47 protein-coding genes (2 of these 47 cut by a window edge) are annotated in these 57,671 nt (G+C 62.3%); 23 read left to right on the top strand and 24 right to left on the bottom strand.

Translation table 11 applies throughout. The features are described from left to right. From BerOc1_RS05520 to BerOc1_RS05440, 17 genes are all read right to left on the bottom strand, one after another. A protein-coding gene (locus tag BerOc1_RS05520; protein WP_071544742.1) for an FAD-dependent oxidoreductase crosses the window boundary here: on the bottom strand, positions 1 to 166 show its 5' portion. It extends 1,520 nt beyond the left edge of the window; the window shows 166 of its 1,686 coding nt (coding positions 1–166); it begins with the start codon at positions 164 to 166; its stop codon lies off the left edge, out of view. Positions 167 to 239: 73 nt separating this feature from the next. Then, a complete protein-coding gene (locus BerOc1_RS05515) occupies positions 240 to 2,585 on the bottom strand; it encodes a diguanylate cyclase (RefSeq protein WP_071544741.1) in 2,346 nt (781 codons plus the stop codon). 183 nt (positions 2,586 to 2,768) lie between these two features. Further along, complete coding sequence (locus BerOc1_RS05510; protein WP_071544740.1) at positions 2,769 to 4,154, bottom strand: multiheme c-type cytochrome; 1,386 nt, start codon at positions 4,152 to 4,154, stop codon at positions 2,769 to 2,771. 11 nt (positions 4,155 to 4,165) lie between these two features. Beyond that, positions 4,166 to 4,738 (bottom strand): NapC/NirT family cytochrome c, encoded by a 573-nt coding sequence (locus BerOc1_RS05505; protein ID WP_071544739.1) that lies wholly within the window; start codon positions 4,736 to 4,738, stop codon positions 4,166 to 4,168. A 216-nt stretch (positions 4,739 to 4,954) separates the two neighbouring features. Then, on the bottom strand, positions 4,955 to 7,219 hold the full coding sequence (locus tag BerOc1_RS05500; RefSeq protein WP_071544738.1) for a PAS domain-containing protein: 2,265 nt from the start codon (positions 7,217 to 7,219) through the stop codon (positions 4,955 to 4,957). Positions 7,220 to 7,256: 37 nt separating this feature from the next. Further along, entirely contained in the window at positions 7,257 to 7,700 is a 444-nt protein-coding gene (locus BerOc1_RS05495) for an RrF2 family transcriptional regulator (protein ID WP_071544737.1), read from the bottom strand. 123 nt (positions 7,701 to 7,823) lie between these two features. After that, positions 7,824 to 9,755, bottom strand: a complete 1,932-nt coding sequence (locus tag BerOc1_RS05490) for a response regulator (RefSeq protein WP_071544736.1) — start codon at positions 9,753 to 9,755, stop codon at positions 7,824 to 7,826. An 88-nt stretch (positions 9,756 to 9,843) separates the two neighbouring features. Beyond that, positions 9,844 to 10,200, bottom strand: a complete 357-nt coding sequence (gene divK, locus BerOc1_RS05485) for a DVU0259 family response regulator domain-containing protein (RefSeq protein WP_071544735.1) — start codon at positions 10,198 to 10,200, stop codon at positions 9,844 to 9,846. 143 nt (positions 10,201 to 10,343) lie between these two features. Next, the gene (divK, locus tag BerOc1_RS05480; protein WP_071544734.1) at positions 10,344 to 10,697 is read right to left on the bottom strand and encodes a DVU0259 family response regulator domain-containing protein; all 354 of its coding nucleotides are present in this window, start codon (positions 10,695 to 10,697) and stop codon (positions 10,344 to 10,346) included. Between the two features lie 134 nt (positions 10,698 to 10,831). Further along, positions 10,832 to 11,725, bottom strand: a complete 894-nt coding sequence (locus BerOc1_RS05475) for a universal stress protein (protein WP_071544733.1) — start codon at positions 11,723 to 11,725, stop codon at positions 10,832 to 10,834. Between the two features lie 35 nt (positions 11,726 to 11,760). After that, positions 11,761 to 13,152, bottom strand: a complete 1,392-nt coding sequence (gene hmcF, locus BerOc1_RS05470) for a sulfate respiration complex iron-sulfur protein HmcF (protein ID WP_071544732.1) — start codon at positions 13,150 to 13,152, stop codon at positions 11,761 to 11,763. A 33-nt stretch (positions 13,153 to 13,185) separates the two neighbouring features. Continuing rightward, positions 13,186 to 13,863, bottom strand: coding sequence for a sulfate respiration complex protein HmcE (gene hmcE, locus BerOc1_RS05465; RefSeq protein ID WP_071544731.1), 678 nt, complete (start codon positions 13,861 to 13,863; stop codon positions 13,186 to 13,188). Between the two features lie 54 nt (positions 13,864 to 13,917). Further along, a complete protein-coding gene (gene hmcD / locus BerOc1_RS05460) occupies positions 13,918 to 14,049 on the bottom strand; it encodes a sulfate respiration complex protein HmcD (protein ID WP_071544730.1) in 132 nt (43 codons plus the stop codon). Between the two features lie 9 nt (positions 14,050 to 14,058). Next, the gene (gene hmcC, locus BerOc1_RS05455; protein ID WP_071544729.1) at positions 14,059 to 15,234 is read right to left on the bottom strand and encodes a sulfate respiration complex protein HmcC; all 1,176 of its coding nucleotides are present in this window, start codon (positions 15,232 to 15,234) and stop codon (positions 14,059 to 14,061) included. After that, the gene (hmcB, locus tag BerOc1_RS05450; protein ID WP_071544728.1) at positions 15,235 to 16,290 is read right to left on the bottom strand and encodes a sulfate respiration complex iron-sulfur protein HmcB; all 1,056 of its coding nucleotides are present in this window, start codon (positions 16,288 to 16,290) and stop codon (positions 15,235 to 15,237) included. It abuts the gene before it with no gap. A 15-nt stretch (positions 16,291 to 16,305) separates the two neighbouring features. Continuing rightward, on the bottom strand, positions 16,306 to 17,859 hold the full coding sequence (gene hmcA, locus BerOc1_RS05445) for a sulfate respiration complex hexadecaheme cytochrome HmcA (protein WP_071544727.1): 1,554 nt from the start codon (positions 17,857 to 17,859) through the stop codon (positions 16,306 to 16,308). Between the two features lie 538 nt (positions 17,860 to 18,397). Continuing rightward, a complete protein-coding gene (locus BerOc1_RS05440) occupies positions 18,398 to 18,586 on the bottom strand; it encodes a hypothetical protein (RefSeq protein ID WP_071544726.1) in 189 nt (62 codons plus the stop codon). A 376-nt stretch (positions 18,587 to 18,962) separates the two neighbouring features. Between BerOc1_RS05440 and BerOc1_RS05435 the strand changes: the two genes are divergently transcribed. The 12 genes from BerOc1_RS05435 (at position 18,963) to BerOc1_RS05380 (ending at position 33,412) form a co-directional block, all read left to right on the top strand. Further along, complete coding sequence (locus BerOc1_RS05435; protein WP_071544725.1) at positions 18,963 to 19,328, top strand: CGGC domain-containing protein; 366 nt, start codon at positions 18,963 to 18,965, stop codon at positions 19,326 to 19,328. 215 nt (positions 19,329 to 19,543) lie between these two features. Beyond that, entirely contained in the window at positions 19,544 to 20,521 is a 978-nt protein-coding gene (locus BerOc1_RS05430; protein ID WP_071544724.1) for a glycosyltransferase family 2 protein, read from the top strand. Between the two features lie 719 nt (positions 20,522 to 21,240). Then, positions 21,241 to 22,518 (top strand): O-antigen ligase family protein, encoded by a 1,278-nt coding sequence (locus BerOc1_RS05425; protein ID WP_071544723.1) that lies wholly within the window; start codon positions 21,241 to 21,243, stop codon positions 22,516 to 22,518. 344 nt (positions 22,519 to 22,862) lie between these two features. Continuing rightward, a complete protein-coding gene (locus BerOc1_RS05420) occupies positions 22,863 to 23,852 on the top strand; it encodes a radical SAM/SPASM domain-containing protein (protein ID WP_129586491.1) in 990 nt (329 codons plus the stop codon). Positions 23,853 to 24,120: 268 nt separating this feature from the next. Continuing rightward, positions 24,121 to 25,026: an XrtA system polysaccharide deacetylase gene (locus tag BerOc1_RS05415; RefSeq protein WP_207503294.1), complete on the top strand. Its 906-nt coding sequence runs from the start codon at positions 24,121 to 24,123 to the stop codon at positions 25,024 to 25,026. After that, entirely contained in the window at positions 25,026 to 26,228 is a 1,203-nt protein-coding gene (locus BerOc1_RS05410; protein WP_071544721.1) for a glycosyltransferase family 4 protein, read from the top strand. The genes BerOc1_RS05415 and BerOc1_RS05410 overlap by 1 nt, the downstream gene beginning before the upstream one ends. Next, the gene (locus BerOc1_RS05405; protein ID WP_129586490.1) at positions 26,218 to 27,354 is read left to right on the top strand and encodes a glycosyltransferase family 4 protein; all 1,137 of its coding nucleotides are present in this window, start codon (positions 26,218 to 26,220) and stop codon (positions 27,352 to 27,354) included. Before BerOc1_RS05410 ends, BerOc1_RS05405 begins: the two co-directional genes overlap by 11 nt. Before the next feature lie 2 nt (positions 27,355 to 27,356). Further along, a complete protein-coding gene (locus BerOc1_RS05400) occupies positions 27,357 to 28,409 on the top strand; it encodes a glycosyltransferase family 2 protein (RefSeq protein ID WP_071544719.1) in 1,053 nt (350 codons plus the stop codon). After that, positions 28,402 to 29,529, top strand: coding sequence for a glycosyltransferase (locus tag BerOc1_RS05395; RefSeq protein ID WP_071544718.1), 1,128 nt, complete (start codon positions 28,402 to 28,404; stop codon positions 29,527 to 29,529). Before BerOc1_RS05400 ends, BerOc1_RS05395 begins: the two co-directional genes overlap by 8 nt. Positions 29,530 to 29,577: 48 nt before the next feature. Continuing rightward, positions 29,578 to 30,957, top strand: a complete 1,380-nt coding sequence (locus tag BerOc1_RS05390) for a phenylacetate--CoA ligase family protein (protein WP_071544717.1) — start codon at positions 29,578 to 29,580, stop codon at positions 30,955 to 30,957. Beyond that, positions 30,958 to 32,331 (top strand): phenylacetate--CoA ligase family protein, encoded by a 1,374-nt coding sequence (locus BerOc1_RS05385; RefSeq protein ID WP_071544715.1) that lies wholly within the window; start codon positions 30,958 to 30,960, stop codon positions 32,329 to 32,331. Between the two features lie 7 nt (positions 32,332 to 32,338). Further along, positions 32,339 to 33,412 carry a M14 family zinc carboxypeptidase gene (locus BerOc1_RS05380; protein WP_071544714.1) on the top strand — a complete coding sequence of 358 codons (1,074 nt, stop codon included), beginning with the start codon at positions 32,339 to 32,341 and terminating at the stop codon, positions 33,410 to 33,412. Between the two features lie 51 nt (positions 33,413 to 33,463). Here the strand turns inward: BerOc1_RS05380 and BerOc1_RS05375 are convergent, their stop codons facing one another. Together BerOc1_RS05375 and BerOc1_RS05370 are read right to left on the bottom strand one after the other, a co-directional pair. Beyond that, complete coding sequence (locus BerOc1_RS05375; protein WP_071544712.1) at positions 33,464 to 35,221, bottom strand: MSCRAMM family protein; 1,758 nt, start codon at positions 35,219 to 35,221, stop codon at positions 33,464 to 33,466. An 8-nt stretch (positions 35,222 to 35,229) separates the two neighbouring features. After that, positions 35,230 to 36,126 (bottom strand): glycosyltransferase family 2 protein, encoded by an 897-nt coding sequence (locus BerOc1_RS05370; RefSeq protein ID WP_071544711.1) that lies wholly within the window; start codon positions 36,124 to 36,126, stop codon positions 35,230 to 35,232. Positions 36,127 to 36,745: 619 nt separating this feature from the next. Between BerOc1_RS05370 and BerOc1_RS05365 the strand changes: the two genes are divergently transcribed. Then, positions 36,746 to 37,660, top strand: a complete 915-nt coding sequence (locus BerOc1_RS05365; protein WP_242652871.1) for an N-acyl amino acid synthase FeeM domain-containing protein — start codon at positions 36,746 to 36,748, stop codon at positions 37,658 to 37,660. A gap of 2 nt (positions 37,661 to 37,662) precedes the next feature. Continuing rightward, positions 37,663 to 39,699, top strand: coding sequence for a ThiF family adenylyltransferase (locus BerOc1_RS05360; protein ID WP_071544709.1), 2,037 nt, complete (start codon positions 37,663 to 37,665; stop codon positions 39,697 to 39,699). A 288-nt stretch (positions 39,700 to 39,987) separates the two neighbouring features. Here the strand turns inward: BerOc1_RS05360 and BerOc1_RS05355 are convergent, their stop codons facing one another. From BerOc1_RS05355 to BerOc1_RS05335, 5 genes are all read right to left on the bottom strand, one after another. Next, on the bottom strand, positions 39,988 to 40,818 hold the full coding sequence (locus BerOc1_RS05355) for a PEP-CTERM sorting domain-containing protein (RefSeq protein WP_071544707.1): 831 nt from the start codon (positions 40,816 to 40,818) through the stop codon (positions 39,988 to 39,990). 169 nt (positions 40,819 to 40,987) lie between these two features. Further along, positions 40,988 to 41,671 carry a CAAX prenyl protease-related protein gene (locus tag BerOc1_RS05350; protein ID WP_071544706.1) on the bottom strand — a complete coding sequence of 228 codons (684 nt, stop codon included), beginning with the start codon at positions 41,669 to 41,671 and terminating at the stop codon, positions 40,988 to 40,990. Positions 41,672 to 41,673: 2 nt separating this feature from the next. After that, a complete protein-coding gene (locus tag BerOc1_RS05345; RefSeq protein ID WP_071544705.1) occupies positions 41,674 to 42,780 on the bottom strand; it encodes an HlyD family secretion protein in 1,107 nt (368 codons plus the stop codon). A gap of 1 nt (position 42,781) precedes the next feature. Then, on the bottom strand, positions 42,782 to 43,495 hold the full coding sequence (locus tag BerOc1_RS05340; protein ID WP_071544703.1) for an ABC transporter ATP-binding protein: 714 nt from the start codon (positions 43,493 to 43,495) through the stop codon (positions 42,782 to 42,784). Position 43,496: 1 nt separating this feature from the next. Continuing rightward, a complete protein-coding gene (locus tag BerOc1_RS05335; protein ID WP_071544702.1) occupies positions 43,497 to 44,627 on the bottom strand; it encodes an ABC transporter permease in 1,131 nt (376 codons plus the stop codon). 713 nt (positions 44,628 to 45,340) lie between these two features. Between BerOc1_RS05335 and prsT the strand changes: the two genes are divergently transcribed. The 9 genes from prsT to prsR all read left to right on the top strand — a co-directional run. Next, positions 45,341 to 48,001 carry an XrtA/PEP-CTERM system TPR-repeat protein PrsT gene (gene prsT, locus BerOc1_RS05330; protein ID WP_071544701.1) on the top strand — a complete coding sequence of 887 codons (2,661 nt, stop codon included), beginning with the start codon at positions 45,341 to 45,343 and terminating at the stop codon, positions 47,999 to 48,001. 28 nt (positions 48,002 to 48,029) lie between these two features. Next, the gene (locus BerOc1_RS05325; protein WP_071544700.1) at positions 48,030 to 49,388 is read left to right on the top strand and encodes a TIGR03013 family XrtA/PEP-CTERM system glycosyltransferase; all 1,359 of its coding nucleotides are present in this window, start codon (positions 48,030 to 48,032) and stop codon (positions 49,386 to 49,388) included. Positions 49,389 to 49,401: 13 nt separating this feature from the next. Continuing rightward, complete coding sequence (locus BerOc1_RS05320; RefSeq protein WP_071544699.1) at positions 49,402 to 50,223, top strand: polysaccharide biosynthesis/export family protein; 822 nt, start codon at positions 49,402 to 49,404, stop codon at positions 50,221 to 50,223. A gap of 9 nt (positions 50,224 to 50,232) precedes the next feature. Continuing rightward, positions 50,233 to 51,738 (top strand): XrtA system polysaccharide chain length determinant, encoded by a 1,506-nt coding sequence (locus BerOc1_RS05315; RefSeq protein ID WP_071544698.1) that lies wholly within the window; start codon positions 50,233 to 50,235, stop codon positions 51,736 to 51,738. Positions 51,739 to 51,751: 13 nt separating this feature from the next. After that, complete coding sequence (locus BerOc1_RS05310) at positions 51,752 to 52,618, top strand: XrtA-associated tyrosine autokinase (RefSeq protein WP_071544697.1); 867 nt, start codon at positions 51,752 to 51,754, stop codon at positions 52,616 to 52,618. A 20-nt stretch (positions 52,619 to 52,638) separates the two neighbouring features. Further along, the gene (locus BerOc1_RS05305) at positions 52,639 to 53,808 is read left to right on the top strand and encodes an XrtA/PEP-CTERM system-associated ATPase (RefSeq protein WP_071544696.1); all 1,170 of its coding nucleotides are present in this window, start codon (positions 52,639 to 52,641) and stop codon (positions 53,806 to 53,808) included. A gap of 118 nt (positions 53,809 to 53,926) precedes the next feature. After that, positions 53,927 to 55,159 (top strand): TIGR03016 family PEP-CTERM system-associated outer membrane protein, encoded by a 1,233-nt coding sequence (locus BerOc1_RS05300; RefSeq protein ID WP_071544695.1) that lies wholly within the window; start codon positions 53,927 to 53,929, stop codon positions 55,157 to 55,159. 247 nt (positions 55,160 to 55,406) lie between these two features. Next, positions 55,407 to 57,461 (top strand): XrtA/PEP-CTERM system histidine kinase PrsK, encoded by a 2,055-nt coding sequence (gene prsK / locus BerOc1_RS05295; protein ID WP_071544694.1) that lies wholly within the window; start codon positions 55,407 to 55,409, stop codon positions 57,459 to 57,461. A gap of 27 nt (positions 57,462 to 57,488) precedes the next feature. Beyond that, on the top strand, positions 57,489 to 57,671 hold the 5' portion of the coding sequence (gene prsR / locus BerOc1_RS05290; RefSeq protein WP_071544693.1) for a PEP-CTERM-box response regulator transcription factor. The gene runs 1,179 nt beyond the window's last position; the window shows 183 of its 1,362 coding nt (coding positions 1–183); its start codon is at positions 57,489 to 57,491; its stop codon lies beyond the right edge, outside the window.

Below are 57,671 nucleotides of genomic sequence, written 5' to 3'. Positions count from 1 at the left end.
CGCCGAACTTGGCGGTGTAGTCGGAGAATTCGTCGTTGACGCCGGGCTGGGCGAAGAGTTCGAGGTGCACGGGCTCCTTCAGGGCCTGGAAGGTCTCGGTCAGTTGCTTGCGGACGTCTTCGGGAAGGAACCAGTCTTCTTGCTTGTCTTTCTTGAAAAGGGACATGGGGGGAACCTCGCAGTGGTCGCAGTATTCATTATCGGAGAGGGTAGGGAGACGGACGCGGCGAGTCAAGGGGTCAGAGGACGATGACCCGGTTCCTGCCGCTGCGCTTGGCCTGGTACAGGGCGTCGTCGGCCCGCTTGAGCAGCCCCTCGATGGACTCGTCGTCCGGGGTCAGGGCGGTCACCCCGATGCTGATGGTGAAGGTGATGATCTGGTCGTGGGTCCTGACCTCGCACTGCTCCACCCGGCGGCGCAGCCTTTCCGCGGTGTTCTCGCCCGCGCCGATGCGGGTCTGGGTCAGGGCGGCCTGGAACTCCTCGCCGCCCACGCGGCCGAAGAGGTCGGTGGTGCGCAGGGTGGACCGGCACAGGGCGACCAGTTCCTTGAGCACGTCGTCCCCGGCCGGGTGGCCGTAGGTGTCGTTGATGCGCTTGAAATGGTCGATGTCCAGGGACAGGAGGACCAGCGAGGTGTTGTACCGCTTGCAGCGCTCGAACTCCTCGCCCAGGCGCGACATGAACTGGCGGCGGTTGCTGGCCCCGGTCAGGGGGTCGGTGGAGGCCAGGGTGCGCAGCTCGTCCTCCATCTGGCGCTGCTCGGTGACGTCCATGCTGATGCCGATGAGCCGGATGGGCATGCCCTTGTCGTCCACCTGGACCAGCCCTTCGATGCGGATGTGCCGGACGGCCTTGTCGGCCCGGACGATGCGGAACTCCAGGTAGAGCGGCTCCTTGGTCTCGATGGACCGGGCCAGCTGCTGCTCGGTGGCGGCCAGGTCGTCCGGGTGGATGCAGCCGCGCCAGAAGTCGAACAGCTCCTTGGGGGGGAGAGGCTCGGCCTGGTAGAGGTCGAACATCTTGCGGTCCCAGAGCAGGTCGTCGGTGCGCAGGTCCCACTCCCAGATGCCGAGATGGGCGGCGTCCGTGGCCAGGTCGAGGCGCTCGGCGATGGCCTTGAGGTCCTCCTCGCTGCGCTTGAGGTCGGTCATGTCCCGGGCCTCGAAGGAGACGTATTCGGCGTCGTCGCCCTGGACCCGGACCGGCTGGTAGGTGATGGACATGTAGCGCTCGCCCGCGTCGGGCAGGGGCAGCCAGGCGGCCTCGGTCAGGGTTTCGCCCTTGAGGGCCCGGTCGATGGCGGGCTTGAAGCGCTCCTCGAAGTACCGGGAGCCGAACAGGATGCCCACGGGCTGGCCCACGATGGACTCCCGCTTGAGCCCGAAGATATGGGTGTAGGACTCGTTGACGATGACGTAGCGGTAGTCGCTGTCGATCAGGGAGATGAGGTCCGGGTTGGTTTCGATGATCCGCTGGTAGCGCAACAGCTCCATGCGGGCCTGCTCGCGCTCCTGGTCCTTGCTCATCAGCGTCAGGTTGAGGCCGGCCAGCTCGCGGTTGACCTGCTGCAGCCGGTCCGTGCGCCGCCTGACCTTTTCCTCCAGCTCGGCATGGGCCGCGGCGAGCTCCGCCCTGGACCGCCGCCGCTGGATGATGCGCCAGGTGCCGTTCATGATCAATTCCATGTGGCGGATGTCGTCCTCGGTGTAGTCGCCGGGCTTGTTGCCCACCCCGGCCAGGAAGACCACGCGGTTCTCCTCGAAGACCGGCACCCCCAGGTGGTTGCGCACCGGGATGTGGCCGTCGGGGTAGCCCTTCTTTTTCTTCAGGTTCGGGTAGTCGTTGGTGATGACCGGCCTGCCCTGGCGCAGGGGTTCGCCCCACAGCCCGGTTTCGCAGATGCTGTAGACCTCCGGGACGTCCTTGATGGAGCACCGCTCCATGACGCTCTCGGACCAGGCGTGCAGGGTCAGTTGGGTCTGGTCCTCGCTGACCCGGTAGATGTACCCGATCTCGCTGCCGGTCACCTCGGTGATGGCCTCCAGGGCGAAGTCGAGGATTTCCTTCTCGGTATGCTGGGTCATCTCGGACAGGGCGTAGAGCCGCTCGAAGCGCAGTTCGTCCAGCTCCAGCCGCCGCAGGGCCCGGCGGTGCTCGGTGATGTCCGTGAACGAGACCAGGTTGGCCGGTTCCCCGCCGTAGTCGATGGCCCGGGCGCTCAGGCTGGCCCACATGGAGGCCCCGTCGAGGCGGTGCATGAGCACCGGGTAGTTGCGGATGTGCCGCTTTTTGCGGATCAGGGCCAGGAGCCGGTTGCGGTCTTCCCGATTGACGTAGAAATCCTCGGCGTTGCGTTCGCCGTCGGCGCCGGACAGGCCGAGAAATTTCTTGGCCTCGGCATTGGACAGGAGGATATTCCCCTGCTCGGTAATGATGGCCATGCCGCCGGGGGCGTTCTCGAAGACCATGCGGTAGCGGTCCTCGCAGGTCGCCTTGGCGGCTTTGGCAAGTTCCTCTTCGAGTTCCTCTATGCGCTCGCGCGCCTGTTCAAGCTGCTTGCGCAGGGACGTTTCCGTCATCATATGTCTCCCGTGCGGTGGCCGCCCGCCCCGACGGCCAGGCCGTTCGGGGAACCCCATTCCAATTTCTAATATCGCGTTTTTTCTGCGGAAGGTCAATGCGGGACGGCAAGGCTTCCGGCCGGCCGGGTCGGCAATGAAAAGGGGGGCGCGAACGCCCCCCGTATCGGTTTGCCGGATATGCCCCTACTGCTTGCCGAACAGCTGCTGCGGGCGGGTGGTGTCGCCGGTGGCGTTGGGGAAGTCGGGATAGCGGTAGGCCTTGGTGTTGGTCTCGATGAGGTGGCGGGCCTCCTCCATGTACTGGTTGTAGCGGTGCTTGCACTCGTAGAAGCCGTGCCACCAGGCGTAGTCCGGGGCCATCATGGCCGTGCCCATGCGGGCCCGGCGGCCCTCGTGGTGCCACAGTTCATAGAACTGCACCTCGAGGTGCTCGTCGAAGAACTTGGTCTTGTCGAGCAGCCCCTTTTCATAGAGCTCGTCCAGGGTCTTCTTGGCGGGCTTGAAGTAGACCTCGTTGTACTCCTGCACCGAAGTGTCGAGCTGGGTATAGAAGTCGTCGATCCAGGCCTGGCCGTGGCACTGGCTGCAAATGTTCTTCATCTTGTCGCGCTCCACCTTCCAGTCCGTGGCCGCGGGCAGGGCCTTGAATTCGGACGGGCGGACGGTCAGCGGGGCCTGGGTCTCCCAGGAGAGGCGCTCGGTCACGTCGTGGGTGGTGGCCACGTCGCCCGAGCCGGACATGTGGCAGGAGGCGCAGGTCGGGGCGCGGTAGTCCACCCCCGGGGTCCAGGCGCCGGGCGCGGAGTCGAAGTTGTACTCCTGCTTGAACGCCTGGTAGATGTCGCCGTGCTTGGATTCGTTGAATATCTCGATCTGCGGATGGTCCGGGCCGAGGTGGCACTGGCCGCAGGTCTCGGGCTTGCGGGCCTCCATGACCGCGAAGCGGTGCCGGGTGTGGCAGCTGGTGCAGGAGCCGAGCGAGCCGTCCATGTTCAGGCGGCCGACGCCCACGTTGGGCCAGGTGGCCGGGTCGAGGGAGCCGTCCTTCATCTTGAGCACGGTGCCGTGGCAGTAGAAGCAGCCGGTCTTGCGCTCGTTGTCCGAGTTCATGCCCCCGTTGAGCCAGGGGTCGATCTTCCAGATGATCTCGAGCGTGTTGGCGTGCTTGCTCTTGGAGTACTGCATGGCCTCGTCCGGGTGGCAGCGCGAACAGTCCTTGGGCGTGACCGCCGAGGCCACGGGCACGAAGTATTGCTTCTCGCCCATGGGCAGGTTGCCCATGGAATAGTACTTCTCATGACTGGTGCTGATGTCCCCGTCGCCGGGTTGGGCCTGGTGGCAGTCCAGGCAGGTGATGCCCGCCGAGGCGTGGCGGCTCATGGCCCAGTCGGCGAAGATGCCCGGGGTCTCCTGCTTGTGGCACTCGATGCAGGCCGTGCCCTGGGGCGGGGTGGCCCGGTCCATGCGCAGTTCGCGGACCTTGGGGTAATTCTGCGCTCCGGCCGCCACGGTGGTCAGGATGATGGCCGCGAACGCGGCGGTGAGGATGAACGTCGTTTTGCGATACATAAACCAACCTCCTAGATACCCAGATTGGGCAGCCCGCTGGCCCGGTACGGGGCGCTGAACTGCTTGTACTCGTAGAATTGCCTGTCGTTGTGGACCAGATGCCGGTGGCAGTCGGTGCAGCGGTACTCCCGGCCGTTTCCGGCGTAGAGAACCCTGCGGTGGGCCAGCATGGCCCCGCTCTTGCCGGGCATGTGCAGGATGTTCCGGTGGCACTTCATGCACTGGTCGTTCTTCATGGTCGCCCAGATGCGCTCGCGCATGACCGCCCTGTCGTACCTCTCGTCTCCACCGGTGAAGTGGGAGAACACGTCCTTCATCCCGTGCATGGTCTTGGTGAAGAAGAAGTCGACGGTGTCCTGGGGCGCGGGCAGATGGCAGTCCATGCAGTCGGCCACGAACCCTTGCGCGTTGTTGTGGTGCGTCGAGCTCTCCCAGGCCATGACCGCCGGGCGGATCTCATGACACGACCCGCAGAACTCCGGGGTCGAGGTCCTGACCATGGTGTAGTAGGTCATGCTGAAGATCGGAAAGGCGATCAGGATGCCGAACAGGACCAACAGAACCGATTTGGTTTTTCGCTGCATACCTCCTCCTGGATGTTCCCCTCCCTTCGCGGACCATTGCCCCCGGTCCGGAGAGAAGGGGTTTATCCTCCGTTAGCAGAAAAACGGGGAGAACGGCAGGTGCGGGGGATTATTTTCTGTCATTTGCCGCTTTTTTTGTCTCAACGGCCGGGAGCCGGGCGAAAGAAAAGGCCGGGAAGCTATTCCCGGCCCGAAAGGCGTCAAGTTCCGGCGGGCCTACAGTTCGCACTCGGCCCGGGGAAAGGATATCTCGAAACAGGCACCGCCCTGTTCCCAGGAATCGGCCTTTATCTTCCCGCCGTAGTCGGTGACGATGCCGTAGGAGATGGACAGGCCGAGCCCGGTGCCCTTGCCCACGATCTTGGTGGTGAAGAACGGCTCGAACAGCCGCTCGCGGATGGCCGGGGGGATGCCCGCGCCCGTGTCGCAGATGCGGAAGACCACGCGCTCGGGCGTGCTGAAGGACTGAAGCAGGATCCGCTTGTCCTCATTGCTTTTTTCGTCCTTCCAGCGGTCCTCGATGGCGTCGCGGGCGTTGAGCAGGAGATTGATGACCACCTGTTCCAGCCGGTTGGAGTCGGCCATGATCAGGGGCAACCCCTCCTCCAACTCCCAGTCCACCCGGATATTGTGGATCTGAAGCTGCTGGCTGAAGAACTCGAAACCGCGCTCCAGGACCTCGTTGACCTGCACCGGCATGGTCCGCAGGTCGGACTTGCGCCCGAATTCGCGCATGTGCTCGATGATCTTGGCCGCCCGGTCAACGTGGGTTGAGATGCCTTCGGCCATCTCGCGCATGATCTCCGGCGATATCTCGGTGCCGTTCTCGGCCCTGTGGGTGAGCAGGTTGGAAATGGCCTGGAGGATGGTCAGGGGCTGGTTCAGTTCGTGGGCCACGCCCGTGCTCATCTCTCCCAGGGTGGTCATCTTGCTGGCCTGGATGAGCTGCCGCTCCATCTCGATCTTGCGGGTCACGTCCGTACAGGTCACGATCAGGGTGTCGCGGCCCTCGAACCGGGCCGGGGAGATGCTCAGGAAGACGAAGAACGGCCGACCCGACTTGTCCACGTGGGTGCACAGCTCGATCTCGGACTGGGAGCGAACGGCCTCCTCCCAGTCCCCGGCCTCGTCGTGGCGGAAGAAGTCCATGAAGCTGCGGCCGCGCATCTCGAGCTGGCCCCAGCCGTACATTTCCTGGGAGGACTCGTTGCAGTTCAGAATCTCCAGCGTCTTGCGGTCCAGGACGAAGACCGCGTTGGGGATGGAGTCGAAGATGGCGTGGTAGCGGTGCTCGGACGCGGCCAGCTTGGATTCCAGCTCGCGGCGGTGGGTGATGTCTACCATCATCTCCATGGCGGCCACCACCCGGCCGTTCTCGTCGCGCACCGGGGAGGTGTACACGATCCAGTGGATCGTGTGGCCGTCCTTGGACATGCCGGACTCCTCGGACATGTGCGCCTTGCCGTCCTGGAAGGTCCGGTCCACGGGGCAGACCTCGCATTTCTCCAGGCGGCCCTTGTTCACCTGCCAGCACCGCTTGCCGCCGGGCGTGCCGAAATGCCGCTCATAGGCCGAGTTGTGGCGGATGACCCGGTAATCGGTGTCCACCACCGAGACCAGGCAGGGCACGTTGTCGAACAGGTTGCGGTATTCCTCGCGTTGCTCAAGCAGTTCGCGGTGCTTGTCCGAGACGCGGCGGCCCATCATGTTGAAGGCCTGGCCCAGGGTGCCGATCTCGTCCACCTGCTCGATGTCGATGTCCGTGTAGTCGGTCCCGCCGCTGATGCCGCGCGTGGCCGTGATGAGCCGTTTTATGGGCCGGAAGATGAACCGGTAGGTGAAGGCGAACAGGGCCAGGAAGGTGGCCGCGAACACGACCACGGAGATGCCCATGTTGGCCCGCTCGAACATTCGGATCAGGGCGTTCTTGGCGTCCATGTTCACGGTCACGTCCAGCAGGCCGAGGACCTGTTCGTCCCCCGAGTGGACGTGGCAGGGGCCGGGCGAGCACCCCTCGGAGTTGGCGATGGGGGTCATGATGGCCATGAGCTGGCGGCCGTCCGACTCGATCATCCTCGTCCGCTTGGACAGGGGCAGGGCCGGGGGCGGCGGCGCGTACTGATGGCAGGCCCGGCAGGCCGGGGTCTGCTGGCCGATGACCGTGCCGATCTCGGCCGGGATGTTGGAGAAGACGATGCGTCCCTGCTTGTTGTAGACCCGGATGTTCTCGATCTCCTCCTGCTTGGCGATGTTGTTGATGTTCTCTTTGATGTCCTCTTCGTTGTCGAGCATCATCGCGTAGTGCAGGGCGAGCATGATCGTGTCCGAGACCATCTCGATGTCGGACATGACGTTGGAGACCACGTTGTTCTTGAAGTAATAGACGTTGAACCCGGTCCACAGGAAGACGCACAGGATGAGCGTCACCCCGCCCGACAGGATCATCTTCGCGATCAGGCTCTCGCGGTACCGCTTCAGCACCTTGGCACCTTCCTCTCGGGCGGCCGTGCCGGCCGGGCTAGTCGTCGCTCTTGGGCGGATTCTCGGGACACAGGTACGCGTCCTTCATCAGGTCGGCCAGGGAGTAGGAGTCGAGCATCCTGTACATGGCCAGGGAGGCGTCGTCCCAGATGGAGCGCTTGAGGCAGACGGCCGCGCGCGGGCAGGTGGATGGGTCGCCCTCGCAGCCCAGGACCTGCTCCTCGCCGTCCAGGATGCGGGCCACCTCGCCGATGGAGATGTCCTCGGGCTCGCGCACCAGGACGTTGCCGCCGTTGGGGCCGCGTTTGCCCTTCACGTAGCCCGCCTGCTTGAGCATCTTGATCAGCTTTTCGAGATACTTCAGGGACAGCTTTTCACGCTCGGCCGTGTCCTTGCTCGGGACCGGACTGCCGTTCTCCGAATGGAGGGCGATGTCCAGGAGCAATCGGGTGCCGTATCGGCTGCGTGTGGTCAGTTTCATCGTCTTTGTCCCCGGCTGTGAAAGTGGTGGGCGCGCGGCGCGCGTCCCGTAAGCATAGGGAAAAATACCGCGACAATCAATCGGCGGCCGTTTTTGAACCGGTTTTCCCGGCCTCCGGCCCCCTTATTTTCCGGCTCCGGCCTCTTGCTTCCCGGCCCGGTCGGGCAGGGTGATGATGAAGGTCGAGCCCTCGTGCGGGGCGGACTCCACCCGGATGGCCCCGCCGTGCTGCTCGATGGTCTGGTTGGAGATGAACAGGCCGATGCCGGTGCCGCGCTTGCCCTTGGACGAGAAGAACAGGGTGAAGATCTTGTCCCGGGTCTCGCGGTCCATGCCCATGCCGTTGTCCGATATGGTGATGACCAGCCCGGTCTCGTCGCGCCTCGCGGACAGGGCCAGTCTGCCGTCCTTGCGTGCCTCGCAGGCGTCCACGCCGTTCTCCAGGAAGTTGACCAGGGCCGCGGACAGGGCCGCGGTGTCGGCCTGGATGGTCCCCAGGTCGTCCGGGATGTCGCGGACGAACTCGATCTTGCCCGAGGCGGCCCTGGCCGCGCCGATGTCGGCCGTGTCCCTGAGGAACGCGGACGCGTCCACGGCCTCGGTCTCGAGCTCGCGGGACTTGGCGTAGTAGAGGATGTCCAGAACCATCTTCTTGACCCGGCCGATCATGGCCTTGAGGGTCCGGGTGGCCGCGGCCACGCGCTCCTCGTCGCCCTTTTTCAGGCCCGACTCCAACCGGTAGATCCCGCCGTCCAGGGAGGTCAGCATGCCCTTGACGCCGTGGGACATGGACCCGAGCATGATGCCCAGCGAGGTCAGGTGGTCCTGGAGCCTGCGGATCTCGGTGATGTCCGTGGACAGCTCCATGGCCTGGAAGATGCGGCCCGAGGCGTCGTGCAGGGGCGCGGCCTGGACGAGCATGTGCTTCTGCTCGCCGGAAAGCGTGGTCACCACGGTCTCCTGCTGCCGCGATTCGCCGTCCAGCAGGGTCTTGTCCACCAGACACCCCTCGCACGGCTCGCTTCTGTGCTTGTAGGCCTCGAAGCAGAAGTGCCCCTCGACCTCGCCGAAGTCCTGCTTGAACAGCCGGTTGGCCTCGACGATGTTCAGGTCCGCGTCCTGCACGGTGATGTAGCAGGGGGCCTCGTCGAACAGGCGCTGGTACTTGTACTGGGTGGTGTACAGTTCGTCCTGGAGGCGCTTGAGCTCGGTCATGTCCACGGAGATGTCCAGGACCAGTTCGATCTCGCCGTCCTTGTTGGGCAGGGGCGCCGTGTAGACCGTGACCGGTATCTCGTCGCCGTCCTTGGACAGGAAATTCTCCTTGCTGCGCTGGCCCTTGCCGGTCTCGAAGGTGCGCTGCACCGGGCAGGCGTTGCCCGGCGAGGTGCGGTCGGAGTAGATGTCGAAGCTGTTGTTGCCCACCTGGTTGCCCAGGCGCTCCTCGAACAGGCGGTTGTGGGCCACGATCTCGAGGTAGCGGTTGTGGATGGACACCAGGCAGGGCAGTTCGTTGAACACGCCGTAGCCGGTATCCGCCTCCTGGGCCGCGTCGGACAGGGCCGAGGACAGCCCCTGGACCACCTGGCAGGCGGCGTTCTGGCGCTCCAGCTCCACGATGCGGTCGGTCTTTTCCTCGACCAGCTTTTCCAGGTTCTCGGTGTATTCGCGCAGCTGCAGCTTCATGCTGTAGCGCTCGCGGGCGCGCTCCAGGGAGACCTCGAGCACGTCGTTGTTGATCGGTTTGGTGATGAAGTCCGAGGCGTCGAACTTGAGGGATTCGATGGCCAGGTCCATGTCCCCGTGGCCGGTGATCATGACCACTTCGGTGTCCGGGGAACGCTCCTTGATGGCCTTGAGCAGGTCGATGCCGTCCATGACGGGCATCTTGATGTCGGTGAAGACGATTCCGGGCTTGAAGGCGTCGAAGACCTCTAGGGCCTCCTTGCCGTTGGCGGCGGTTTCCACTTCGTAGCCCAGGTCCATCAGCGAGAGGCCGAGGAACCGGCGGACGCCTTCCTCGTCGTCCACGAGCAGCAGTCGTTTGAAATCCATCACACCCTCCGGGAGAGTCGTGCCGCCGGCCGCCCCGGGCGGCCGCTTCCCTGCGGGTTCTCTCCTCAGTCCAGGATTGCGGACCGGGTTATTCGCCCAGTGCCTCTCGTACGATCTGGATCACATCCGCCGGGTCGAAGGGCTTCTTTATGGTCGCCACGGCCCGCCGTATGGCCAGATGGATTCCCGAGAGCCCGGAGATGACGATCACCGGGATGTCGGAAAACTCCTTTTCACTGGTCAGCCGACGGTAGAAACGCGGTCCCCACTCGTGGGGCATTTCGATGTCCAGCGTGATGAGGTCCGGCTTTTCGGCCATGGCCACCTCATAGGCTGAAATCCCGTCGGAAGCGCGGCAGGTGTCGTATCCGTGGTCTTCGAATACGCTGATGAGGTAATCGACGATGTCCGGATCGTCGTCCACCACCATGATTTTCTTTGGCATGAGCTCAACCTGGTTTCAAGTGGCGGGGACCCCCCGCAACGCCTGCAACGTATACTCAACCCGCGCGCGAGTTCAAGTCGGAAAATTCGGCCCGCGAATCGACGTCGATCCGCGGGCCGGTAAAACACCAACCCGTCGGGCCGCTAGCCGATGGCGTCCTTGACGATCTTCAGCAGCTGGGCGGGCTCAAAAGGCTTGGTAAGGCTTGCGATCGCCTTGGGAATAGCGTATTTGATCGCGTTGAGGCCGCTGATGACCACCACCGGAGTGCGCTTGAGGGCGTCGTCCTGGCTGATCTTGCGGTAGAACCTCGGACCCCATTCATTGGGCATTTCCAGGTCCAGCGTGATCAGATCGGGCTTCTCGGCCTTGGCGATCTCCACGGCCTCCGCGCCGTCGTTGGCGGTCACGGTTTCATATCCGTTGTCCCCGAGCAGTTCGGACAGATACGAACGGATTTCCTGGTCGTCGTCGATTATGAGAATCTTCTTGGACATGATGTTCCTCCTGGTACTCACGAATCAATGCGTTTGATTCTTGATTTGCCGCAGTCGCTCCCGCCAAGGCCGGCTGCGGCATTTATATTTTTCAAGGCGCGCCCGGCACCCGCCGGGCGCGCCGCTCTGCTTTTCTAGACCTTGTCCGGTTTGCTCACGCTGACCACCGGGCACCCGGCGCGCAGGATGACCTGCTCCAGGGTGGACCCGAGGGACGCCAGCTCCGGATCGAGCTCCCGGGAGTGGTGCGCCAGGACGATGAGGTCGGCGCTGCGCTCGCGGGCGATCTTGACTACCTCCACGTAGGGCACGCCTTCCCAGACCTCGATGTCGAAGTCCTTGAAGTCGCCCATGAGCGGCCCGTAGGTCTCGCGGATGCGGGTCCTGGCCTCGATGAGCTTGTCCTCGATGGCGTTCTGGTCCAGGACCTTGCCGCTGATGTCCAGGGCATGGAACAGGGTCAGGTCGCAGCCCAGTTCCTTTGCCGAGTTGAGGGCGAACTTGAAGGCGTTCTCGGCCTGCTTGGAGAAGTCGGTGGCGAAGACGATGTTGCCGAACCCGCCCCAGTAGGAGGCGGTCTCGCGGTGCACGGTCATGACCGGGCAGCGGGCGGCCTTGGCCACGCGCTGCAGGGTGGAGCCGGGGTAGCCCTTGCGGTAGGCGCTCGAATCGCCGGAGCTCGCGCCCATGACGATCAGGTCGGCGTCCTCGGCCCGGGCGGCGCGCAGAATCTCGCGGCTGGGCACGCCCGTGGTGGTCACGATCTTGGCGTACTCCACCGATTCGATCTGCTTCTCGAAGGTGGACTTGAGCTCCTCCTCGACCCAGGCGCGGTATTCGTCGTCGACCTCGATCTCCTCGCCGGTGCGCACGTCGTTGACCAGCTGGGAAAAGGCCTTGGTGGGCACGCCCATGACGTTGAACACCACCACCTCGGCCCCGTAGCGTTTGGCCATGTCGAAGGCCACCCGCGCGGCGCCGAAGGTGGACGGAGCACCGCTGGTCGCCAGTAGAATCTTCTTGAACATAGATCACCTCGTCCTTTGGTTACACGGTCTCCGGTTTATTCCTCGGGGGGCAGCAGGTGCTTGGGCACGTCGAGCATGCCGATGACCAGCGGCTTGAGGAAGGACCAGCGGATGCCGATCTCGTACTCTTCCTCCAGGTCGCGGATGGCGTCCCAGCAGTTGTGGCAGGGCGCGATGACCAGCTTGCAGCCGGTGTCCAGGATCTGGTCGCGCTTCTTGCGCAGGGCCACGTTGCGCTGCTCGCGGTACTTGCCGATGCCGTTGAATCCGCCACCGCCGCCGCAGCAGTAGTTGTGCTCCTTGTTCGGGGCCATCTCCACGAAGTACCCGGGCTCCACGATGTAGCTGATGATCTCGCGGGTGACGTCCTTGAGCCCCTGGTTGCGCACGTAGTTGCAGGAGTCCTGCAGGGTGACCGGCTCCTTGATCCGCTTGGCCGGGTCGATCTTGAGCTTGCCTTCGCGCAGGGCCTCGGCCAGCCATTCCACGTAGTGGATGTAGGGGACCGGCGGCTGCCCGTCGGGGCGGCCCGCCCAGTAGGGACCTTCGATGACCGTCGCGCGGTGCGCGTGGCCGCATTCGGTGCCGATGGCCCGTTTGGGCTTGAGGCGCTCCAGCGCGGCGTAGACGTTCAGGACGTTGTCCTTGCAGCATTCCCAGTCGCCGGCGAACATGGACAGGGAGGTCTGCTCCCAGCCCTCGGAGGGCACGGTCCAGTTCTCGCCCGCCACGTGGAAGAGGATGGCCGCCTCGGCGATGTCCTCGGGGTAGTGCTTGGGCTCGCGGGCGTTGCAGGTGTACATGATGTCCGCGCCTTCCTTGTCCACGGGAATCTCCAGGCCGGGCCAGTCCTCCTCGTTCTCCTCGGCCATCCACTCGCAGGTCTCGACCCAGTCCTCGGTGGTCACGTCCATCTGGGCGCGGTACACGCGGTGCATGCCGGAGCCGATCTTGAGCTCCCACGGCACGAAGCCCTGGGAGTAGAGCAGGCCGCGCAGGTAGCTGAACATCACGCCCATGTCGATGCCGTGGGGACAGTACATGCCGCACCGGTTGCAGCAGGTGCACTTGGACCAGGCGGTCTCCATGCACATCTGCATGAACTCGTTGTCCACCTTGCCCTTCTTCTTGACCATCACCCCGAGGGTGGACTGGATCTTGTAGGACGGGACCTGTTCGGGCACCCGGCCGTTGACCTGGTACAGGAAGCAGGACTCGGCGCACAGGCCGCAGTGGGCGCAGATCTCGAGCCAGGTCTTGGTCCGGGACTTCATGGTCTTCTGGATGGAGGCCCAGAGCTTGTCCGAGTCCACGTCCAGATGGTTCATCTCTTCGTAGTATTGCTTGCCGCCCTTGTCACCGAGGGTCGCTTTGAGCTGTTCGTCGGTGGTGATCGGCGTCTTATTGCAGAATTTACCTTCAGGCATTTCGGTTCTCCGTTGTGTGTGGCTAAAGCCCGGTTACCAGGCCATGTCCGTGCCCTTCATGCCGCCGCGCTTGATGCCGTAGTCCATGCCCAGCTGCATGCGGGACATGAAGAACAGCAACACGTGGCTGAGCTTGGTGAAGGGCAGGGCCAGGAGCCAGATTTCGCCGCTCAGGATGTGGGCGGCCAGCCAGAAGTTGTAGTCCCCCATCTCGTACCGGGCGATCAGGCCGGTGACGAAAGGGAGCACCGAGATGACCAGCAGCAGGTAGTCGTAGAAGGTGGTGATGATCCGCACCTCGGGGAAGGCGATGCGCCGCAGCAGCAGGAACAGGCCGCCCACCAGGCAGACCCAGGCCAGTCCGTCGGCCACCCCGGTGGGCAGGGCGGGCAGACTGAAGCCCAGGGCGTTTTGGAGCATCACGTTGTGCGCTTCCAGGAAGACCGGGGTGACCAGCAGCCCGATGTGGAAGGCGAAGAAGATGAGGGTGAAGCCGGGGCGGGTCCGCCACAGCCGGGCCTTGAACGGGATGATGAAGGCCAGGATGGAGCGCACGCCCCCCCTGATGCCGTATTTCATATGGGGACGGTACGCCACGCGGTCGAGCTGCCAGCTGAGGCCCTTGACATACATCACGGCGCGAACGAGCAGGCCGCCGAAACTGACGGCGAACGTCAGCCAGAGCATGGGCCCGGTCAGGAAATCGTACATTTCCGCTTCTCCTTGATTGTCGTATCGTTAAATTGAAAACGATGGCCTTAGCGGCTAGTCGTCCTTTTTGTTGCCGCCCATCAGGAAGCGCCAGTACAGGGTCGCCGCCACGAGGATGCCGCCCATGATCAGGTATATGGTTCCCTTGGTGAACGTGTAATAGTCTTGGAGCGTGTAGAATTCCATGGCAACCTCCTAGTGTTCGCCCTTGTAGTCGGGATGCTCGTAGAAAATGGGCATCCTGGTGGAGATGAACCGGAAGACCACCACGCCGAGGGTCACCACGAACAGCGAGATGGTGATCTCGCCCCAGCTCGGGAAGTACCGCTGCGCGGCCGGGAGCTGGTAGTTGAAGGCGACCAGGGAGATGTTGAACCGGTTGACGACGATGCCGAGCACGGTCAGTCCGGCGGCCCATCGGATCACGGTCAGATTCCTGTCCCGCACGCCCACGGCGTACAGGAAGGACGGCAGGGCCACGAAACCGAGCATCTCGACAAGGTACCACGCGCCGAAGCCGGTGGTCAGGTAGTGCCAGTTGTTGTCGTAGGCCAAGCCGATGAGCTTGATGGCGAAGTACCCGAACAGCACGAGGGAAGCGGCCTTGCCGAAACCCAGGATCAGGCCGTCGTGGTTGTCCAGGTACTCCTTGTCCATCAAGTGGTGCATGGGCTTGTGGGAGAGGGTGCCCTCGAAGATGACCATGGACATGCCCGCGCAGATGCTCGACACGAAGAAGAACACCGGGAGGTACTGGGAATACCACAGCGGGTGCAGCTTCGAGGGGGCGATGGTGAACAGCGCGCCCAGGGAAGACTGGTGCAGCGTGGACAGGACCACGCCCAGGATGGTCAGGGCCAGGGTCATCTTGACCACGATGTTGCGGATCTTCCTCATGCCCAGCCACTCGAACAGGGCGGGCGTGAATTCGATGAACAGCACGGTCAGGTAGAGCATGACGCACAGGCCCACCTCGAAGAGCAGGGACGTGGTGCCCTGCTGGACGAAGATGGGGTAGGGCAGCCGCCAGGGGCGGCCGACGTCGTAGCCCAGGGCGAAGACCACCAGGGCATAGCCCAGGAAGGCGGTCAGGATGGCCGGGCGGACCCCGGCGTGGTATTTTTTCAGTCCGAAGAGGTAGCAGGCGGCGGAGGTGGTGTACCCGCCCGCGGCCAGCGCGACGCCGCAGAGCAGGTCGAAGCCGATCCAGATGCCCCACGGGTTGTTCTGGTCAAGGTTGGTGACGGCGCCCAGGCCGCCGGTGAAGCGCATCACCGTGACCACCAGCCCGGCGATGAGAATGACCGTTGCGATAAGATTGAACGGGGTGAAGAGGGATTTCTTCGCCACCGCAGTGGTTTCGACAGACATCTAGGACTCCTCCTCGTTGCTTCCGGCGTCCTCTTCCTTGGGAGCGAGCGCCTCTTCGACGGCCTTCTTGACCTCGACCTCGATGCGCCGCTGGCTGGCCTGCTCGGCCTTGCCAAGCTCCTCGTGAAGCTTCTTCTCGGCCTCTTCGCCCGCCCGTTTCAGGGCGTCCTTGACCGCCTTGACGCGCTCGTCGTTGGCGACCTTGGCGTTGCGTTTGCTCACGGCGTAGATGCCGCCCAGCAGCACGGGCCACAGGCCGACGACCATGGGCACGGCGGCCAGGGGACCGGCGGTCAGCTCGGGGGCCGATGCGGTGCCCAGGTCCTCGCGCATGCCGATCTCGGTAAAGGGCACGCCGGACAGGTACATCCAGCTGGTGCCGCCCATCTCGTGCTCGCCGTAGACGTGGTCCACGTACTTGTCCGGGTACTGGGCGATGCGCTCGCGGGCGATCCGGATCAGCTCGTCGCGCTTGCCGAAGACCAGCGCCTCCTTGGGACACCGCTCCACGCAGCCGGGGAGCTTGCCCTCCATCAGGCGGGGGTAGCACATGGTGCACTTGCGCACCCGAGGGGTCAGCGGTTCGTCGTATTCGTAGGCCGGGATCGAGAACGGGCAGGCCACCATGCAGTAGCGGCAGCCCACGCAGACCGAGGCGTCGTAGGTCACGGCGCCGTTGGGCTGCTTTTTGAAGGCCCGCACGAAGCAGGCCGAGGCGCAGGCCGGTTCCAGGCAGTGGTTGCACTGCATCTTGCGGAAGACCGGGCCCAGGGCGGTCTGGTACTTGTTGACCACGGTATAGGTCTTCTCGTCGGTCCGGCGCTCGGTGTCGAGCACGGTCAGATCGTCGAGGGGTTTATCGGGTGCGGGCAGCTCGTTGACCTCGTTGCAGGCCTGCTCGCACTGGCGGCAGCCGATACAGCGGGTGGCGTCAAAGAGCACGCCGTGGGTGTCGGGGTGCGGGCCGAAGTGCTTGTTTCCGGCCTGGGTCGGCTTGACCAGCGCTGCGCTCGCGCCCGCGGCACCCAACAATCCGAGGAAGGTTCTGCGTAACATCATAGGCTCCTTCGGCTAGTTGGTTTTCTTCTCGTGGCACGCGACGCAATTGGTGGAGGCGGGCTTTTCGAGCTTCATTTGCTTGTGACAATCCATGCACTGCCCGTGATAGGCGGCCTTGAGGCTCGGCCGGTTGCCGTCCGTCTGGGTGTGGCAGCTGCTGCACTTGGGCGTGGCGTAGGCCGGGCTGTTGTGGTGGCAGCCGGAGCAGATGGCCTTGGGCGCGGAGTGGAAGGCCGTGGCCAGCGGGTCGTCCTTCATGCCTTCCATGAGCTTGAGCACGATCTTGCGATGCGGCATCTTGCTCGGCTGGTACTTGTCGGAGATGGTTCCGATGGTGACCACGTCCGGGATGTCGTCGATGGCGACGGCCTCGGGCCGCTTGTCCGCGCGGGCGTCGACGAACCGCTGGGCGATGGCCTGCTTCATCTCCTTGGGAGCCTCGGCGGTCAGGGCGGGCTTGAGATCGTCGCCGACCTTGGTGTGGCAGACGCCGCAGGTGGCGTCCGAGGGCTGCTTGACCGTGGACCGGGCCGCGTGGCAGCCCGCGCATTCGGGCTTGGCCTGTTCCTTGATGTGGCAGCCCACGCAGGAGGTGTCGACGGAGGCGTCGTGCATGGCCACGTAGCTCTTGTTCAGCGGCGCGTTCACGCCGTCCACGTGGCAGGTCAGACAGCTGTCGGTGACCGCTTCGTGGGACTTGTGGTCAAAGGCCACGATGGTCCCGATCTCGCCGGGCTCGCCGTGGAACATCAGCGCGGCGTCGGGCTGCTTGCGCGGCAGGCGCGGCAGGGTGCCGCCCATGGCCTTGAGGTTCTTGGCCAACTCCACCGCGCGCTCGGCGGTTTCCTTCTCGCCGTGGCAGCCGGCGCACTGCACCGGGCCGGAGCGGTCGGCCTTCTTTTCGATCATACTCTCATGGCAGGTCACGCACTGGCTGTGAAAGACGTCCTTGAGGGGCTCGGTCTTGGCCGCTTCGGAGTACCGCCAGCTGTCCTCTTCGCCCGCCTTCTTGTGGCAGGCGCCACAGTTGGTGTCCTTGCCCGCGTCGGCCGGGATGACCTTGGAATCCCAGTGGACGAAGTGGAGCATGTTGTCCATGCCCGCCGGGACCCGGTCGGCGGCCTCGGGCCGCTCCTGGTGACAGCTGCGGCATTCGCCGGCCTTGGGACCGGTCTTGAAGCCCTTCTCCTCGCTCTTGACGTGGCAGGAGATGCAGCCGTTGTGGTACATGTCCTTGAGTTCGGACGCGGACATGTTCGCCCGGGCCCCGTCCTCCAGCCGGTCGAAGGCCAGGGTCATGCTCCCCTCGGCATCCTTCTTGTGGCAGGATTCGCAACTCATGCCCTGGTCTTTCAGGGCCTTGGTGTGCAGGTCGTGCCTAAACACGGCCGCGGGTTGTTCAAGTGACTCCAGCTTGGCGATGGTGTCGATCATGATCACGTCCGGTCGCCCGGCGGTCTCGCTCGCCGCGTCGAACATGCCCATGGCTTCCAACTGGAAGCCGAGCACGCCGGCCAGCGCGATCACGATGGCAGTCAATCGCAGTATCCGTTTACCGTTTGCCATGTGTCGATCCCTTTCTCAAAAGCGTTGATGGCAATGAACCGGCCTCGTCGGCCCGTTCCCCTGGTCCCGTTTCCGGGCACCTCCGGCCCCCCATGCGCGGCTTTGCGCGCCGCGCGAAAATCCGGTCTCAAACTCCTCCCGGCTGAGTGGGTTAAAATACCTACTCAACAACGAGGTTTTAATACCTACCTGCCCGGTATGTTAGATGTCATGTATCCGTCAAGCAGAAAGTTTGATGTGGGAATTGTTCTTAAAATCAACACAACGTTTCGAAATAGAATAGGAACTGCCTGAGTAGGTTTTTTGAAAATCATTCTCAGGACAGGGGGCAAGGCCAGGGACGGTATAGGGTTTGCGAGGGGATTCTCATGCGCGATATCGGCATGGAAAAATATGGAAGCGCGGTTTTGGGACAGGTCGCGGGGAGAGGACTCCCGATTTCAGGGAGGAGAGTCCGGCCGCCGGCGCGGCGGTACGGGCAAGGGGGGGTGGCGGGTCCGGCCGAAGGGCCGGTCCCGTCCGTCGGAACTGGGCGGAGTTAGGGTTTTTTCACGATTTCGTGGACCCAGCGGTTCTCCGAGACCCGCTCGGAGATCACATAGCCCTTTTCGCGTAGAAAGCGCATTTTGCGGCCGCCGTCACCAGTGGAGAAGAGCCGTTGGCCGACCTGGTGCTGGGAGAGGAACTTCATGGCCGCTTTTTTATAGTTGGTGAATAAACTGAACATGGTAAAGACCTCCAATCTTGCCGGGGGATGCAACCTAGCACCGACATGCCGGGCAGTCCATCACAACTTGCGGCTCCTTTCAACCTTGTGCAACATATTTTCATCATTACCTAAGTTGTGAAATTTATGCCGGTTGTTGCACAAGTGCCGACGAGGTGTGCAGGATCGCTCACCAACGCGGCGGCCGATCGCCCCGTTCCCGGACGCGAAACCCGGATCGGTCTCCGGCAGACACGCCCGTATACGCCTTTTTGGCCCTTGTGGTCACCTCTTTTCGCACTATTGCGGCCGGTATTTATTCCCGGCAAAGTATGAATATTGACGCATGCGTTCAAATGGACCAGTGAGGAGGAACAACTATCCACAGGAGGTTCGCATGGAAAAGATTCTCATCATCGGGTGCCGCAATACCATGGATGACGTCTGCATCGGCTGTTCCCGCTGCCTGGTTGCCTTCAACCGGCGGGAGGGGCAGTTCGAACGCTACCGGGACCGGGAGGCCGAGGTCCTGGGCATCCTCAATTGCGGCGGCTGTCCGGGGGCGTCCATTGTCCAGCGTCTGGCCCAGGTCAAGCTCTGGAACGTGCCCTTGAACGAGCAGCCCACAACGATTCACATCGGTCCGTGCCTGTCCGACCACTGCGCCCACGCCGACGACGTGATCACCAAGATCCAGGCCAAATCCGGCATCGAGGTCATCGAGGGCACCCACCCCTACATGCCCGAGAAGATCTGGTCCTGAGCCGGGCGAAACCCGTTGAATCCATGCGGCGGCCGGGGCGTGCACTCCCCCGGCCGCCGCTTTTGTCCGGCGTACGTCCGATGGGGACCCGGTGATTATTGTTGTCAGTATAGCGGAATATCGTTAACATATTTGATGTTTTGTAAGTCTCCAGGGGGGCGGGTTCCGCCTCGCCCCGGTATTGCATGGCTCCCTTCGTGAGGGCGACGTTTTCCATGACGGTAAAAGTATCCGTAATCATACCGGCGTACAACGCCGAGAAGGTGATCTCCGAGGCGATCGGCAGCATCCTGGCGCAGGCCGGGGGCTACGACCTCGAGATATTGGTCGCCGACGACCGCTCGACCGACGGGACGCGGGAGGTGGTGGCCCGGCTGGCGCAACGCCACCCGCAGATCGTCCTGCTCGACAACGCCGGGGCAAAGGGGCCGGGCGGCGGGCGGAACACCTGCCTGAAACGGGCCACCGGGGAGTACGTCGCGTTTCTGGATGCGGACGACGTCTGGCTGCCGGACCATCTGGAGAGCGGGGTGTCGTTTCTGGAGCGGTGCCGCGATTTCGACATCGCGTTTTTCAACTTCGACATCGTGGACTACGAGACCAAGGAGGTGGTCGGCGACTGGTTTTCGAACCGGAAAGCCATCTCCCGGTTTCGGACCGAGCCCGTGGAGGACGGCTTCTTCCAGGTCATGGACGATCTCTACGAGGCCCTGCTCGGCGAGTGCTTCATCCACGTGCAGTCGACCATCCTCCGGAAGAGCAGCATCGGCGGGCTCCTCTTCAACGAGGCCTACCGCTGGGGCGAGGATCTCATGTTCGCCATCCGGCTCTTCCGCGACTACGGTCTCAAGTGCGCCTTCAACGGGCGCAAGACCGTCCTGTATTACCGGCACCAGGGGAGTCTCACCGATTATTCCGCGCCCCACGCCCTGTCCATGGTCGAAACCCAGATCCGTCTGTACGAGGAATGCCGCCGCTATGAAAAGCTGACGGTCAAGGCCGCGAAGACCATCGACGAAAAGCTGCTCGCCAGGCACCTGCTCGCTGCCTACTACAACAGGAGACAGGGACGGATGCGCCCGGCGGTCCGGCACGTCTTCCGGAGTTGCCGGTACGGCCTGAGGACGGGACAGTTCCTGGAGCTGGCCAAGATACTGATCCGGACGCCAGGGGCGTTGATGGCTGGGGATTAACCTGAGCTCGGCGTGGCGAAGGGTCGCTCAGGATCGAGGGGCTCGCGTTGATTACCTGTATCCGGGCTTCTCTCCTTATGCCTGCTTCCTGTCGGGCGTTTTCAGGCTGACTACCGAACGCCATTCGGGGCAGGGACAATACTCGCTGGAAAAATTACCAAACGTTGTCTGGTGGTTAAGGAAAACCATGGGGGATTCAAGATAACCCTGGCCAACAAAGCTCAGGCTGCGGGCCGGGGAACAGCCAAGCGGTGAGTCAGAAAGAGGGAGAGTTGTTTTGGACAACCGGTATTTCCGGTTGACAGGATAATTAATTGAAATATGTTAGCTAAAAGTTGTTTATCCAGCGGCTATGCTCCAAGGCGGCAAGGATTCTTAAGGGCGTTTGCCGTGTCGTTGCGCCGGTGCGGGGACTATGAAATCGCGTCCTGTTTTTCCCGATTGAATACGTATAAGTTTCCGCCGATATTCGTAGGCGTGTCTTGTCGGCTGCGTTTTATCTACCTGTCTTGAAAAATTATTGTCGGAGCGGAAGGCAAACGCAAGTTGCCGAGTGGCGAGCGCCGCTGGATTTGAGAGTGTGGAAATCAATGCATGACTTCGAGCAATGCGGTATGTTTTGTATGAATGGCTTTGCTGCGTAGTCATAAAAATTGTGCCATATTGAACAGAAGCGATGAATAAATTGTAAATGCCAGGTGTCGTATCCGGGGAAACGTATGTTGTACTTACTTATGGGAAGTCTTTTCCTTCTCATTGTTCGCCCATATGAACATTTTGGTATCCTTGGTGATCTTCATTTGGAGAGATTCTATCTGATTACTTTACTCATCGTTTTTGCTGTTTCGACACGAAAAAAGATCAGAATGGATTCAGTTGTCGTCCTATACTTGATGTATTTTATATCACTTTGGATTTGTTCATTGTTTGGCATTGATTTCTATAACTCATACTCAACGATATATTCATACACGACAGAGTCAATAGTATTTATCCTGATGCTATTCTCCATCTATGACGAGCGAGGGTATATAAAAATAATTGAAGCGGTCATGGTCATTACTGCCCTTTATGTATTGCTGTCGCTGCGTGAATTCCTTGGCGGAAGGTTTGAATATGCAATGGGAATGGTGAGGATGAAAGGGTTTGACAATACATATGGACAGTCAAACTCGTTTGCGACAACGATAGTTTTGTCATATCCTATGTTGTGGCTTCTCTTGAGAACGAATTTTATATCTAAACTAGTCAGATATGGGTTGTATTCATATATACCTATTTCCCTTCTTTGCCTTTTCGAAACAGGGTCTCGTGGGGGATTTGTTCAGTTTGTTGCCTTCTTGGGTTTGCTCTTTTTGAAGAGCAAAAGGAAGTTTTTGTATATTGTGACCACACTGGTGGTTTTTTCCGTTGTCTGGAGTTTTCTTCCCCCGGAAATCCACAATCGTTATTACTCTCTGATAGATCCCAGTGTGGCGCCAAGTGCCAAAAGTGCACATGAGGCCGCAGAAGGGCGGATACAAGGGTTCAAGCAGGGGATAGCGGTGTGGAGGCAATATCCCTTGTTGGGAGTCGGTCCGGGCAACTTGATATACACTTGGTCGAATACGGCAAAGGGTCTTCAGGCCCATAATCTAGTAGCACAGCTGTTGTCCGATACAGGTTTGTTAGGCACTATCCCATTTGTGCTACTTTTTTCCATCTGCTATTTTAGATCCAATTGGATTGCGGCAGCGGGGCGGAAGCTGGTTGGGGAGTATAGCCAGTACCCTGATTTGACGAGAGAAGCACGTATTGTGGATTTTGTCTCCAAGGCCGGGGTGGCTATAAAACAATCGATAGCGGTTCTATTCGTTGCCGGTCTGACAGGGCACAACATGCTACGTTACAATTGGGTGTATGTTGTTTATCTTACAGCAGTTGGAAGCTGGATAATGCATAGATATATAAATATGAAACTTGAAGACGATGAGTCCAGACGGTTACAACATGCTTGATGTTGGTGTTTAATTTTCGGCATGATGCAGTTTGGCAGCCGCTTTTGACGCATGTTTTCAGCGAGTATTCGCTAGGCGGCATCATCTAAAACAACTTGTGGCCGGATGCCGGAAGAGCGTGTCATGCGGAGATCGCCTTTTCTGTCACAATTGTGGGGCACTCCTGTTCACCGAAAATGCAGTATGAGGTACGGCGTTCTTTGTGCCGTTGAGCCGGGTTTTATTGATATTGAACGGGAATAAGGCGTAAAAGATTTTTTAAGCGATATTGTAATTTCTGCGAATTGCCTATAAGTTCGCAACATGTTGGAAAAACATTCTTCAATTCGTAGGCGAGGACGCTTGTGAAAGTTATAGATCAAAATTACAGTATTCTGGGCAAAGTCCAACGCCACTTGAAACCCAGCCTGAAATCTCTGACTGTAAAGAAAAGCATTAATGCTTTAAAATGCTTAGCGGACTTCTCTTTGAAAAGGGAACAGGTCCGCGGCTTGCCTTTTATGTTGAAGATCGAATCCGCCTCGATGTGCAACCTGAAATGCAAGGGGTGCCGCACCGGGGCGCATCCCGAGATCGGGACCGGCGTGCTGACCGCGGATGAGTTCGTCGAGATAGTGGAGCCGATCAAAGAGTATCTACTTGAGGCCGCCATCTATATTTGGGGCGAGCCACTTATGAATAGGAAGCACCTGCCCGCTATGGTGCGGCATTTAACCGAAAATAACATATCCAGCATGATCAGCACCAACTGTCATTTTTTAGATGAAGCTATGTCGAAACAACTTATTGATGCGGGGCTGACCAAACTCATCCTTGCCGTGGACGGCATGTCCCAGGAGTCGTATGGGCAAATTCGCCTGGGTGGGAATTTTGAAATTGTAAAGAGCAACATCATTAATTTCGCCAGAATCAAGCGTGAGAAAAAAAGCCGCTGGCCTCTTATCGAATGGCAGTATGTGAAAACCGACTTCAACAAGCGGGAGCTCCCGCAGGCAATGGCGTTGGCGGAGGAGCTGGGTGTTGATTTCTTTACGGTTTTGCCTGACTGGTGCCGGCGGGACACCGATGAGAAGGTCGTCAAGTCGAGAGCTCGGTTGAAAAAGATTCGGAAGCGGGCATGTTATTGGCTTTGGTCTTCCATTGCGGTCCAGTGGGACGGTACGGTGTATCCCTGTTGCCATACCGCGAATAATGGGAGGAATTCATTTGGGAAAATGCCGATAAACGAGATATGGAATTCCGCCATATACAAGGAGTCCAGAGCGATTTTCAACAATACAGGGGATGGAGCCGAGAAGAAGGGGAAAAGTGTCTGTTTCCGTTGTCCGATGTAGCGTGTCGGCAGTGTCCTTTTCCAGAGTTGTCCGGCCTAGCTGATTTTGACAAGAAGATATGGGCATGACGCCAATTCGCCAAACGCTCATTGATTGTCGGGGCCATGCGCCGAATCCTGGAGGAGGACCTCGGCCAGGTCTTCCGGGAATGCCAGGCCACGCCATCGAGCGCTACGACGTGAGGAAGACGGCCGACGGCATGAAGCGGCTGTTCGCCGGGCTGGCGGCAAAACGGGCCTCATGACCGGACAACCGTATTGAAAGGGTAATGACGATGCCGGAAGACAGGGGACAGTTGGTCAACGCGATGTCCGTGGACGTGGAGGACTACTACCAGGTCGGCGCGTTCAAGAACGTCATCGACCCGGCGGACTGGGACTCCTACCCGTTCAGGGCCGGGGACAACACCCGGAGGGTGCTTGATCTCTTTGATGAATTCGGCGTCAAGAGCACGTTTTTTTCGCTGGGCTGGGTGGCCGAGCGGGACCCGGCCCTCATCCGCAGGATCGTGGACGCCGGGCACGAGCTCGCCTGCCACGGCTACGGCCACCAACTGGTCTTCGAGATCGGGCAGGAGGCGTTCAGGGAGGACATCCACCGGGCCAAGTCCATGCTCGAGGACATCGCCGGCACGGCGGTCCACGGCTACCGCGCGCCCAGCTACTCGGTGACGCACAAGTCCCTGTGGGCCTACGACATCCTGATCGATGAAGGGTTCACCTACGATTCCAGCGTCTTCCCCATCTATCACGACGTCTACGGCATCCCCCACTCCCCGCGCTTTCCCTACGTTGTCGAGCGCGAAAAGGGGACCATCAAGGAATTTCCCATCACCACCTACCCGTTCCGCTTCCTGGGCAGGAAGCTGGACCTGCCGTTCTCCGGCGGGGGCTATTTCCGGCTGCTCCCGTTCCCGATGATCGACAGGGCCCTGCGCCGCATCAACGAGGGCGACGGCATGCCGGGCGTGGTCTATTTCCATCCCTGGGAGATCGATCCGGGGCAGCCGAGAATCTCCGGGGCCGGGCTCAAATCGCGCTTCAGGCATTATGTCAACCTGAGCCGTACCTGGGGGAAATTGCATAAATTACTTGGCAAGTACCGATTCGCCCCGGTACAGGATGTCCTGGCGGCAATGACGCTCGATCGGGCGTCGGCAATGGAGAATGCGTGATGAACGTCCTTGTCGTCGATGAAGATTTTCCCTACCCGCCCAATACGGGCAAACGTCTGCGGACATACAATCTCCTGTCCAGGATGCAGGAAAAGCACCTGATCCACTACGTCTACCACGGCGGGGAGCGGGAGCTTCCAGGCTGCCCCAACATCCGCTGCCACCCGGTGGACAAGGCCTTCACCGGAAAGTCCGGGATTCGATTCTATCTGGAGCTGTTGGGGAACCTCGCCTCTTCCAAGCCCTACCTCGTTTCGCGCCACCACTCGCCGGAGATGATCCGGCGCATCGCCGGGATCGCGGACCGGGAACGGATCGACCTGGTCCACTGCGAGTGGACCCCGTACACCGAAAACATCCGCTCCCTGCTGGGCCGGTTCCCTTCGGTCCTGTCCACCCACAACGTCGAGTCCCACATCTGGGGCCGCTATTTCGAAACCGAACGCAACCCCCTGAAAAAGGCCTACATATACCCCCAGTGGAAGAAGATGGCCGCCTACGAGCGGGCCGTGGCCGGGCTGTACGACCAGGTGGTCTGCGTGTCCGAGAACGACGCGGACTTTTTTCGGCGATGCACCCCGCCGGAGCGGGTCTCCGTGGTTCCCAACGGGGTGGACGAAACCTTTTTCACGCCGGGCGGCAAGGGACCCGAGCCCGGCAACCTGGTCTTTACCGGGTCCATGGATTGGCGGCCCAACCAGGACGCGGTCTCCCATTTCGTGGATGAAATCTTCCCCCTGGTCCGGGAGCGGGTGCCCGACGTCCGCTTCCACGTGGTGGGCCGACGCCCGCCGGATCGGCTCAAGGCCCAGTGGGAGCGGGTCCCGGGCGTGGTGGTCACCGGCACCGTGGACGACGTCAGGGGATACATCGACGCGGCCTCGGTCTACGTGGTTCCGCTGCGCATCGGCGGCGGTTCGCGCCTGAAGATCCTGGAAGCCCTGTCCATGGCCAAGGTGGTGGTCTCCACCAGCGTGGGCGCCGAGGGGCTGGACCTGGACGACGGGAAGCACCTCCTGCTCCGGGACGATCCCCAGGCCTTTGCCCGGGCCGTGACGGACGTGCTCGGGGACGGCGGGGCATACGGCGGCCTGGCCGACGCGGGCCGGAAAAGGGTCCTCGAATCCTACGGCTGGGACGCCATCGCGCAAACCCTGGACGCGGCCTGGACCGCCGCGACGGAGCGTGGCCGTGCCGGATAAGGTGACCATCGTCCATCTGCGGGACTCGAACTTCCTGGGCGGGCCCGAGCGGCAGATTCTCGAGCATTTCAAGCGCATGGACGGCGACGCCTACGAGATGATCCTGGTCTGCTACGAGGAGCCGGGCCGACCGAACGACCTGCGCCTGAAAGCCGAGGAGCAGGGGCTCACCTGCCTGACCCTGCCGGTCATGTCCCCGTTCAGCCTGAAGAACATCACCCGGATCATCGGCATGCTGCGCGCGGTCGGGGCCGACATCCTGGTCACCCACGGGCACAAGGGCAACATCTTCGGCAGGCTGGCCTGCTGGCGGCTGGGCATCCCGACCATCGCCGTTTCCCGGGGGTGGACCATGGAGAGCCGCAAGATCCGCTTCTTCGAGTTCCTGGACAAGGTCTTCCTGCATCTCGCGGACCACGTGGTCGCCGTGTCCGAAGGGCAGCGGCGCAAGATCCTGGCCTGCGGGGTGCGGGCCGACAAGGTGTCCGTGATCCACAACTGCATTGACGTCGGCAACTGGCGAGGAGCGGGGCAAAACGACGTGCGGTCGCGTCTGGGCATTCCGGCCGACGCCGTGCTGGTGGCCACCGCGGGCAGGCTCAGCCCGGAGAAGAACCAGCGGATGCTGCTCCGGGCGGCGGAGCGGATCGCGCCGCAGGCGGACAACGTGTATTTCGCGGTCTTCGGCGAAGGCGTCTTGCGCGGGGAACTCGAGGCCGACTGCCGCAAGGCCGGGCTGGAAGACCGGTTCCTGCTGCCGGGATTCTGGCCGGACATGGCCCCGGTCATGGAGGCCACCGACATTTTCACCCTGCCGTCGCTGACCGAAGGGCTGCCCAACGTGGTCCTGGAGGCGTTCGCCTGCGCCACGCCCGTGGTGGCCACGGCCGTGGGCGGCACGCCGGAACTGGTCCGCGACGCGGAGAACGGTTTTCTGGTCGAGACGGACGACGTGGCCGGGCTGGCCGAACACATCCTGTCCCTGAGCCGGGACAGGGAGCTGCGCCGGCGGATGGGGCGCGCCGGGAGGGACATGGTCGCCGGAGAATTCACCTATCCCCGCCAGGCCGAACTGTACCGGGAGTTGTACGGCTCCCTGGTCAACGGGAAGAGCGCGGACCGGTAGTCATGCATGCTCCGCCCTTCATCACGGTCGTCATCCCGGTCCACAACGAAGAGCGCTTCATCGGTGGGACCCTGGCCCAGCTGGTCCGCCAGGATTACCCAGAGACGTCCTTCGAGATTCTGGTCTGCGACGGAGGGTCCACGGACCGAACCCGCGACGCCGTCCTGGAAGTCGCCGCCCGCCACTCCATGGTCAGGCTCCTGGACAACCCCGGCAGGCGCTCCAGCTCGGGCCGCAACGTGGGCTTCAAAAACGGGCGCGGGGATTACTTTGTGGTCATCGACGGGCATTGCGCCATCCCGTCCGCGACCCTGCTGCGCGACATCGCCGCCGCCTTCGAGAAGAGCGGGGCCGACGCTTTGGGGCGGGCCCAGCCCCTGGCCCCGGATGGCATCACCGTTTTTCAGCGGGCCGTGGCACTGGCCCGGGCCGCGCGCATAGGCCACGGCGGGGACTCGCTGATCTATTCCGACCACGCCGGGTTCGTCAGCCCGGTCAGCAACGGGGCCATGTACCGCAAGGAGGTCTTCGACACGGTCGGATACGTGGACGAGCGGTTCGACGCCTGTGAGGACGTGGAGTTCAATTACCGCGTGGAAAAGGCGGGACTCACGGCCTACATGAGCCCCGAACTTACGGTGCTCTATTATCCCCGCGACAGCCTCGGCGGTCTGTACCGGCAGATGCGCCGCTACGGCGAGGGGCGTTGCCGCCTGTGGCGCAAGCACCCGGAGACGCTGTCCCCGAACACGCTGGTCCCGCCCGTGTTCGCCGTGGCGGTCCTGGCCGCCTGCGGCCTGGCTCTGGCCGTCCTGACCGGCCTGCTGCCCGCCTGGACGCTGTGGCCCGCGGGCGCGGGGTTCGGGCTCTACGCCGCGCTGGTCGCGATCCAGACCGTGGCCTGCTGCCTCGGGGCCGGCTGGCGTTACGGACTTTATCTGCCCGCCATTTTTTTCGTCGTGCACTTCGGGCTGGGAATGGGCTTTTTAAGGGAGCTGTTTGTCGGCGACCGGGTGGGTAATCCCAAGAATCGCAAAGGGCTTTTTCATGGCTGAGAAAATCATATTTGTCGCGGACATGATTCCCAACCCGTATTCCGGAACGGAAAAACAGTTGGTGGACCTGATTCTCGCCCTGGACCGGACGCGGTATGAGCCGATTCTCTGTGCACTCTCATCCTCTCCCTGGTTCGAGGCCTTTGACGGCTGCCCCACGTTCTGTCCCGCTACCCGGACACTGAAGACATTGGACGGCTGGCGGGGGTTCGTCCGGCTGGTCCGCTGGTTCAGGGAGCAGCGGCCTTCGGTGGTCCACGCCTATCTGCGGGATTCCTCCTACATCGGTGTGATGGCCGCCCGCCTTGCGGGCGTCAGGGCGATCACCACGTCCAGGCGCGGCGACCATCGATGGGAAGGGTGGGGGCCGAGGCTTTTCATGCGCCAGGTCAACCGGATACCCCGTTTGTTCATGGCCAACTCCAGCCTGGTGGCCAAGGCCACTGCGGACAAGGAGGGGGCCGACCCGGCCCGCGTCCAGGTCGTTCCCAACGCCATCGACCCGGAACGGTTCCGCGCGGCCGGGCGGGAGGACCGGGCCGCGTGCCGCGAGGCCCTGGGCATCCCGCCGGAGGTCTATGCCGTGGTTGCCGTAGCCAACATCCGGCCCATCAAGCGGCTCGACCTGCTGGTCGAGGCCCTGCCCCTGGTCCGGGAGGCCGTGCCGAACGCAATCGTTCATCTGGTGGGCGACGGGGTCGGCACCGGGGAGGTCAAGAGTCTGGTCGCCGACCGGGGGCTGGAGGACGCGGTCGTGTTCTGGGGGTCGCGTACCGACGTGCCGCGTATCCTGCGGGCCATGGACGGCGCGGTGCTCTGCTCCGACTTCGAGAGCCAGCCCAGCGCGGTCCTGGAATACATGGCCTCGGGACTGCCCGTGGCCTGCACCGACGTGGGCAACTGCGCGGAATTGATCGAGTCCGGGAAAACCGGATATGTTTTTCAGCCGGGCGACGTGCAGGCGCTGGCCGAATCGGTTATCATGATGGCACGGGGCGAATACGACCCCGAGGCGATCGCAGCGAGGCGGGAGACGCTGTTTGCCGAGCAGAATCCGGAAAGGATAACGGAACGGTACATGGCATTGTATGACGAATTGCTGAGACCCCGCTCCGCGTAGCGGTTGCGCGCGGAAGGAGCCTGTCAGCCGACGGGAGGGAGTGTTTCCATGACGTTGATGGATGTTATCGCCTCAAGGCTCACCGGACCGCTGTATGCCCGGTACGAGGGCAGCAAGCGGTATGCGTACATGGGGGAGATCGCCGGGGTCCTCGGCGGCTCCCTGCCGGAGATTCGGGAATACCAGCTCGGCCGCATACGGGCCGTGGCCTCGGAGGCCGCCCAAAACACCGCCTACTACGCCGGGGTCTTCCGGGACCTGAACCTGGACCCGGCGGCCCTCACCTGGGAGGAGTTCCGGCGCCTCCCGCTGCTGACCAAGGACATCATCCGGGAGCAGGGCGAGCGGCTCGTCAACAGACGCTTTCCCCCGGACAGCCTGCGCGAATCCGCGACCGGCGGGACCACCGCCTCGCCCATGAAGATTTACATGGACTGGGATTCGGTCCAGAGACGGCACGCGGCGACCATGGTCTTCGACCGCTGGACGGGCTTCATGCCGGGCATGCGGGCCGGGTATCTGTGGGGCGCGACCCGGGATTTTCCGGCCAAGGTCTCGTTGAAACGAAAGATCCTGAACGCCCTGGTCCAGCGCAACGCCTTCTACACGACCGAATCCCTGGATGACGCGACCCTGCGGGGCTATTGCGAAAGGCTGCGGCGCACCCGTCCGGCCCTGCTCCAGGCCTATCCCACCCCCCTGCGGATTCTCGCGGAATACATGCTGGCCCACGGCATAAAGATCGATGTCCCGGCCATCACCTGCACGGCGGAACCGCTGACCGACGACGCGCGCGCGACCATCGAGAAGGCCTTCGGCAGGAAGGTCCATGAATGGTACGGCTCGCGCGAGGCGGGGCGGATCGCCACCGAATGCGGGGCCCACCAGGGGATGCACGTCAACGCCTACGGCCTGCACGTCGAGGTCCGGGGACACGACGATGCTATCGGGGGCGGGGAGATCATCCTGACCGACCTGTGGAACGTGGGCATGCCCATGCTGCGGTACGCCTCGGGCGACCTGTCCAGCCTGGACGAGACCCCCTGCGCCTGCGGCAGCAGTCTGCCCAGATTGTCGCCGGTCAAGGGCCGGACCGCCGAGGTGTTCGTCAGCGGTTCGGGCCGCAAAGTGCCGGGCGTGGCCTTCACCAACCGGATCGTCAAGGACGACTCCATGATCCGCGAAATGCAGATTATCCAGCAGGATTACACCAAGTTCCTGGTGCGTGTGATCCCCGGACAGGGATACGGGGAAGACGCCCGGCAATGGCTTGTCGGACGGTTGGAAGAGTTCATGGGGCAGAAAAACGAGGTTGTTTTTGAGGAAGTGAATTCCATCCCCCGTGAACGGTCGGGAAAACTGTTGTTTTGCAAGCGGGAGTTCGATCCCCGCGAGCCGGAACCGGAAAGACGGGAAGCGGAGGCCTAGATGCGCAATCTCTACGAGACGTTCCACAAACATGTCATACATCCCCTCTGGACCTGGAAGGACGGTGAGTACAACGCGCCGTACGTCAAGGAGTTCGAGCGAACCCAGTACCTCGGCCTGGAGGAAATCCGCGATCTGCAGTTCCAGAGGCTCGAAAAGCTGGTCCGGGAGAGCTACGCGTTCTGCCCCTTCTACAAGGAGCGCTGGGATGAGCACGGTTTCCATCCCGACCAGCTGAAAAGCCTGGAGGACACGCATCTGATCCCCATGGTCTCCAAGCTCGACGTGCAGCAATATGCCGACCGGATGATCCGCACGGACAAGACCCGGGACGACCTGGTCAGGAACATGACCGGCGGGTCCACGGGCGAGCCCGTGGTCTTCTACATGGACCCGGAGCGGGTGGCCACGCGCGCGGCGAGCACCGTCCGCCACAACCGCTGGGCCGGGGTCGACGTCTGCACCATGAGGGCGAGCCTGTGGGGCCACCCCCGCGACATCCGCTCCTTCAGCGGGGAGATCTGGGACGCCGTCCGCGAAAAGTGGATCTACCGGAACATGTTTCTGGACACCTCCTCCATAGACGAGCAAAAGATGCGGGAGTTCTTCGAGGCCCTCGACAGGGAGAGGCCCGAGGCGTTCATCACCTACGCCAACTCCATGTATCTCTTCACGCGCTTCATGGAGGACCGGGGGCTCAAACTCGGCTACACCCCGAAAGCGATCATCAGCACCGCCGAGATGCTGGAGGATTCGCGCCGGGAGGCGATCGAAAGGGTCATGGGCTGCCCCGTGTTCAACCGGTACGGCAGCCGGGAGACCAGCGTCATCGCCAGCGAATGCGACCGCCACGACGGCATGCACGTCAACGCCGAGGCCCTGCTGCTCGAGACGGTCAAGGACGGGAGGCAGGTGGCCCCGGGCGAACTGGGCGAGGTCGTCATCACGGATCTCCTGAACTACGGCATGCCGCTCATCCGCTACCGCATCCGGGACGTGGCCACGACCGTGGAGGGCGTGTGCGCCTGCGGGCGCGGGCTGCCGCGCATCAAGCTCTCGGGCGGCCGGGTCACGGACTTTCTGGTCACGCCCTCGGGCAAGATCGTCTCGGGCGCGTCCATGACCATCTTTCTCACGGCCAACGCGCCCAACGTCCAGCGCATGCAGATGTACCAGGCCCGGCCGGAGCTGGTGGAATTCAGGGTCGTCCGGGGCGAGGGCTACACCGTGGATACCGACGACTACATCCGCAGTGAGGCCGCGAAGTATCTCGGCGGCGACGTGGAGGCGGTCATCCGGTACGTGGACGAGATCGAGCCGGCCGAGTCCGGCAAGCTCCTGTACTGCATCTCCGAAGTCAGCCCCTTCCTGTAGGCCCGTCATGATCAGGGCGGACATAGACTTCCCCGGGGCCAACCCGAATACGGCCGAGGCCATCCTCCGGGTCGGCGACCGGCTCGTCATCAAGCCGTTTGCCGAGGAACCGGCGGGACCGGCCTACACGTTCATGCTGCGCTGCCGCCTGATCGTGGAGAAGCCGGGCCCGGCCGTGGTCGAGATCGACTGGGACGAGCCGGACTACATGCACTTGCGGACTTCGCTCTACTTCTCGGAAACGGGCTCGCCGGACTGGCGCGTCCTGTCCGGCTCCGTGGTCGGCGAAACCCGCTGCGAGTTCCTCTTTGACCAGCCCCCGGGCACCTACGAGATATCGCTGCTGCCGACCTATGGCCTGGACCGGCTGGATCGCCTGGCCGAGGACTGCCGAGGCAAGGTGGAGGCATGGACCGTGGGCCGGACCGATGAAGCGGCGGGCGTCCATTCCTTCCGGCTGGGAAGCGGGAAAGAGGGCCGTCCGGTCATCGTCGCGGTGGGCCGGGTGCATCCCTATGAGACCGCCGGGAGCTATTGCCTGGAAGGGGTGATCCGGCGGTACCTCGAGGACCGGGACTACGCCGGGCTTTTGACCGGAACCTTTGACTGGATCGTGGTCCCCGTGGCCTCGCCGGAAGGGGTCAGGAAGGGGTTTTGCCGGTACAGCGGCAGCGGCGGGCAGGGCTACGACAACTGCCGGGAGGTCGGGCCGGACGATCCGTTCGTTCGCCTGCTGGGCGAGTTGCGCACCCAGGAAGCGGTGGCCGGGTACCTGGACATCCACAACTGGATGCACCAGGACCGGGACGGGATCAGCTACGCCAACTGCCTCGACATGCTGCGCTTCCGGCGGCTGCTCAACGCCCGGCGCCCCCACGACAAACCGTGGCGCGGCACGCGCGGACGGATGTGCATGGCCCGGAAGACGCGCGGCGTGATGCGGGTCATGCAGCGGGCGGGGGCCTTCTGCCTGGCCCTGGAATATCCCTGGGGCGGCCGGACCGTTAAGGACATGGCGCAACTTGGGCAGGCCAGCGCCCTGGCCTTTGCCGGGTTGGTCGCACGCCGCCGGAGAGGATAGGCGGGCAGGGAACCCCGCCGGTCAGTCCGTCATGGCGACCGGCGTTTACCGTCAACCGCCGAGGTCGACCGTGACAGCCAGGCCGGTGCCCTTGTCGATGGTGGCGTTCGCCGCTCCCTTGTCGCTCTCGACCGTCACCGTGTACGGGGCCGCCTCGTCGATGGTCTTCATGTATATCCCTTCGGGAGCCTGGTCGGGCCGGTTGGTGATGCGGTGGTCCAGCAGCCGGGCCTCGAAGCGCCCGGCCTCATCGGTTGCGCCTTCCGCCACGGTCGCGCCGGTCTTGTCCTTGAGCACCACCCGCGCGCCGGGCACGGAGTTTTCCCCGTTTCTCACCTGGATTGCGCAGGGCCGCATGAACAGGACGTCCTTGACCCCCTTGCCGCTCAATTCCAGGCGGGTGCTGTCCATGGAGGCCCCGTCCTCGTACCGGTTGTCCATGAACACGCCCGTGGAAATCCGGTAGTTGGCGTCGGAGCGGATGGTGTAATAGTCCTTGTAGTCCTTGAGGCGGATGAAGTCATTGTCGATGAACCGCGGATAACCGCCCGCCTCGCCGTAATAGTCGGCAAGCATGACGTTGGCCCAGGAACTGGCCACCTTGTTGTTGATGAAGACGAGCCCGGAGGATTTGTTGTGGCCGGTCACGCCGATGGCCGGGACCTTCGAGCCGCCGCCTTCCGAAACGCCCGTGATGACGTTGTTCTTGAATACGATGGACTGGCCCTTTTCAATGGCGACCCAGATGGTCCGGCCCCAACTGTCCTTGCCCCGGACGGAATCGGGCGCTCCGTAATAGACGAAGCGGTTGTTCTCGACCAGAATCTTGTCGGCACCCCACGTGGTGCGGTAGCACGCTCCCCCGATGGGCTGGTTGTATTCGTCGTTCCATGCGGTGACCATGGCCTCGACGTCGTTGTTCCGGATGATCCCCTTGGCCGCGTTGTGGACCACGCCGATCCCGACCGGGTGGACGCCCTTGCCCCGGATGATGTTGTCCTCGCAGACCCAGGTGTCCCACCCTTCCTTCACGCCATAGTATCCGATGCCGAAGGAATTCGAGGCCACGCTGTCGATGTTGACGATGTTCCCCTTGCAGGTGGTCTTGAGCAGGCCGGGGAATATGCCGGACTGCCTGACCCGCTCGACGAAGTTGGAATGGACGTTCAGGTTGTTGGCCCTCGCGGCGTTGATCGCGGCCACGCTCTGATGCCGGTTGATGACCACGTGCCCCTTGTCCCGGATGACGTTGTGGTGGATTTCACCGGGGCTCCAGGGCAGGAACATGCCGCTCGTCTGCGGCGAATGGTATTCGAGCGTCAACCCGGCCAGGACCACCCGGTCGACCCCCTGGGCGAAATGGATCGGACTGCTCTCGGCCAGGTTCGAATCCTTTTCATCCATTGCCGACGACTGCCTGATCGTGCCGTTGGCCACGACCAGGTTGTTTCTGTGGTATCCGTCGTTGGTGACACCGTAACACCTTGATTTGCCTGCTGTACCGTATTCAACGACGTGCCCGTTGAGATCGAGGGTGACGTCCGTCGCCTTGATGACGAAGGCGGTCTTGGCGGCGCTGACGTCGTTTTGCAGCACGTAGGTGGTGTGCCCCTTGTCCAGTACGCCGGGCTCGGTCAACTCGACGACCTTGTCCTGTTTGCCGGTCTCATACCGGTAGTCCGTCAAGCCCAGTTTGGCCGCCGCTTCCTCGTAGGTGATGAACCGGACGTGACTTTCCGCCTGCGCGAAGGAACAAGGCGGTGAAACGAGACAAAGGACGGCAAGCAGGGGAAAAAGGAAACGATACATACGATACCTCAGCGTTGACGGATAAAACGTTTCGCCAGATTCCGGCATGGCCTCGGAAGAAGCAGCGAGGCGAGTCCGTTCCAGGTCTTGGCCATGAAGGGTTGGTAAAATAGGGACTTGCAAAACATGGAGAACGCCTGGCCGGGTTTGCCCTCGGCTGCCCGCAACCTGCCGTAGGCGGAGAACACGGATGCCCATGCGGTCCGCACCGCGTGCCGGGACAACCTGGAGGCGATGTTTGAGTCGCCCAGTTCCTTGCGCATGATGTTGACGGTGTTCGCCAATAATCTCGGTGTGTTGGATGTCAGGTTCGAATGGCCCCGGCGGTAGCAGATCAACGGTTCGTCGATGTAGTCGAATTCGCACAGCGCGGCCATGCGTATCCACAGGTCGTAATCCTCGCCGGTGGACAGGGCGAAGTCGTAGCCCCCGGCCCGCTCGAAGACGGACCGGCGCACGACGGTGGATGAGAAGGCAATGAAATTGTAGGCGAAAATTTGATTAATGATGTCCCCCCGGTAGAAGGGGGGATGCTGAAACGAGGAGCGTTCCCCGTGCTCGTCGATGATGAACCGCTTGGAGTAGACCGCGCCGATCCTCCCGTTCTCGAAAAGGGGCAATTGCTTTTCCAGTTTGGTCGGCTCCCACATGTCGTCGGCATCGAGAAACGCCAGCAACTCGCCCGAGGATTCCTCCACCGCGCGCTGCTTGGCCGCGGACACGCCCGCGTTTTCCTGGTGGATATACTTGATCTGGCCGCGCTCGACGTAGGGTGCCGCCACTTCCCTCGTGTTGTCCGTGGATCCGTCGTCGACGACGACGATCTCGTCGGGCTGCCTGGTCTGCGCCAGGACCGAGTCGAGTGTTTGGGACAGGTAGCGTCCGTAATTGTACGATGCAATCACTACTGAGCACGTCGTCATCCGCTGGTCATCCTCTCCGCAACAGTGTCCGTCGTATGCCCTGCCCGCGCATCGCTTCGCCGCAGGGCCTTTTCGCCATGTCTTGAGAATGTATAATATCGAATCGCGGAAGGCCAAGGCTAATTTGACCCGATGTGGTTGAATCCGTGGAGCCGTAACCCGTTCGCCGCACGGGGCCGGATGCGGGAGGAACGCCCCTGCCGGGGCGGGGGATGGGAGGGAACTTCCCGAATGTATCGCAGGGTGCCGGCACCGCCGTGTCGTTCTTTGTTTTGCTTACAATATGCTGTCGTTTAATGCTATTTTATGTCGTGGGTCGACGGGTGCCGCCGTTGGAGGCGCGCCCGGGAAAGCGTTTCGCACGACTATGGATGAATCCCCGCTCATATCATCATTTTGTCGCATGTTATTTTTTGTTCCGGCGGCTTCGCACATCACGTATTTTTATTGTAAAACGGATGGGTGCGGGTAGCCAATCGTACCCGAATCTGGCAGAATGTATTTCAGAAGCCGACGGGGTGTTCGAGGACCTGGCCCGTCATGGCAAACACAGCATCCGCGAGACCGTTCGCATTCCAAAAAATGAGACAGGAGGGAGGCCGTGGCTGAGAAGGTGAGCCGCGAAGAGCGAGTCAAGGCTATCGAAAAGCGCCGGACGATCCGCATCAGGCGTTCGTCCCTGACCAAGAACAAGCTGGACGATATCGACAAGCCCGCCATCAAGATCGCCGAGACTCTGGACGAGTACCGGCAGGCGTTCAATATCGTCTACAAGGAATACGACCTAGTGGGGTACATCACCAAGCCCCATCCGGCGCAGCTCCACTACGGCATCCACAGCCTGCTGCCCACCACCTGCGTCTTCACCTTCAAGAGCTGCATGGACGTCATCTCCACCCTGACCCAGGTGGAGGATACCCGTCTGTTCGGCCTGCCCATGGACTCCCTGTACAAGCCGGAGATCGACGAGTTGCGCGCCCAGGGCCGCAGGGTCGCGGAGATCTGCGCCCTGGCCACCCCGAGCGAGGGGCGTTGGCACAACCTGCTCATGTTCCTGGGCAAGGCGTACTTCCAGTATGCCCTCGAGGCCAAGATCAACGACATCCTGATCATGGTCAATCCCAAGCACGTCACCTTCTACAAGGCCATTTTCATGTTCGAGGAGTTCGCTGAGGAGCGGTTCTACGCCCCGGTGGGCGCTCCGGCCGTGGGATTGCGCATCAATTACGACATTTTTTGGGAAAAGCTGGAGGAAACCTTCAAGGACCAGGAGTTCGAGACCGACCTGTACACCTTCTTCCGGCGCATCCACAACGCCGGGGTGGACAAGTACATGAAATTCAGCGGGGCGCGGAACATCCCCCTGGACTACGACGCGGCGCGGTATTTTTTTCAGGTCCGGCCCGAGATCCTGGACAACCTCGACGATGAGCAGATGGAGTACATCGAGACGTTGTACCACAAGGCCCTTTACAGCGCCGAGGACATCCAGAAGAGATATCCGGTGACGGTGTAGCCATGGCCGGCACGGATCAGGCAGCCGCCCTCAGGGCCATCGCCGCCGAATGGGGGCTGCGGGATATCTACGCCTACAACGAGGAGGCGTTTTCCCGGACCATCGGCTTCCTGGACGCAGCGGACATGGACCGGCTCATCAACGCGCGGGTGGCCGTGCCCGGCCTGGGCGGCGTGGGCGGCGTCCACGTCGTCACCCTGGCCCGTCTGGGGGTCGGCAAGTTTCACCTGTCCGACATGGACTCCTTCGAGCCCGCCAACATGAACCGCCAGTTCGGAGCGCGGGTCCAGCATTTCGGCAAATCCAAGCTCGACGTCATGGCCGGGGAGGCGCTCTCGGTCAATCCCTACATCGAGGTGGCCACGTTTCCCGAAGGGCTGAACGCGGACAACATGGACGCCTTCCTCAGGGGCGTGGACGTGGTGGTCGACGGCCTGGATTTCTTCGTCTTCGACGTCCGGCGCATGCTCTTCAACCGCGCCAGGGAGCTGGGCATCCCGGTCATCACCGCCGGGCCGCTGGGCTTCAGCTCGGCCCTGCTGGTCTTCACCCCGGACGGCATGTCCTTTGACGAATATTTCGACATCACGGACGGCATGGAGGAGACCCGCAAGTACCTCCACTTCGCCATGGGGCTTGCGCCCAGGGCCACCCACGCCCGGTACATGGACGCCTCGGTGGTCGATTTCGATCTGGGCAAGGGGCCGTCCACGATCATCGGCTGCCAGATGTGCTCGGCCCTGGCCGCCACCGAGGTGGTGCGTCTGCTGCTCGGGCGCAAGGGCGTCCGGTCCGCCCCCTATTACGTGCAGATCGACCCGTACCTGCGGAAAATCCGCCGGGGCAGGCTGCGCAAGGGCAACAAATCCCGTGCCCAGCGGCTCAAGGCCTGGCTCTTCGAGAACGTCATGCTCAAGCGGGCCAAGCGCGTGGGCTGCGAGCCCATGGCCGCGCCCAAGCTGCCGGCCGAGGGCGAGAGCCTGCGGCCGGTCCACGATTACCTGCTCAAGGCGGGCGTCCAGGCGCCGTCCGGCGACAACGTCCAGCCGTGGCGCTTCCAGGTCGGGGACCACGGCGTGGAAGTGCGCATGGACCTGGCGGCCGACGATTCCTTTTTCAATGTGGGCAACCTGGCCACGGCCATCGCCTCGGGCGCGGCCGTGGAGAACATCGCCATCGCGGCCAGGGCCTGCGGGCTCACGCCAGCCGTCGCCATGGGCCCGACCCCGGACCGCCCCGACCTGGCGGCCTCCATAGGGCTGGAGCGGGCGCAACTTCCCCGAGAGGATATTCTGGTGGACGCCCTGTGGCGGCGGCACACCAACCGCAAGCCGTACCGCAAACGGCAGATTCCGGCCGGGATGTTCAACCGCTTCGGCGCGGTGGCCTCGGAGGCGGGCGGCAATCTCGGCTGGATCAACACGCCGGAGCAACTGAACAAGCTGGCCGACGCCATCTTCCTCGCCGACCGCATCCGCATGGAGCGCCGGGACTTGCATGAACATCTGGTGAGGATGGTCCGGTTCACGCCCCAGGCGGCCGAAGCGACCCGCGACGGCCTGCCGCTCAAGAACCTGGAGGCGGGGTTGGGGGGCGAGCTGTTCCTCAGGGCGACCAAGTCCTGGAAGACCATGCGGGCGGCCAATATTTTCGGCGCGAGCCGGGTGGGCGCGGGCATCGCGGCCAAGGGCATCCGCCACAGCGGCGGGGCCGGACTCCTGACCGTGCCCGGCACCGGCATCGCGGACTTCCTCCAGGGCGGCCGCGCCCTGCAACGGGTCTGGCTGACCCTGACCCACTACAACCTGCGCATGCAGCCCATGACCGCGGTCACGCTCTTCCGGTTGCGCTGGCTGCTGGAAGGGCCCGACACCTTTTCCCCGAAGCACCGGGACATGCTCTCCTCAGTATGGGCCAGCCTGGCCGAGCTCTTCCCCAAGGTCTGGGCCCAGGGGCCGGTCATGCTCTTCAGGGCCGGATTCGGCAAGCCCATCCACTTCGGCACTTACCGCCGTCCCGTGGAATCCTTCCGCATCTAGACGGACCTTCCCCGGCCGTCACCTTTCGAGGGCGGGGCGCTTTCGCCTTAGCCGGGTTTCCTTTGTCTTGCCGTTTCGTCTGCCCCAGGGCAGGGGAGCCCGCTCGTATTGACAAGGGCGGTCGAGCCCGAGGATGGGACGGAAGATGTCGAAAATAAGAACACCCGCCGGGACGGCGGGCGCGGGAATCGCGGCCTGTCCGGCCGCTGCAATGTATGAAGCGGGTGCGGCTTGCGCCACACCCGCTTGATACCGTATCGGGGATTTGCTTGCTCAGACCTTGATGACTTAGGCCTTCTTGAACTTCCTGCGGAAGCCGACCAGGCCGAGCAGTCCGAAGCCGAGGATCAGGAAGGTGGAGGGTTCCGGAGTGGCCACCAGGGTGATGCGGGCGTCGCTGCCGACTTCGAAGACGGTGGTACCGCCAGCCCCGCTCCCGGGGGCGATGGCGCGCAGCGCGTTGTCGAAGTCGAACTTCAGGAACGTGTCGAGCCAGGGGTAGGCGGCGGCCAGACCCGCATCGGTCGGCGTGAAGGAGATCAGGGTCTCCAGCGGGTTGGCGTCGAACAGGGCGGTGATGTCCGTGTCGCTCTGCTCGTAGGTGCCGTCGCCGGGGGTGGAGGTCCTGGCATCGCCAATGCCGGTGGTCAGGGACAGGGTGGCGAGCATGGTTGCCGTCCCGATGCTGTCCTTGTTGCCGATGTACATGCCGATGTCGCCGCCCGTGTATTCATAGGAGAAGTCGGTGGCGGAGGAGCCGGTGATGATGCCGGTCAGATTGTCGGAATAGAAGAACAGCTGATCGATAGTGGCGCCACTGTCCTTTGTCAGGTACAGAGGCGTGGAAGTACCGCCCACCGGAGTGTAGGACACGGTGTAGATCAGGGAAACGACGTCAAAGGCGTCGCCCGGGCCGAAGCCGGGATTGGTCGGGGTGGGCGTGCTGCTGAGTTGCTGGTAAATGGTTCCGTCGCCGGTGGCGGACAGGAATTCGATGTTATTGACGGTTCCGTAAGCACCGAGATCGAGATTCCAGCCGAAGATGGTATCGGCCTGGGCCATGGCGGGCATGGCAAGCACGGCCAGAGCCAGTGCGAAATGCATAAACAACTTCTTCATAACGAGCCCCTTTTGGTATTAGGTTCAAAGTTGCTCTCATTGATGCAGTTGGCGTGCCAAAATATAATACGCTGAATTTATGTTGTTTTATTGCGATGAGACAGCGCAAAAGAAGGAATGTGTTAAGGGTTCCGACAGGTTTTCGGGGTGGTTTTTACAGTTTTTCGGCCTACCAGAACCGCCAGTTCTGGGTGGTCAGAACGTAGGCGGCCAACAGGCCGTTGGTCACCGCATGGCTGAGGATGCATTGGGCCAAGCTCTTGGTTTTCCAGTAGATGGCATTGTAGGCCAGACCCGCCAGGACGCCGGCGAGGTAGAGTTGGTGCTCCAGGCCGAACAACACGGCCGTGGCCGGGAAGGTGAACAGGGTGAAGGTTCCGGCCCGGACCGCCATGAAGTCCCGGTCGATCAGGTAGCGGGCCAGGAAGGAGCGCCAGAACAGCTCCTCCATGACCGGGACCACGACGACCGCGCCCGCCACCCGGGCGAAGATAAGCGCGTATGCCCAACCCGGCGCGGCCTCCGTGGGATCATACGAGGTCAGCTCGCCCTGGACGGCCCAGGGCAGATCCAGGTTGATCCACAGGAGGAAGACGGCGGCCCCGGCGCAGACGCTGAGCGCGGTGGGCACCGCCCGGCGCAGCGAGCCCCAGTCCAGGTCGGTGTAGAATTTCCTGAAGGCCAGCAGGGCCGTTGCGACCAGGGCGATCTTGGCCGGGTAGAGGCCGAGAATGAAGGACGGGGACGGCGGTTCGCCGCCGAACAGGGCCGGGATTTCCAGCGCGGCCACGAAGGCCATGTACAGGCCGAAGGGGATGACCCGCGCCGGCAGGTCGTGGGTGTTTGGTCTCATGGCTATTGACCGCCTGCGCCGGACCCGACCTGGTTTCTGACCAGGCCGGGGTTCTCGCTGGTGAGGATGAACACGTCGCCGGTCAGCCCGGTGACCAGGCCGTCCTGGTTGTCCAGGGCGATGATGGCCTCGAGTACCTTGGTGTCCGCCTTTTCGCGGGGCAGGTCGAGGGTCACGGTCTTGGGGCCGGTCATGTCCCCGACCCGTTCGATCCTGCCCTGGAAGCGGAGGCCGCCGAAGGCTTCGGAGGTGAAATACGCCTCCTGGCCCGGTTCGAGGAGGGCGGCGTACTTCTCGTTGATCTCGGCCCGGATCTGGTAGCGGCTGATGTCCGCCACGGTCAGCACCGGGCACTCGAAAAAGATGGACACGTTCTCGCCGGGCTGGCGGTGCACGCGCAGGACCCTGCCGTCGACCGGGCTCCTGAGCCGGGTCTTCTCGAGCTGGGCCCGCATGTCCACGGCCCGCTGCACGGCCGCCTCGTACTCGGCCCAGGCCGTGGCGATGTCTTCCTTGCGCGAGAAGTTCTTCATCACCAGGTAGCGCTGGCGGGCCTCTTCATATTCCTTTTCGGCCACCAGGTACTCGGTCACGGTGCGGTCCACCTCCTCCTTGGCGATGAGGTTCTGGTCGAGCAGTTCCTTGCGCCGCTTCATTTCCACCCGCGCGTTCTCCATGACCGACTTGGTCCGCTGGACCACGGACAGGGTCTCGGTCTTTTCCTCCTGGCGCGCCCCGGCCATGAGCTTTTCATATTGCGCCTTGAGGGCCTGGGCGTCGGACCGGGCCGCCTCGAGCCGGGCCGAGTATTCGTCGTCCCTGAGCCCGGCCACCACCTGCCCTTGTTTGACCGCGTCGCCCTCCTCCACCAGAACCTCGTCCAGCAGGCCGCTGATCTCGAAGGCCAGGCGGCGTTTCTGGGAGACGGGTTCCACCCGGCCGAATCCGGCCACCCAGGGGGAGTGCCCGTCGATTTCGGGCATTTGTCCGAAGGTCTCGGTCCGCCGGTCCGTGGCGGGCAGGTAGTCGTCGAGCCATTGCGGAGACCGCCAGTGGACGAAGGCGGCCACTCCCAGGATGACTATGATGATGGCGATAACGGTTTTCATGCTACTGTCCGCCGTCGGTCGGCGTGGTTGGGGCCGCGGCCAGGGCGCCGTCCTCGATGGTCAGCATCCGGTCCGCGTAGCCTATGGTGCGCGGGTCGTGGGTGACCATGACCACGCAATGGTCGCGTTCATGAGCCAGTCCGGTCATGAGTTCCACTATCATTTTCCCGTTGGCGGAATCCAGCGCGGCCGTGGGCTCGTCCGCCAGGATGATGCTTGGCCGCCCGGCCAGGGCGCGGGCGATGGCCAGCCGTTGCTTCTGGCCGCCGCTCATGGTCTCGGGCATGGACTCGGCCTTGGCCTCAAGCCCCACGGATTCCAGGGCGGTCAGGGCGCGCTTGCGGGCCTCGGCCCCCTTGATCCCCCGCAGGTGCAGGGCCACGAGGATGTTGTCCACCACCGACAGGGTGGGGAAGAGATTGTATTCCTGGAAGATGAACCCCAGGTGCTCGAGGCGCAGCGCGCCGAGCCTTCGGGCGCTCAGCCCGGTGGCTTCGATCCCGTCTATGGCCAGGGTCCCTGAACTGGGCCGCAGGATGCAGCCCATGATGGAGAGCAGGGTGGTCTTGCCGCTGCCCGAGGGGCCCATGAGCATCAGCACCTCTCCCCTGTCCACGGACAGGGTGATGTCCTTCAGGGCGTAGGTCAGGTTGTCTCCGGAGCCGAAGTGCTTGGAGACGCCGTTTATTTGTATGACGGTCCGGGAATTCGCCATGCTACCTGCCCTTGAAGACCAGCGCCGGGTCCAGGCGCATGACCTTGCGGATGGAGATGACCGCGGAAATGATGCACATGGCCAGGGTCAGGCCGAGCATGGCCAGTTTCAGCCCCCAGGGGAGGACGATGACCATGGCCGAAAAGGCGCTCATGTCCGAGATGATGCTGGCCGCCAGGATGCCCAGCCCGTATCCGAGCAGGGCGGAGATGGCCGCCTGGACGATGATGATCGAATATATGTAGGCGTTGGGCGCGCCCATGGCCTTGAGGGTGGCGAACTCGGCGATGTGGTCCAGGGTGGTGGCGTACAGGGTCTGGGCCACGATGACCATGCCGACCACCAGGCCGAGGAAGGCCGCGATGAGCAGCCCGGTGCCCGCCCCGGTGTTGAACATCCAGTATTGCTGGGTCTTGGCGCTGAACTCCGGGGTGGTGTAGACGTCCACGTGGTCCACCCGCCCGGCGATGGCTTTTTTCAGCCGTTCCGGCGTCGCCCCGGCCTTGCCCCGGACCAGCAGGTAGGTGAATTCGCCCGGCTCCAGGAAGGTGTAGCCCCGGGCCACGTCCAGGGAGGCGAACACGTAGGGGGAGGTGGTGAACGACCGGATGCCCTGGGTCAGGGCCGCCACCCGCGCCTTTTTCCTGTTGATCTCCACCTGCTCTCCCAATTGGGTCACGCCGAGCTTCTCCATGTATAGCTGGTCGATGACGATGGAGTCCCGCAGGTCGAGCATCTTGCCCGAGCCGCGCACGAAGTTCCACGGGCCGCCCATGTCCTTGTCGGTCTCGTAGCCGATGATCTCGATGGATTCCTGCAGCCCGTCCGGTTTTTTCCAATCCGCGAACCGGATGATGAACTTGGCCACGTCCTCGACTTCGGGCAGGGACAATACCTCGTAATACTTGCGCTCCTTCAGGGGCAGGGCGATGTCGAAATTCTTGACCCCCCGGGACGTGACCCAGACATCCGCGCCGGAATTGTCGATGACCGCCGAAATGGTGTGGGTGAAGCCGAGAAAGAGCCCTATCTCCACCGTGATCAGGACCACGGCAAAGACGATGCCGGTCAGGGTCACGCACAAGCGCACCCTGTCGTGGAATAGGTTCTGTCTGGCTATCCGGTATATCATGGAGGTCGCTCTTTTCGAATATAGGCCTATCCGTATCAAGTTCACGGACCTTTGTCTTCCTCAGCTTTGCAAAGAAGTTACGGTCGGCCGGACCGCTTGATGGTACGGGCCGGGGCGGATTTTCACGCAATCAACACACCCTTTCCGGCCCGGCTGTCCGGGCCCGCCCAGCCCCTGTCCGGGAAATCCGGAAAAGTCGGAATAGGAATCAATATCAAGCAATGTGATGGAATGGAGTGGATCAATCCGAATCACCGATATTTAGAGAATATTTAGATAAAATTTAGAAAATACTTCCTCGGGGCGGCCCGTTCGCCATCGCCTCGAGCGGCCAGGAGGAACATGGAGGTAATGGGCCATTTCCGGCGAAAAAATGGTCCGGTGCGGGACAGCCTGTGGAAAAGTGAGAACCGAGGGTCAGTGACGATGTCTCTTTTTTTCACATTTGCCCGGGCGGCCAGCGGGGACAGGGTCGGATCCCCTCATTTTTTGAGGGGAATTGGGGGCCCGGCCAGACTCGAAGGGGTGTCCGGTTTTCCCGGACAAAGTATGGATGAAAACCCCGCCAAAGGAGAGCTGATTGTCTGTTATAATCAGTTATTTTATATGGTTACTTGTTTGTCGACGGCTTGGCATACTTATCGCAGTAGTGGTCGTCCCAACGGCCGAACGGCTGGCCGCGAACGACAATTGACATCTCTCTGGAGGCTGTAGTGAACGCTCGAGTTGCATCCATATTCTTCCTTCTGCTCCTGACCGCCGCGCTGCCCGCGTGCGGACAGAACTCCGAGGCTGATCTCATGGCCGAAGGCCAGCGCTACATGCAGGAAAAGAACTACCAGGGAGCCATCGTCATCTTCAAGACCCTGCTCGAGCAGTCTCCGGAAAAGATGGAGGCGCGCTTCGCCCTGGGCAAGGCCTACCTGCGGACGGGAAAGCTGGACCAGGCCGAGAAGTCTTTTGAGAAGTACGCCCGCCAGAATCCGTATGACGCCGAACTGCTGCTCGAGACCGGCCGCCTGAAGCTGTTCCGCCAGGACTATGCCGGGGCCGCCGAGACCCTGGCCGCGTACACCGAAAAGGAACCCAAGTCCGCCGAGGGCTTCAGCCTGCTCGGCCGCGCCGACTGGGCCCAGGGCAAGGACGAGGAGGCCAAGGCCATGTTCGAAAAGGCCCTGTCCCTGGATCCCAACCAGGAGGAGGCCGAACTGGCGCTGGCCCAGATGTCTCTCGCCCAGGACGACCCGGACAGGGCCAAGTCCCTCGTCGACAACCTTCTCGCCGCCTCCCCGGACAACCGCGAGGGGCTGTATTTCAAGGCCAAGCTCGCGGGCATGCAGGGCGACCAGGAGACGTACCGCGACACCATGAAGGCCCTGGTCAAGGCCCATCCCACCGACGGCTACGCCAAGTTCCTCTACGCCAAGACGCTGCTCGCCGAGGGCGATTTCGACGGCGTCACGGCCCTGGCCAACGAGCTCCAGAGCGGCGCGCCGAAGATGCCGTTCGGCAAGATGCTCAAGGGCATGGTCAGCTATGCCCAGAAGGACTACCGGGCGGCCGTCAACGCCTTCCAGGAGGCCGTCGCCATCCAGCCCGACATCGAAGGGTATTTCTACCTCGGCATGAGCTATTACGGCATGGGCGACCTGGAAACGGCCATTTCCCAACTGCGCGTGGCCGCCGACCGGTCCGACGACTTCCTCAAGGCCCGCGAAATGATCAGCCTCATCCTCTTTCAGCAGAAGCGCTTCAACGAGTCCATCGCCGAGGCCCAGAAGATCATCGAGGTCGATTCCAACAACGTCCTGGCCCGGGTCATCCTGGGCGACGCCTACACGGCTCAGGGCGACCCGGACATGGCCCTGGGCGAACTGAAGGAAATCACGGAAAAGAACCCGAATTTCGCCAACGCCTTCATCAAGATGGGGGCGCTGTATTACGAGAAGGGCGAGATGGGCGAGAGCGAGGAGGCCCTCAAGGGCGCCATGAACGCCGCCCCGGACAACATCCGCCCCCGTCTCGTGCTGTCCAGCTTCTACCTCCGCAACGGGGACAAGGATCTGGCGCAGAAGGTCCTCAAGGACGGCCTCAAGGGCACCCCGGACGACGTCCCGCTGTATGTCTCCCTGGCCCGCATGTCCCTGTTGGACAAGGATTCCGCCAAGGCGCGGGAGTATCTGGACCAGGCCCGGTCCCTGGATGCCAAGAACCCGGCCCCGTATATGATGCTCGCGTCCATCGACCTGGCCGAACGGGACACCGACAGCGCCCTGGCCGAATACAACGCCCTGCTCGCCCAGCGCGAGGGATTCGTCAGGGCCCTGCTGGCCAAGGCGGTGGTCTTGGATACCCTGGGCAATGCCGGCGAGGCCGTCGCGGCCTACAAGGAAGCGGTCAAGTCCGGCGATGCCACCGCCTACATGGCCTACGCCGGTAGCCTCCGCAAGGCCGGGGACAACGAGGGCGCGCTGGCCGTGGCCAACGAAGGGCTGGGCCATTCGGCCCACAATATCCGGCTCACCCAGCTGAAGGCCGACATCCTCTACGGCATGAAGCGGTACGAGGAAGTGCTGGAAATGAGCAACGGGATCGAAAAGATCAACCGCGAGGCGGGGCTCAGCCTGCGCACCCGGACCTTCGTGCTCATGAAGGAATACGACAAGGCCGTGGCCGCCGCCCGCCAGATGTGCGATTTCAATCCCAAGAGCCCGGCCGGGTATTTGATCCTGGCCGACGTCAACATGAACGCGGGCCGGTCCGACGACTGGGGCAGGGCCTTGAGCGAGGGCGTGGAGAAGTGCGGCCCGGATTCGGCCCTGCTGCTGCAGCTCGGCCGCTATTATTCCAGCCTGGGCGACTATCCCAAGGCCCTGACCTATTTCGACTCGGTCATCAAGAGCGACGGGAACTCCTTCCAGGCCCACGCCATGCAGGGCGACGTCTACCTGACGACCGGCCGCACGAACAAGGCCGTCGACAGCTATTCCAGGGCGCTGGAACTGAACGACAGATACATCCCGGCCCTGAACAACCTGGCCATGATCTACGTCGAGGACCCCAAGACGGCTCCCGAGGCGTTGCGCCTCGCCTACAAGGCCTATCTGCTGGCGCCGTGGAACCCCTCGATCATGGACACCTTCGGCTACGCCCTGGCCATGAACGGCAAGGCGGACACGGCCGTCTCCATCCTGGAGAAGGCGGCGTCGGTGCAGGCCGATGACCAGAACATCAACTATCATCTCGGTTACGCATATTACAAGGCGGGCGACCGGGAGCAGGCCCAGGCCAGGCTCAAGACCGTGGCCGACTGCGCCCAGTGCGAAAAGAGCAGGGACGCCCGCGAACTCCTCAAGGCTATGGACGGCGAATAGGCCGCCCGATCAAGAGGGAGGGACAATCATGGTAGCAATAGCATCACTCAGAGTATTCAAGGACTTTTTGTCCCTGGCATTGGCCCTGGTTTTCGGCTCGCTGCTGTTCTTCAACGACTTCGGCGAGATCCTCTCGGTATTCCAGGGACGCTACTACGACCTGGCGGCCCTGGTCGCCGTGGTGCTGGTCTCGTCCTGCATCGTGCACATGACCCTGTACGCCACCAAGGGCGACAAGACGGACGGCTATCCCAGCCTGTTCATCAGCCTGATCCTGGCGACCAACGTGGCCTTTGTGGTCTACTGGCAGACCGGTCTGTTCATGCGCCTGGAAGAGATGGTCCTCCTGGTCCTGTGCCTCTTCGGCCTCTTCCAGTCGAGCTGGATCGTGCTTTCCCGGAACTGGCGGAAGATTCCCGGCATGGTGCACCGCGTGGTCATCGTGGGCAACGGCGAGCTGGCCGACGAGATGAAGGGGCTGGCCCTGGCCTCGAACGGCCGCTACCAGTTCCGCGACTTCATCGAGTGCGTCCCTGGCCAGTGGTCCGATCCGGAGGCCCAGGTGGACAACCCCACCCGCGAGATTCTCGACCGGGCCAAGAAGGCCAAGGCCACCAAGGTGGTCATTTCCCTGACCGAGCGCCGTGGCGCCTTCCCCCTGCAGGAGATTCTGAACTGCAAGCTCAGCGGCATGGAGGTCCTGGACGCCCCCGAGTTCTACGAGCGCGTCAACGGCAAGCTCATGCTCGAGAACATCACCCCGAGCTGGTTCATCTTCTCCAAGGGGTTCAAGATCATGGGGTTGCGCCGCTTCTTCAAGCGCATCGGCGACATCGTCCTGTCCCTGATCGGCATCATCCTGGTCTCGCCGCTGCTGCCCCTGGTGGCCCTGGCCATCAAGCTGGATTCCCCGGGCCCGGTGCTCTTCAAGCAGATCCGCGTGGGCAAGGCGGACGAGAACTTCGTCATCTACAAGTTCCGCTCCATGCGCCAGGACGCCGAAAAGGAATCCGGCGCCGTGTGGGCGGTGCAGGGCGACAACCGCATCACCAAGCTGGGCGCCTTCCTGCGCAAGTCCCGCATCGACGAGCTTCCGCAGCTCTTCAACGTCCTGATCGGGGACATGAGCCTGGTGGGCCCGCGCCCGGAGCGGCCCGAGTTCGTCAAGGACCTGAAGAAGGTCATCCCGTACTACTCCGAACGCCATTTCGTGAAGCCCGGCATCACGGGCTGGGCCCAGGTCCGCTACCCCTATGGCGCGTCGGTCGAGGACGCCATTGAAAAGCTGCGCTACGACCTGTATTACATTAAGAACTATTCGTTGTTTCTCGACCTCAGGATCATGATCGACACCATATCCGTCATGGCCAGGAAGATGGGACGCTAACAAGGAGATCGGTATGCGGATTTCAGGCGGTATCGTTAAAACATGCGTATTGGTTGCGGCGCTGGTCCTCCTGGCGCCCGCCCCGGGCCACGCCGAGGACTACGTCATCGGCGAGGGAGACGTGCTCTCCGTGCACGTCTGGGGCGAGGACGAACTGAACTCCACGGTCACGGTCCGGCCCGACGGCAAGATATCCATGCCCGGGGTCGACGACATCGAGGCCGCGGGCTATACCCTGCCCCAGCTCAAGGAGCAGCTTCAGAAGCGCATAGCCAGCCTTATCAAGGATCCCATCCTCAACGTCTCCCTGGTCGCGACCGTCAACAGCCGGGTCTTCGTGGTCGGCGGCGGCGTGGAGCCCCGGGTCTTCGACATGCCGCAGCGCACGACGCTTCTGCGCGTGCTCGCCTCCCTCGGTTCCCTGGCCCGGGCCGACCTGCGCAAGGCCTACGTCTACCGCGACGGCAAAAAGGTGATGTCCGACTTTGACGGACTCTTCTACAAGGGCGAGTTCGACAAGGATATCCGGCTTGAACCGGGCGACACCATATTCATGCCGGTCAAGTACGACCAGAACGTCTACGTGGTCGGGGCGGTCAACCAGCCCAAGGCCATCCTCTACCAGGACGGGCTCACCGTGCTGGACGCGCTGCTCATGGCGGGTGAATTCAGCAAGTACGCCAACGAGGACGAGATCGTCATCGTTCGCACCACCGACGGCAAGAAGGAGCGCATCCCGGTCCGCACCAAGGACCTCCTCAAAAAGGGCGATCTGAAGCAGAACGTCCAGCTCCAGGCCGGCGACTACATCATCGCGCAAGAAAGCTTTTTCTAGGAAATACGCATGGCCAATCCGCAGTCAGATGCCTTTTCCAGTGAAGGCAGCTTCGATCTCATGCGCTATGTGCAGTTGGTGCTCAAGCGCAAGGGCCTTTTGGTCCTCATCGCCCTCGTAGCCATGTTCGCGGCGCTCGTCGCCGCGTACGCCATGCCCAAGAAGTACAAGGCCGAGTCCATCGTCTTCGTCGAGCAGAACGTCATCAGCGACCTGGTCAAGGGCATAGCCATCACGCCGTCCATGGACACGAAGATCAAGGCCATCAAGGTGACCATGCTCTCCAGAACCATGATCCTCGGCGTCATCAAGGCCCTGGACATGGATGTCCACGCCGCCTCGGACCGCGACCTCGACGCCATGATCGCCGGGTTGCAGAATAACATTCAGGTCCGGCTGGACGAGCGCAAGGGCGTCTTCATGATTTCCTATGAGGACGCGATCCCGGTCAGGGCCAGGGACGTGGTCAACACCCTCACGCGCATTTTCATCGAGGAGAACACCTCCACCAAGCGCAAGGAGTCCTTTGAGGCGACCCAGTTCCTGGCCGAGCAGATCGAGGTTTTCAAGAAGCGTATCGACGCGGCGGAGAAGGAGATCGACAAGTTCAAGGCCGAGTCCGGGCAGGTCCTGTTCGCGGACGAGGGGGCCATACGGTCGGAACTCAACGACGCGAGCGTCCGGCTGGAGGAGCTGCGCATCCGCATCAATGCGCTGAAGACGTCGAGGAGCCTGCTGGTCAGCAACACGCCGCTTCGGCTGCAGCTGGACGAGCAGCAGAAGGTCCTGGAGTCCATGCGCGGCCGGTACACCGAAAACCATCCCAAGGTCCGGCAGCTGGAGAACGCCATCGCCGCGACCAAACAGCAGATCAGGAGCAGCGGCGATTCCGAGCTGAACGCCGTATACCGGACCTCCGAGTACCAGTCCATCAAGGTGAACCTGGCCTCGCTCGAGAACACCAGGCAGAACCTGGAAGAGGAGGTTCGGAAAAATCGGGAAATCCTGCGCAAGATCCCGGCCGTGCGCAGCGAGCTGGCCGAGTTGGAGCGCAAGCGGAAGAACGAGACGATCATCTATGAAAAGCTCGTTTCCCGCTACGGGCAGTCCGAGGTCTCCAAGGAAATGGAGCTTCAGGACAAGTCCATGTCCTTCAGGGTCCTTGATCCGGCGGTGGTGCCTTCCACCCCCTCCAAGCCGAACAGGCCGTTCATCATCCTGCTCGGCATCGTGGGCGGGATAGGCCTGGGCATCGGCGTCATCGTTCTCCTGGACGTGATCAACCCGAGCATCAAGACCCTGGACGACCTCAAGGAGTACGGCGTGCCCGTGCTGGCGGTGATCCCCAAGGTCCGGGACGAGGAACAGATTGCCAGACAGCGCGTCCGCGACCGGTGGATCTATGCCGTGGGCATCCTCGGCATCGTGATTTCCCTGTCCTTCCTGGTCATGGAATTTCTCCACCTCGGTTTGGTGGACAAAGTGATAGCCACAGTCGTCGACATGATCGGCTGACGGGAGAAGAAATATGAGCAGAATAGAAGAAGCACTGAAGAAAGCGACCCAGTTGCGCGGCAGGGAGGAACAGCGGCAGGACCGCGCGATCCCCACCGGCCCCCACGGCGGGGAATCGGCGAACGACCTGGGCCGCGCCCCCAGGAAGGAGATCCCCCAGGAGGTGCTCGACCGGGTGGCCGGGCAGCACATGCTGGTCTCCCTCAACGATATCGTGTCCCCCGCGGCCGAGGAGTTCCGCAAGCTGAAGCAGAATCTCGTCCGGCTGACCAAGAAGAAGGGATTCCAGAATACCATCGTCATCACCAGCGGCACCGTGGGCGAGGGCAAGAGCGTGACCTCCACCAACCTGGCCATCAGCCTGGCCCAGGAATTCGACCACACCGTGCTCCTGGTGGACGCCGACCTGCGCAAGCCCTCCTGCCATGAACTGCTGTGCTTGGACCAGGCCTACGGGCTTTCGGACTGCCTGCTTGAAGGCACCGACGTCAGCAACGCGATCATCCGGACCGGCATCGGCAAATTGTCCTTCCTGCCGGCCGGAACGCCCATGGCCAACCCGGGCGAGCTTCTGGCCTCCCAACGCATGGCCACGGTCCTGCGCGAGATGAAGGAACGGTATTCCGACCGCTTCCTGATCATCGACACGCCGCCGGTCCTGCCCTTTGCCGAAAGCCGCATCCTGGCCCGGCTGGCCGACATGGTGGTCCTGGTCGTCAGGGAGCAGCGGCTGTCCAAGTACGAGCTGAACGAGACCCTGGAGGCCCTGGGCGGGGCCAACGTGGCCGGAGCCGTGTTCACCCAGGCTTCCAGCGGGCATTCGGTGGCCGGCTACAGCGGGTACGCGCACTACAGCTACAAATACTCTTACAATGCCTGATCGGGCATTGAGGCGGCGCCATGTACGAGGAATTCTTCAACTTCAGGTCAAAACCCTTCGACCTGCTGCCGAACCCGGACATGCTCTTCATGAGCCGTTCCCACGGCAAGGCGCTCTCGTACCTGCGGTACGGCATTGAGGAGCGCGTCGGGTTCATCCTCCTGAGCGGCGAAGTGGGCGCGGGCAAGACCACGCTCATCCGCGAACTCATCAAGCGCCACCTCGACAACGTGACCCTGGCCAAGATCTTCAACACCAAGGCGGACTCCCATCAGCTCCTGACCATGATCAACGACGATTTCGGCCTGGAGACCGACGGGCGGTCCAAGGCCGCGCTGCTGCGCGACCTGAACGAGTTCCTCATCGACCAGTACGCGGCCGGGAAGCGGGCCGTCCTGATCATAGACGAGGCCCAGAACCTGTCCACGGACCTGCTGGAGGAGATCCGCATGCTTTCCAACCTGGAGACCGATGGCGGCAAGCTGCTTCAGATCGTCCTGGTGGGTCAGCCGGAGCTGCGGGACACCCTCAACAGCCCGGAACTGCTGCAGCTGCGGCAACGCATCCAGATCGGCTGCCACCTCAAGCCCCTGGACCGGGAAGAGGTCACCGAGTACATATATTACCGGATGGAAAGCGCCGGGAACAGGGAGGCCGTGACCTTCGCGCCCGACGCCCTGGACCTGATCCACGACCTCAGCCGCGGGGTGCCGCGCCTGATCAACATTTTGTGCGACTATCTCCTGCTCGACGCCTTTGCCGCCGAGAAGCGTGACATCGCCGGAGAGGACGTCGCGGCCATCGCCGAGGAACTGGATTTCGAGCGGCAGTACTGGCAGAGCGAGCAGGAGAGGCCGACCGGGGCGGCCACGGGCATTCACAGGGCGAGGAAGCTGCCCAAGCGGGCGTCCCAGGTGCTCAAGACCATAAACGATCTGGGGAATCGCCTGGATGCGCTGGAGCGCTCTTCGTCCCGGACCGACCAGAACGCCGTGGCCGTTCTGATGAACCGGCTGGAAAGCGTGGAGAAGAGGCTGAAGATGCTTGAGGACGGCATGGAGTCCGTCAAGGCCATGTGCTGGAACAGGATGGCCCAGCCGAGGCTGGAGCCGACGGCAAAAGTTGAAAAAAAAGAGGAACGTCCGGCGAAGAGAGGATGGGCCTACAGGCTCTTGTTCGGAGGTGAGTAGGCGGAGATTCCGGGGCAAGCGCCTTGCAATGCAATTGAATAGCTAGTAAAGCTTTTAAAATTCATTGCATGGGTCTGCATTGTTCGTCCGCAGAGAGGGTGTTGTGTTCACAGTACGCATGTCGATAATTCCCGTGGTACTCCTGGTTCTCGGCCTGCTGTTCCCGTGGGCGGGCGCGGCCGAAGGCGCGGACTTCGTGTTCAAGCCGAGAATCTCGACCTCCATGGAATACAACGACAACGTCACGGAAACACAAAACCCGGAAGGGGACTACGTGTGGATCGTCAAACCGGGACTGAGCGCGACGTACGAACATTCCAGGGTCCTCTTCGATTTCTCCTACGATTTTGAAAACAAGAAATATCTCGATCAGAAAAAGGGTGACGAACAAAACAATTTCCTGAGCGCACTGGGGAATTTCGAGGCCATCAAGGATCTGTTCTTCATAGATGTTTCCGACTCGTATAAACAGGTATACCAGAACGTCACCAGGGGCGACGTGGAAGAGGGCGACACCTCCATCGGAACCACGGACCAGAACACCTTCAGCTTCAGGCCGTATTTCGTCTTTCCGCTGCAGGCGAGGACCAACCTGACCACCGGAGCCTCGTTTCAGGATATCTGGTATTCCGAGGAAGGCAGCGTCGACAAGCGGCTATATGATCTCTACGCGGACGTGAACCATGAACTGACCGACAGGTGGACGATAACAGGGGGAGTCGGGTTCCAGAAACAGGAGCCGCGCTGGGAAGACGGAGAGTTTGAACGGTACAATCTGAATCTCGGAACCACGTACTCCTATGCGGAGGGTTCTTCGATTGAAGTCAGCATCAAGCCGACCTATACGGATTACAAGGAAGAGGGCACCTCGGACAAGCAGTACACCCCGTACACCATCGCCATAACCCACGCGTTCTCCCCGACCATCGTCGGCAAGATGTCGTCGGCCATGAATTTTACGGAGGATCCCGAATCGTCGGACACGAGGAACCAATTTGTCCAGCAGGCCAGCCTGACGGGCGCGTACGAACGGGGAAACATCACTGCGGCGGTCGCGTATTATGACTATGAAACAACCGATTCGGGCGGCAATACGACCTATTGGCGGCCGAGCATAAGGGGGACGCACAGCCTGACGGAGCGGATGAGCTTCAATTACAACACCTACATGAACCTCTATACGAACCCGGACTGCGAAAAGACGATATTTTCTCTGGTCAGCCTGAGCTACAGCATGTCCGAAAGCCTCTCCTCAAGCTTGTCGTACCGGTACAAGATGCACGACGAGCAGACGGACGGGAACGACTACAGGTCCAATTCCGTCGCGTTGACGTTGACGTGGCAGCGATGACGGATCGGTGTCCGGAGTAATTGCAAGGGGAGGGTAGCGAGCGGTACGAGTCGACGAATACGGTACAGGGATGTGGTCCAAAGGAATGATCTATGAGACGTTTGCCTGAAATGCCCGATACCGCGTGCGAGCGCAACCTCGCCGCGGCCGCAGCCCCCAAGCCGTATGGTTCTTCGGAACGTGACGGACGCAATGCCGCAGCCATGGGCGGGCATGCGCCCTTTTTTTCGCATGACGGAGGCTGCGGATGCTGAGCGGCGCCGTGCAGATGCTGGCCATCGTCCTCGCGGTCCTGTATCCCCTGGCGGCCGTCATGCGCGGCGGCCGGAGGTGGGAGACCGTATCCCTGCTCATCCTGCTCTGGCTCGTGGCCGGCCTGGGCGTGTGCGACTACCTGCTCCTCGAGTATCCGGCGGACTTCCTGGTCCTCAGCCAGGTCTCCCTCTACTGCATGGCCCTGGTCTGCCCGGTCTGCATCCTGTTTTCCAATGCCTACCGCCGGGAGTTCTCGTTCCCGGAGCTGCCCGCCACCCAGATGCTGCTCATGGGGATGTCCCTGGTGCCCCTGGTCATGACCCTGGTCTTTCCGGCCCGGGATTTTTATTATTCCCCCGACTTCCACACCGATAAGACCCTCTTTCTGGAGCCGGTGGCCTTCTTCTTCTACCTTCAGGTCATCCTGTTCATGGCCGTGTCCCTGTTCAATCTCGAGGCGACCATCGCCAACGCCCCCCACGGGGTGAAGTGGAAGATCAAGTTCTCCATCGTCGGCGTGGGCACGATCCTGGCCTCGTACGCGCTCTACTACAGCCAGTCCATGATCTTCCGGGCCATCGACACCGGGTTCATCACCACGCGTTCCCTGGGGCTGACCGTGGGCGTGCTGCTGATGGCCTACTCCGAGTTCACCCGGGGCAACGACGAGAGGATCACCATCTCCAAGAGCCTGACCTACCGCTCGTTCGTGGTCCTGTTCTGCGGCCTCTTCCTGGTCCTGGTCGGGCTTGTGGGCGAGGGGCTCAAGATATTCGGCAGCCAGTTCAACGCCTACGCCTTCGCCACGGTAGCTTTCCTCGGCGTACTGGGCCTGGTGGTCATCTCCCTTTCCGAATCCATGCGCCGCAAATTCCGGCTGGCCATCCAACGCCACTTTTACGGCGAGAAATACGACTACCGTATCGAATGGAAGCGCTTCACGGACCGGGTGACCAACTCCCGCAGCCGGGACGAACTCTACAAGAACATCCTGACCGTCTACTGCGAGACCTTCGGCATCGTCGGCGGGTGCATCTTCCTGCAGGGCCGGCACAGCACGGATTTCGCGCCCATCTGCTTCCACGAGATGGACGAGTCCAGGATGACCATCCCGGCCCGCTCGCCCCTGGTCCGCCTGCTCAAGGACCGCCTGCACATCCTGGATCTGCGCCGCGAGGAGGTCGACCTGGGCGAGGAGGCGCAGGCCTTTCTGGCCGAGCGCTACGGCCGGTTCATCGTGCCCATCCGGACCGCCCGGTCCCTGGTCGGGATCATCGTCCTGGGCGCGCCCATCAACGTGGTCGAGAACTACGACGAGGAGGACATGGAGCTGATGGAGGCCGTGGCCATGCAGGCGGCGGCCGTGCTCATGAACATGCGCCTGGGCGACGAACTGGCCGAGGCCCGCGACATGGAGGCCTTCGGCAAGGTGGCGGCCTTCGTCCTGCACGACCTCAAGAACCAGGTCTACCCCCTGTCCCTGCTCGAGGAGAACGCCCGTGAATACATCAACGACCCGGAATTCCAGCAGGACATGCTCGACTCCCTGAGCAACATCGTGGGCCGGATGAACACGCTTATCGCCCAGCTGACCAACATCCCGACCAAGGGCTCCCTGAGCCTGAAGGTGGTGGACCTCATGGAGGTGGCCAAAAAAGCGGCCGAGGCCCTGCCGTCGGCCAAAATCGAGTTCACGGGCGCGCCGGTGCTCGTCGAGCTGGACGTGGCCGAGTTCAAGAAGGTGGCGGTCAACCTCTATCTCAACGCCATGGAGGCCGGGGACAACGCGCCGTTCAAGGTCTTTGTGGGCGACGAGAACGGCCCGGTCATGCGGGTCTCGGATTCCGGCGCGGGCATCGACGAGGAGATCCTGGAAGGCGGGCTCTTCGTGCCGTTCAAGACCACCAAGAAAAAGGGTATGGGCATCGGCCTGTATCAGAGCAAGCAGATTCTGGAAGCCCACGGCGGCTCCATCGTGGCCACGAGTCCGGAAGGGGGCGGGGCGATCTTCACCGTGACCCTGCCCGCCCCGGCCGAAGCGGGATAAACGAGACAAACCAACGGGTTCTTATCCATGCAGAAGCTTTTGATCATAGACGACAACGACGAGATCCTCCGGCAGCTCAAGTGGGGGCTGTCCAAGTCGAACTACGAGCTCGTCTTCGCCCGCGACGGCGAGGAGGGACTCAGGCTTTTCAAGAAGCATACCCCGCCGGTGGTCACCCTGGACCTCGGGCTGCCGCCGCACGAGAACGGC

It is taken from the genome of Pseudodesulfovibrio hydrargyri (assembly GCF_001874525.1).
Taxonomy (GTDB): domain Bacteria; phylum Desulfobacterota; class Desulfovibrionia; order Desulfovibrionales; family Desulfovibrionaceae; genus Pseudodesulfovibrio; species Pseudodesulfovibrio hydrargyri.
Note: the sequence above shows the minus strand (reverse complement) of the source record. Positions and strands in the feature narration are given on the sequence as shown.

Bases quoted from the DNA above. Each gene is read 5' to 3' on its own strand.
- BerOc1_RS05515 (WP_071544741.1), bottom strand. From the start codon at position 2,585: ATGATGACGGAAACGTCCCTGCGCAAGCAGCTTGAACAGGCGCGCGAG.
- BerOc1_RS05510 (WP_071544740.1), bottom strand. From the start codon at position 4,154: ATGTATCGCAAAACGACGTTCATCCTCACCGCCGCGTTCGCGGCCATC.
- BerOc1_RS05505 (WP_071544739.1), bottom strand. From the start codon at position 4,738: ATGCAGCGAAAAACCAAATCGGTTCTGTTGGTCCTGTTCGGCATCCTG.
- BerOc1_RS05495 (WP_071544737.1), bottom strand. From the start codon at position 7,700: ATGAAACTGACCACACGCAGCCGATACGGCACCCGATTGCTCCTGGAC.
- BerOc1_RS05490 (WP_071544736.1), bottom strand. From the start codon at position 9,755: ATGGATTTCAAACGACTGCTGCTCGTGGACGACGAGGAAGGCGTCCGC.
- divK (WP_071544735.1), bottom strand. From the start codon at position 10,200: ATGCCAAAGAAAATCATGGTGGTGGACGACGATCCGGACATCGTCGAT.
- divK (WP_071544734.1), bottom strand. From the start codon at position 10,697: ATGTCCAAGAAGATTCTCATAATCGACGACGACCAGGAAATCCGTTCG.
- BerOc1_RS05475 (WP_071544733.1), bottom strand. From the start codon at position 11,725: ATGTTCAAGAAGATTCTACTGGCGACCAGCGGTGCTCCGTCCACCTTC.
- hmcF (WP_071544732.1), bottom strand. From the start codon at position 13,152: ATGCCTGAAGGTAAATTCTGCAATAAGACGCCGATCACCACCGACGAA.
- hmcE (WP_071544731.1), bottom strand. From the start codon at position 13,863: ATGTACGATTTCCTGACCGGGCCCATGCTCTGGCTGACGTTCGCCGTC.
- hmcD (WP_071544730.1), bottom strand. From the start codon at position 14,049: ATGGAATTCTACACGCTCCAAGACTATTACACGTTCACCAAGGGAACC.
- hmcC (WP_071544729.1), bottom strand. From the start codon at position 15,234: ATGTCTGTCGAAACCACTGCGGTGGCGAAGAAATCCCTCTTCACCCCG.
- hmcB (WP_071544728.1), bottom strand. From the start codon at position 16,290: ATGTTACGCAGAACCTTCCTCGGATTGTTGGGTGCCGCGGGCGCGAGC.
- hmcA (WP_071544727.1), bottom strand. From the start codon at position 17,859: ATGGCAAACGGTAAACGGATACTGCGATTGACTGCCATCGTGATCGCG.
- BerOc1_RS05440 (WP_071544726.1), bottom strand. From the start codon at position 18,586: ATGTTCAGTTTATTCACCAACTATAAAAAAGCGGCCATGAAGTTCCTC.
- BerOc1_RS05435 (WP_071544725.1), top strand. From the start codon at position 18,963: ATGGAAAAGATTCTCATCATCGGGTGCCGCAATACCATGGATGACGTC.
- BerOc1_RS05430 (WP_071544724.1), top strand. From the start codon at position 19,544: ATGACGGTAAAAGTATCCGTAATCATACCGGCGTACAACGCCGAGAAG.
- BerOc1_RS05425 (WP_071544723.1), top strand. From the start codon at position 21,241: ATGTTGTACTTACTTATGGGAAGTCTTTTCCTTCTCATTGTTCGCCCA.
- BerOc1_RS05415 (WP_207503294.1), top strand. From the start codon at position 24,121: ATGACGATGCCGGAAGACAGGGGACAGTTGGTCAACGCGATGTCCGTG.
- BerOc1_RS05410 (WP_071544721.1), top strand. From the start codon at position 25,026: ATGAACGTCCTTGTCGTCGATGAAGATTTTCCCTACCCGCCCAATACG.
- BerOc1_RS05400 (WP_071544719.1), top strand. From the start codon at position 27,357: ATGCATGCTCCGCCCTTCATCACGGTCGTCATCCCGGTCCACAACGAA.
- BerOc1_RS05395 (WP_071544718.1), top strand. From the start codon at position 28,402: ATGGCTGAGAAAATCATATTTGTCGCGGACATGATTCCCAACCCGTAT.
- BerOc1_RS05390 (WP_071544717.1), top strand. From the start codon at position 29,578: ATGACGTTGATGGATGTTATCGCCTCAAGGCTCACCGGACCGCTGTAT.
- BerOc1_RS05385 (WP_071544715.1), top strand. From the start codon at position 30,958: ATGCGCAATCTCTACGAGACGTTCCACAAACATGTCATACATCCCCTC.
- BerOc1_RS05380 (WP_071544714.1), top strand. From the start codon at position 32,339: ATGATCAGGGCGGACATAGACTTCCCCGGGGCCAACCCGAATACGGCC.
- BerOc1_RS05375 (WP_071544712.1), bottom strand. From the start codon at position 35,221: ATGTATCGTTTCCTTTTTCCCCTGCTTGCCGTCCTTTGTCTCGTTTCA.
- BerOc1_RS05360 (WP_071544709.1), top strand. From the start codon at position 37,663: ATGGCCGGCACGGATCAGGCAGCCGCCCTCAGGGCCATCGCCGCCGAA.
- BerOc1_RS05355 (WP_071544707.1), bottom strand. From the start codon at position 40,818: ATGAAGAAGTTGTTTATGCATTTCGCACTGGCTCTGGCCGTGCTTGCC.
- BerOc1_RS05350 (WP_071544706.1), bottom strand. From the start codon at position 41,671: ATGAGACCAAACACCCACGACCTGCCGGCGCGGGTCATCCCCTTCGGC.
- BerOc1_RS05345 (WP_071544705.1), bottom strand. From the start codon at position 42,780: ATGAAAACCGTTATCGCCATCATCATAGTCATCCTGGGAGTGGCCGCC.
- BerOc1_RS05340 (WP_071544703.1), bottom strand. From the start codon at position 43,495: ATGGCGAATTCCCGGACCGTCATACAAATAAACGGCGTCTCCAAGCAC.
- BerOc1_RS05335 (WP_071544702.1), bottom strand. From the start codon at position 44,627: ATGATATACCGGATAGCCAGACAGAACCTATTCCACGACAGGGTGCGC.
- BerOc1_RS05325 (WP_071544700.1), top strand. From the start codon at position 48,030: ATGGTAGCAATAGCATCACTCAGAGTATTCAAGGACTTTTTGTCCCTG.
- BerOc1_RS05320 (WP_071544699.1), top strand. From the start codon at position 49,402: ATGCGGATTTCAGGCGGTATCGTTAAAACATGCGTATTGGTTGCGGCG.
- BerOc1_RS05315 (WP_071544698.1), top strand. From the start codon at position 50,233: ATGGCCAATCCGCAGTCAGATGCCTTTTCCAGTGAAGGCAGCTTCGAT.
- BerOc1_RS05310 (WP_071544697.1), top strand. From the start codon at position 51,752: ATGAGCAGAATAGAAGAAGCACTGAAGAAAGCGACCCAGTTGCGCGGC.
- BerOc1_RS05305 (WP_071544696.1), top strand. From the start codon at position 52,639: ATGTACGAGGAATTCTTCAACTTCAGGTCAAAACCCTTCGACCTGCTG.
- BerOc1_RS05300 (WP_071544695.1), top strand. From the start codon at position 53,927: ATGTCGATAATTCCCGTGGTACTCCTGGTTCTCGGCCTGCTGTTCCCG.
- prsK (WP_071544694.1), top strand. From the start codon at position 55,407: ATGCTGAGCGGCGCCGTGCAGATGCTGGCCATCGTCCTCGCGGTCCTG.